This is a genomic window from Cellvibrio chitinivorans (genome assembly GCF_035117775.1).
In the GTDB taxonomy this organism is placed as follows: domain Bacteria; phylum Pseudomonadota; class Gammaproteobacteria; order Pseudomonadales; family Cellvibrionaceae; genus Cellvibrio; species Cellvibrio chitinivorans.
The window spans coordinates 1-57671 of record NZ_JAYKKN010000008.1; the positions used below are offsets into that span (position 1 = coordinate 1).

Annotated in this window: 47 protein-coding genes and 2 tRNA genes (1 of these 49 running past the window's edge); 18 read left to right on the forward strand and 31 right to left on the reverse strand. The window is 47.6% G+C overall.

From position 1 onward, the window contains the following. On the forward strand, positions 1-220 hold a 220-nt coding region (locus SPL68_RS16665), incomplete at its 5' end, for a hypothetical protein (RefSeq protein ID WP_323816301.1). Here SPL68_RS16665 and SPL68_RS16670 read toward each other — a convergent pair. The 9 genes from SPL68_RS16670 to SPL68_RS16710 all read right to left on the reverse strand — a co-directional run bounded on the left by SPL68_RS16670 (position 206) and on the right by SPL68_RS16710 (position 12072). Continuing rightward, complete coding sequence (locus SPL68_RS16670) at positions 206-3577, reverse strand: cellulose-binding domain-containing protein (protein WP_323816302.1); 3372 nt, start codon at positions 3575-3577, stop codon at positions 206-208. The two genes, SPL68_RS16665 and SPL68_RS16670, sit on opposite strands and share 15 nt — an antisense overlap. Before the next feature lie 576 nt (positions 3578-4153). Beyond that, the gene (locus SPL68_RS16675; RefSeq protein WP_323816303.1) at positions 4154-5128 is read right to left on the reverse strand and encodes an alpha-E domain-containing protein; all 975 of its coding nucleotides are present in this window, start codon (positions 5126-5128) and stop codon (positions 4154-4156) included. Positions 5129-5131: 3 nt separating this feature from the next. Further along, a complete protein-coding gene (locus SPL68_RS16680; protein WP_323816403.1) occupies positions 5132-6577 on the reverse strand; it encodes a circularly permuted type 2 ATP-grasp protein in 1446 nt (481 codons plus the stop codon). A gap of 300 nt (positions 6578-6877) precedes the next feature. Continuing rightward, the gene (locus SPL68_RS16685; protein ID WP_323816304.1) at positions 6878-7486 is read right to left on the reverse strand and encodes a 2OG-Fe(II) oxygenase; all 609 of its coding nucleotides are present in this window, start codon (positions 7484-7486) and stop codon (positions 6878-6880) included. A 19-nt stretch (positions 7487-7505) separates the two neighbouring features. Further along, positions 7506-8330 carry a class I SAM-dependent methyltransferase gene (locus SPL68_RS16690; RefSeq protein WP_323816305.1) on the reverse strand — a complete coding sequence of 275 codons (825 nt, stop codon included), beginning with the start codon at positions 8328-8330 and terminating at the stop codon, positions 7506-7508. A 99-nt stretch (positions 8331-8429) separates the two neighbouring features. After that, positions 8430-9083: an energy transducer TonB gene (locus SPL68_RS16695; RefSeq protein WP_323816306.1), complete on the reverse strand. Its 654-nt coding sequence runs from the start codon at positions 9081-9083 to the stop codon at positions 8430-8432. Between the two features lie 84 nt (positions 9084-9167). Further along, positions 9168-10775, reverse strand: coding sequence for a M56 family metallopeptidase (locus SPL68_RS16700; protein ID WP_323816307.1), 1608 nt, complete (start codon positions 10773-10775; stop codon positions 9168-9170). 28 nt (positions 10776-10803) lie between these two features. Next, the gene (locus SPL68_RS16705; RefSeq protein ID WP_323816308.1) at positions 10804-11220 is read right to left on the reverse strand and encodes a BlaI/MecI/CopY family transcriptional regulator; all 417 of its coding nucleotides are present in this window, start codon (positions 11218-11220) and stop codon (positions 10804-10806) included. Between the two features lie 198 nt (positions 11221-11418). Continuing rightward, positions 11419-12072 carry a YiaD family glycine zipper/OmpA-like lipoprotein gene (locus SPL68_RS16710; RefSeq protein ID WP_323816309.1) on the reverse strand — a complete coding sequence of 218 codons (654 nt, stop codon included), beginning with the start codon at positions 12070-12072 and terminating at the stop codon, positions 11419-11421. 190 nt (positions 12073-12262) lie between these two features. Here SPL68_RS16710 and SPL68_RS16715 point away from each other — a divergent pair, with 190 nt between their 5' ends. Next, positions 12263-12784, forward strand: coding sequence for a leucine-rich repeat domain-containing protein (locus tag SPL68_RS16715; RefSeq protein ID WP_323816310.1), 522 nt, complete (start codon positions 12263-12265; stop codon positions 12782-12784). Positions 12785-12807: 23 nt separating this feature from the next. On the opposite strand, the gene SPL68_RS16720 is transcribed toward SPL68_RS16715, so the two are convergent. The 8 genes from SPL68_RS16720 to SPL68_RS16755 form a co-directional block, all read right to left on the reverse strand. Next, positions 12808-13083, reverse strand: a complete 276-nt coding sequence (locus SPL68_RS16720; RefSeq protein ID WP_323816311.1) for a PilZ domain-containing protein — start codon at positions 13081-13083, stop codon at positions 12808-12810. A gap of 136 nt (positions 13084-13219) precedes the next feature. Continuing rightward, positions 13220-13930, reverse strand: coding sequence for a phosphoribosylaminoimidazolesuccinocarboxamide synthase (gene purC / locus SPL68_RS16725; protein ID WP_323816312.1), 711 nt, complete (start codon positions 13928-13930; stop codon positions 13220-13222). 40 nt (positions 13931-13970) lie between these two features. Continuing rightward, positions 13971-14741, reverse strand: a complete 771-nt coding sequence (locus SPL68_RS16730) for an MBL fold metallo-hydrolase (RefSeq protein WP_323816313.1) — start codon at positions 14739-14741, stop codon at positions 13971-13973. Further along, on the reverse strand, positions 14742-15956 hold the full coding sequence (gene bamC, locus SPL68_RS16735) for an outer membrane protein assembly factor BamC (protein WP_323816314.1): 1215 nt from the start codon (positions 15954-15956) through the stop codon (positions 14742-14744). A 37-nt stretch (positions 15957-15993) separates the two neighbouring features. After that, positions 15994-16866 carry a 4-hydroxy-tetrahydrodipicolinate synthase gene (gene dapA, locus SPL68_RS16740; protein ID WP_323816315.1) on the reverse strand — a complete coding sequence of 291 codons (873 nt, stop codon included), beginning with the start codon at positions 16864-16866 and terminating at the stop codon, positions 15994-15996. A 136-nt stretch (positions 16867-17002) separates the two neighbouring features. Next, entirely contained in the window at positions 17003-18058 is a 1056-nt protein-coding gene (gene nadA, locus SPL68_RS16745) for a quinolinate synthase NadA (RefSeq protein ID WP_323816316.1), read from the reverse strand. Positions 18059-18245: 187 nt separating this feature from the next. Then, positions 18246-18321 (reverse strand) — tRNA-Lys (locus SPL68_RS16750). Between the two features lie 44 nt (positions 18322-18365). Then, positions 18366-18441, reverse strand: a tRNA-Lys gene (locus SPL68_RS16755). Between the two features lie 309 nt (positions 18442-18750). Between SPL68_RS16755 and SPL68_RS16760 the strand changes: the two genes are divergently transcribed. Further along, positions 18751-22644 (forward strand): EAL domain-containing protein, encoded by a 3894-nt coding sequence (locus SPL68_RS16760; protein ID WP_323816317.1) that lies wholly within the window; start codon positions 18751-18753, stop codon positions 22642-22644. Here the strand turns inward: SPL68_RS16760 and queC are convergent. After that, complete coding sequence (gene queC, locus SPL68_RS16765) at positions 22625-23302, reverse strand: 7-cyano-7-deazaguanine synthase QueC (RefSeq protein WP_323816318.1); 678 nt, start codon at positions 23300-23302, stop codon at positions 22625-22627. The genes SPL68_RS16760 and queC overlap by 20 nt on opposite strands. A 44-nt stretch (positions 23303-23346) precedes the next feature. After that, positions 23347-23997, reverse strand: coding sequence for a 7-carboxy-7-deazaguanine synthase QueE (queE, locus tag SPL68_RS16770; protein WP_323816319.1), 651 nt, complete (start codon positions 23995-23997; stop codon positions 23347-23349). Between the two features lie 121 nt (positions 23998-24118). Between queE and SPL68_RS16775 the strand changes: the two genes are divergently transcribed. Further along, complete coding sequence (locus tag SPL68_RS16775; protein ID WP_323816320.1) at positions 24119-24490, forward strand: hypothetical protein; 372 nt, start codon at positions 24119-24121, stop codon at positions 24488-24490. 81 nt (positions 24491-24571) lie between these two features. On the opposite strand, the gene corA is transcribed toward SPL68_RS16775, so the two are convergent. Next, positions 24572-25528, reverse strand: a complete 957-nt coding sequence (gene corA / locus SPL68_RS16780; RefSeq protein ID WP_323816321.1) for a magnesium/cobalt transporter CorA — start codon at positions 25526-25528, stop codon at positions 24572-24574. 299 nt (positions 25529-25827) lie between these two features. Between corA and SPL68_RS16785 the strand changes: the two genes are divergently transcribed. Further along, a complete protein-coding gene (locus SPL68_RS16785; protein ID WP_323816322.1) occupies positions 25828-26139 on the forward strand; it encodes a hypothetical protein in 312 nt (103 codons plus the stop codon). A gap of 106 nt (positions 26140-26245) precedes the next feature. On the opposite strand, the gene grxD is transcribed toward SPL68_RS16785, so the two are convergent. Continuing rightward, positions 26246-26563, reverse strand: a complete 318-nt coding sequence (grxD, locus tag SPL68_RS16790; protein ID WP_323816323.1) for a Grx4 family monothiol glutaredoxin — start codon at positions 26561-26563, stop codon at positions 26246-26248. 235 nt (positions 26564-26798) lie between these two features. Here grxD and SPL68_RS16795 point away from each other — a divergent pair, with 235 nt between their 5' ends. The 3 genes from SPL68_RS16795 to SPL68_RS16805 all read left to right on the forward strand — a co-directional run bounded on the left by SPL68_RS16795 (position 26799) and on the right by SPL68_RS16805 (position 30054). Beyond that, on the forward strand, positions 26799-28334 hold the full coding sequence (locus SPL68_RS16795; RefSeq protein WP_323816324.1) for an ATP-binding protein: 1536 nt from the start codon (positions 26799-26801) through the stop codon (positions 28332-28334). Beyond that, the gene (locus tag SPL68_RS16800) at positions 28331-28993 is read left to right on the forward strand and encodes a response regulator (protein ID WP_323816325.1); all 663 of its coding nucleotides are present in this window, start codon (positions 28331-28333) and stop codon (positions 28991-28993) included. Before SPL68_RS16795 ends, SPL68_RS16800 begins: the two co-directional genes overlap by 4 nt. A 230-nt stretch (positions 28994-29223) precedes the next feature. Beyond that, entirely contained in the window at positions 29224-30054 is an 831-nt protein-coding gene (locus SPL68_RS16805) for a dioxygenase family protein (RefSeq protein ID WP_323816326.1), read from the forward strand. Between the two features lie 27 nt (positions 30055-30081). Here the strand turns inward: SPL68_RS16805 and hrpB are convergent, their stop codons facing one another. Beyond that, positions 30082-32502 (reverse strand): ATP-dependent helicase HrpB, encoded by a 2421-nt coding sequence (hrpB, locus tag SPL68_RS16810; protein WP_323816327.1) that lies wholly within the window; start codon positions 32500-32502, stop codon positions 30082-30084. Between the two features lie 69 nt (positions 32503-32571). Next, the gene (locus SPL68_RS16815) at positions 32572-34590 is read right to left on the reverse strand and encodes a TonB-dependent receptor family protein (RefSeq protein ID WP_323816328.1); all 2019 of its coding nucleotides are present in this window, start codon (positions 34588-34590) and stop codon (positions 32572-32574) included. A 257-nt stretch (positions 34591-34847) separates the two neighbouring features. Here SPL68_RS16815 and SPL68_RS16820 point away from each other — a divergent pair, with 257 nt between their 5' ends. From SPL68_RS16820 to SPL68_RS16840, 5 genes are all read left to right on the forward strand, one after another. Then, positions 34848-37370, forward strand: coding sequence for an EAL domain-containing response regulator (locus SPL68_RS16820; RefSeq protein WP_323816329.1), 2523 nt, complete (start codon positions 34848-34850; stop codon positions 37368-37370). Positions 37371-37621: 251 nt separating this feature from the next. Beyond that, the gene (locus SPL68_RS16825) at positions 37622-38785 is read left to right on the forward strand and encodes an aspartate aminotransferase family protein (RefSeq protein ID WP_323816330.1); all 1164 of its coding nucleotides are present in this window, start codon (positions 37622-37624) and stop codon (positions 38783-38785) included. Positions 38786-38862: 77 nt separating this feature from the next. Next, a complete protein-coding gene (gene argF / locus SPL68_RS16830) occupies positions 38863-39780 on the forward strand; it encodes an ornithine carbamoyltransferase (RefSeq protein WP_323816331.1) in 918 nt (305 codons plus the stop codon). 397 nt (positions 39781-40177) lie between these two features. Then, entirely contained in the window at positions 40178-40513 is a 336-nt protein-coding gene (locus tag SPL68_RS16835) for a hypothetical protein (RefSeq protein WP_323816332.1), read from the forward strand. Between the two features lie 269 nt (positions 40514-40782). Next, positions 40783-42822, forward strand: coding sequence for a carbohydrate-binding module family 20 domain-containing protein (locus SPL68_RS16840; protein ID WP_323816333.1), 2040 nt, complete (start codon positions 40783-40785; stop codon positions 42820-42822). 100 nt (positions 42823-42922) lie between these two features. Here SPL68_RS16840 and SPL68_RS16845 read toward each other — a convergent pair whose 3' ends face one another. The 4 genes from SPL68_RS16845 to SPL68_RS16860 all read right to left on the reverse strand — a co-directional run bounded on the left by SPL68_RS16845 (position 42923) and on the right by SPL68_RS16860 (position 48067). Continuing rightward, positions 42923-44011, reverse strand: coding sequence for a hypothetical protein (locus SPL68_RS16845; protein WP_323816334.1), 1089 nt, complete (start codon positions 44009-44011; stop codon positions 42923-42925). Between the two features lie 252 nt (positions 44012-44263). After that, on the reverse strand, positions 44264-45046 hold the full coding sequence (locus SPL68_RS16850; protein ID WP_323816335.1) for a lytic transglycosylase domain-containing protein: 783 nt from the start codon (positions 45044-45046) through the stop codon (positions 44264-44266). A gap of 143 nt (positions 45047-45189) precedes the next feature. Further along, complete coding sequence (locus SPL68_RS16855) at positions 45190-45591, reverse strand: SMI1/KNR4 family protein (protein ID WP_323816336.1); 402 nt, start codon at positions 45589-45591, stop codon at positions 45190-45192. A gap of 73 nt (positions 45592-45664) precedes the next feature. After that, positions 45665-48067, reverse strand: a complete 2403-nt coding sequence (locus tag SPL68_RS16860; protein WP_323816337.1) for a DNA polymerase II — start codon at positions 48065-48067, stop codon at positions 45665-45667. Between the two features lie 133 nt (positions 48068-48200). Between SPL68_RS16860 and SPL68_RS16865 the strand changes: the two genes are divergently transcribed. Next, positions 48201-49424, forward strand: a complete 1224-nt coding sequence (locus tag SPL68_RS16865) for an MFS transporter (protein WP_323816338.1) — start codon at positions 48201-48203, stop codon at positions 49422-49424. A gap of 11 nt (positions 49425-49435) precedes the next feature. On the opposite strand, the gene SPL68_RS16870 is transcribed toward SPL68_RS16865, so the two are convergent. The 3 genes from SPL68_RS16870 to SPL68_RS16880 form a co-directional block, all read right to left on the reverse strand. Next, positions 49436-49786 carry a DUF2200 domain-containing protein gene (locus tag SPL68_RS16870; protein ID WP_323816339.1) on the reverse strand — a complete coding sequence of 117 codons (351 nt, stop codon included), beginning with the start codon at positions 49784-49786 and terminating at the stop codon, positions 49436-49438. Between the two features lie 240 nt (positions 49787-50026). Beyond that, positions 50027-50764 carry an abortive infection system antitoxin AbiGi family protein gene (locus SPL68_RS16875; RefSeq protein WP_323816340.1) on the reverse strand — a complete coding sequence of 246 codons (738 nt, stop codon included), beginning with the start codon at positions 50762-50764 and terminating at the stop codon, positions 50027-50029. Between the two features lie 328 nt (positions 50765-51092). Further along, the gene (locus SPL68_RS16880) at positions 51093-52466 is read right to left on the reverse strand and encodes an amidohydrolase family protein (protein ID WP_323816341.1); all 1374 of its coding nucleotides are present in this window, start codon (positions 52464-52466) and stop codon (positions 51093-51095) included. A 587-nt stretch (positions 52467-53053) separates the two neighbouring features. Here SPL68_RS16880 and SPL68_RS16885 point away from each other — a divergent pair. From SPL68_RS16885 to SPL68_RS16900, 4 genes are all read left to right on the forward strand, one after another. Next, positions 53054-54088, forward strand: a complete 1035-nt coding sequence (locus SPL68_RS16885; RefSeq protein WP_323816342.1) for an ABC transporter substrate-binding protein — start codon at positions 53054-53056, stop codon at positions 54086-54088. Further along, positions 54085-54912: an ABC transporter ATP-binding protein gene (locus tag SPL68_RS16890; protein WP_323816343.1), complete on the forward strand. Its 828-nt coding sequence runs from the start codon at positions 54085-54087 to the stop codon at positions 54910-54912. Before SPL68_RS16885 ends, SPL68_RS16890 begins: the two co-directional genes overlap by 4 nt. A gap of 36 nt (positions 54913-54948) precedes the next feature. Next, the gene (locus tag SPL68_RS16895) at positions 54949-55734 is read left to right on the forward strand and encodes an ABC transporter permease (protein WP_323816344.1); all 786 of its coding nucleotides are present in this window, start codon (positions 54949-54951) and stop codon (positions 55732-55734) included. A 127-nt stretch (positions 55735-55861) separates the two neighbouring features. After that, complete coding sequence (locus SPL68_RS16900) at positions 55862-56884, forward strand: isopenicillin N synthase family dioxygenase (RefSeq protein ID WP_323816345.1); 1023 nt, start codon at positions 55862-55864, stop codon at positions 56882-56884. Positions 56885-56961: 77 nt separating this feature from the next. On the opposite strand, the gene SPL68_RS16905 is transcribed toward SPL68_RS16900, so the two are convergent. Continuing rightward, positions 56962-57671 carry the 3' end of an alpha-glucuronidase family glycosyl hydrolase gene (locus SPL68_RS16905; protein ID WP_323816346.1) on the reverse strand. It continues 1513 nt past the right edge of the window, so only the last 710 of its 2223 coding nucleotides appear in the window; its start codon lies beyond the right edge, outside the window; it ends in the stop codon at positions 56962-56964.

The window sequence follows — 57671 nt, forward strand, 5'->3', positions numbered from 1 at the left end:
TAAATATTTTGGGTGTTCAGAAAATAATGACATTGCTCGTCTGAGGGCGATGTTAAATCAGAAATGCGTGCCGTCTAAAAGCAAAAAATGCCCCGAGGTCATCGGAGCATTTTATCGACCAACAATGGCTGTGGGTTTTGACACAGCCTCTACGAGCCGGGTTTTCAATTGCGCCAAGAACAGTGCGTTGTTGCAGGTATGGACATTATTGCGGATTTAATCCCAGAATCTGCAGCACTTTCACGAAGTTGGCTTTGCGATCTGCCAAGCCATCTACCGCGCCGCTGATTGGGCAAGTAGAGTCTGGGCAGCCGCGGTTAACAATGCCGGATACAGCATTGATAAACGCATCGCCTTTCATACCGCCATCAACATAGGCTTTTAACTGTACGTAGTAATCCCAGTTGTACGCAGGATCGTTATAGCCTTGCACTTCGTTCATCCAGAAGAACAAACCGGCAATCCACTTGATCTCACCGTGATCGGTTGAGGAACAAATCAATTGTGGGTTAGAACACAAGTCCATATCCGCATAGAGTGGCTCAGCCGGTGCTGGTGTTACGGTTGTGCCATCGATAGTTTGACCAGCGTAAGCAGGATCAACATGGCTGCGACCGAGGAAGTGATTCAGTTTACCGAAGTTCAAGCGGCCGGTAGTTTGAATTACACCGCGCCCCCACCAACCACAACCTTCAATGCTCTTACCTGCACTGCCGTTCCATACAAACTTACCGGCTTTTTGACCATCGTACACTTTGCCTTCTTCACGCAGATAAGCTTGTGCTGATTTATCAACAGTAGTCACTGCAGGGAACCATGCACCGTAATCCCAGTAACCAACGCTGCCATTAACCAACAAGCCTTTCTTCGCCAATACGCGATCTGGTGCGGTGAACAATGGGCCTGGAGCACCGTACCATTTTGCGTTCGTCGTCGCAGTCACTTCCATTTTTGGATTGCGTGGGCAAGAGTATGGATTGTCGCGACCAGTCACTGGATCTTGGCCATAAGACGCATAGTCTTGTTGCAGCTGGCCACAAGAGGCAGAGATTGGATAGTTCACTGGATCACCGGTATTGATTGACCAGTTATTCTCATCACATGCATCGTATTGAATCGTTTCTTTCATACTTTGCGAGAGGAATGCAGCAATCGCCACTTTTGCATACTTGATGTTAGTTGCATCGTCTTTGGTTGGATCAATCAACCAGTATTTGGTTGGACCTACACCCACGTTGTGCATTGCGTTCAATGCCATCAGGAAGTCAGCCCATTTGTACACACTGGATGGCTCTTTACCGTTCGATGGTGTGGTGTAAAGGAATGCTTGATTGTTCATCGCGCTTTCAACACTCGCCAAATCGCTGTTCAATTGGGCAATTGTAGTAACAGCGCTCGCCGTCGTTAATTGACCTGAACCATACAATGGCATACCGCCCACTGCTTTGTTCGCGGCAATTTTGTCTTTCAACCAGCCGTTATCAGATGGACTGTTTGCAGTTGCAACCACAGAGGTACCGTTTTTGCTGCCCCACTGAATCGCAAACACGTTGCTGTAAGCAGCATAGCGCAATGCAGAAGTGCCCCAGTCATAGCTTGGAGTTTGTTGCAGCAGTGCATTAACGTTGCTTGCGCCAGCATAAACAGAAGCGCTCAACGGAATGCTTAATACTTCACTGCGAACATTGCTGATGGTTTTGCCAATGCTCTTATCGCCCATGAAATAAGTACCGGCGGTACCAGAATCATTTGCCAAATTGTAGCTACCCGTTGATTCACTCACGCTTGCCAAATGGCCGCCAGGAATTTGCCACAACATTGCAGGGATCGATAATGAATCAGTCACCTGACGCACGTAGTTCATATAGTTTTCCCATTCTTTGGCGCCATAGGCATAAGCAGTGCGCGCAGAAGGAGAGAAACCGTCATCAGCGGATTGATCGAACGCGAGGAAGTCCGGGCGATAACCATTGGTAGTGTATGCACCGATTGAGTTTGCGAAAGTCGATACAGTGAATGCAGCTGCACTCCATACATCTTGCAAGCCATCAAAATCAGTGTGTATCCAAGTGTTATTGCCAGGGCTTGATACGCCAACCACCCAACCGAAAGAGGCATCCGGGCTTAAACGTTTAATCAACAAGTTGTGCGCTTGCACCCAACCGGTGATGTTGTTTTGAAGGGCGCTATCCACCTCAGTTTTCAAATTATTCAGATTGTAAATCGCCCCTAAAGATTGGCTGCCAATCGCATAATTTGCTTCGTTGGTTAACGCATCTTTCACTGCTTGCTTAACATCAATCGCAACCCAAGCGCCTGCACTACCAAATGCCGTTTTGAAGCTGCCATTTTGGTTTGCTTGCCACTGCGCTAATAAACCAGCATTCAGAACCAACGCACCAGGGTTAGCGTGAGTTGAATCTTTGTTGGCTTGTACAGTTGCTGCAACGCGAATTAAATTTTGGAAATGCTTAACCAAATTGGCGCTATCCAAAATATCTTCTGCACCAACTCCTGATGCGTCTGCAGTCGCCAAACCGATAACGGGCAATACTTTTCCACCGCTCAGGTTTTCAATATTGCGCGCTTGGGCAATTGTTTGTGCGGTAACACTTGGAACAATCACTTGACCGCGATCACCAGTGCTATTGCCTTCGTTATTGAAAATAGAATCCACACCGGATGCAGCCAATGCATCATTTGCAGTTGCACTGTTATCGGTGAAAGAACCCATCGCCAAATCGCTTGGCCAGCCTTTTACTTTCAGGCTTACCGGGTTAGCGCGTGTTGGGAAGTAACCGGTAATCGCTACGCTCACACTGCTGCTGGAACCGCTGATACTGGAAGGGGCAGAAGAGGAAACTACTACCGAACTTGAAGAACTTAGTGATGAACTGCTAACGACCACACTGGATGAGCTGCTGCTCAGCGATGAACTGGATGGAGCGATTGAACTGGATGAAACTACAGAGCTAGATGAAACTACAGAACTGCTTGAAACACCGGAACAGTTTTGCACGAAGGTCCAAGAACCATCACTACCAGGAATACTTTGCGTCCACCAGTTAGCGCGATATGCAACACCTTGATATTGCATTTGATCACCACCGGTCGCGTAGGATGGATTACCTGCCCAATCTTTTTGAGTCCAATTTGGATAGACATTAATACCTGCACAAGCACCTGTTTGAGCAGAAGAACTGCTAGATGAAACGCTGGATGGCACACTGCTGCTTGAAGGCAAGCTGGATGACTGCACACTGGAAGAAACCAGACTACTTGAGGAGACGCTGGATGGAGCCTGGCTACTTGATGTAGTAGTAACACCGCAAGCACCCAAATCAGTCCATGCATTATTTGAAGCCCAACCTACTCCCGGCTCATAAGGCCCCCCGACAGAACACCAACCACCAACTGTGCACTGGAAGGCTTTATTCGCATTTTTAACCAACGCGCCTGTAGCATAAGCTGAGCCATTTACGTATTGCGTTAAGGAACTACAGTCATATGCCTGTGCCGCTGCCGGTAACAACAGCCCGGCTGACGAGATAAACATCAGCTTTGATAACACTTTCATTGCTTTTCCCTCGTGATTGATTAATTTTTTTCGGGCAAAACGACGCCCGCCCCTGTAATCGGGGTGATTTTTTTAAATTTCACTACAACATTACACAGCGGAGAATTCCAAAGGATTCCGCACTAATGGAAAGAGGCTTAACGAATACTGCAGCGGACATGAATCATTTTTTCAGGCAATAGAAAGCCATTTCGAGTTTTACTCGATTTCAAAAAAAATGATCAGCGGACTATTCAGTGATTAACCCGTCATTCGTTAGATTTTTATTATTCCCTTGCTGCCACTATCCGTTGTTACTTCCAACAACTCCAACAAAAGCTATTCCAACAAATATCGATAACCAACTTACGGAAAGACAACCAAAATAATTGCCTTAATGTGAAATTACGCGCAATGGACAACGTTGTCAAACTTATTTCAAGCGCGAGTAGAAAAGTTACAAGCAGATTACAGCAATTAAAATAGTGTGTGCATTTTTTTACCCAGCGTTAATTTTATGGCCAATTTAAGCGCATAAAAAAGGCCCGAAAACGGGCCAGATCTCAGAGAGATAACACGCAAAAGGTTCACTTTAGGTCACGCTGATTTTTGCTCCTGGGATTGAGCAATCACAACCGGTAGAAACCATGTTTCTGCAATTTTGAAATGCAAATTGCCAATTTCTAATTGCAGCTCATCGATATATTCATGCAAGCCGGATTTCAACAATTCATCCACATTGGCCTCATCTAATTTGTGTTGAATATTCACAATTGATTTCAACACATTTTCGCTGTTAGGCAATGCCCATAAGCATTGTTCTAACTGTTTAAGACAGTGCGCGACTGCGCGCGGGAAATCTTCGTTTTGCAATAAAAAGGTGACTACTGCACTAGCGTTAACACGATCACGCACATGTTGGCGATACATTTGATAAGCGCTAAGTGAACGCAACACACTCATCCACAAAATATTGTCGTAGGGCTCAAGCACTTCTGCTCCACCCAATGACAAATGCGGCAACAGATTCATCAGCCCTGCATCAACAATCCGCGTACTCATATCGGCACGCTCCAGATTGCGTCCAATACGAATTAAATCGTAAGCATTGTTGTGACTCATACATCCAGCCAACAAACCAGTAAATTGCTGCACACTGCTAATGACGTGTAACAAAATAATGCTGCGGTCACGGCGCGATGTCACCTTGTCGGCGCGGTCACGAATGTAATGATACAAATCGTTAATCAACTCCCAAGCTTCCATCGGCATAATTTCGCGGGTGATGCGCGAATTTTCACGCGCAAAGCTCAACGAATTAATTAACGATGCCGGATTTTTTTTGTCCGCCAAAATAAAATTAACAACGGTTTTTTCATCGGCCAATTGAGTATCGCGCTCAAAGTAACTGCCAGTGCCACTGATATCAATTAACGAGCCCCAGCCCACACGCACACCAGCGGGCAAATCCAGCAGCAAATTTGAGTTCACATTAACAAGGCGCGCAATATTTTCGCTGCGCTCCATGTAACGCCCCAACCAATAAATTCGTTCTGCTACACGTGACAACATGGCTTAGTCCTCCACCACGATCCAGGTATCTTTACTACCGCCACCTTGCGATGAGTTCACCACATAAGAACCTTTGCGCATGGCAACACGCGTTAAGCCGCCGGGAGTCACGCAGTGATCTTTGCCTTGTAAAACAAAGGGGCGCAAATCGATATGGCGCGGCTCAGCATTGCCATTAGTGAGGATTGGAGCAGTAGAGAGAGAAATTAATGGCTGCGCCATGTAATTGCGTGGATCAGCTTTAATGCGCTGCGCAAATTCTTCCAATTCTTTTTTAGTCGCCTGCGGGCCGATAATCATGCCGTAGCCGCCCGATTCATTGGCTGGTTTCACCACCAACTTATCAAGATTGGCGATCACGTAATCGCACTGTTTTTTATCAACACACAAATAGCTTGGCACATTGGGGAGAATAGGTTCTTCACCCAAATAATATTTGATCATCTCCGGAACATAGGTGTAGATAACTTTGTCATCCGCCACGCCCGCACCGGGGGCATTAGCAAGCGCAACATTACCTTTTAACCATGCACGCATTAATCCACGCACACCGAGCACTGAATCTGGATTGAACATCTCCGGATCCAAAAACAAATCATCGATGCGACGATAAATAACATCAACTCGTTTTAATCCATCGATGCTGCGCATATACACGCAGTCATCGCTATCAACGACGAGATCGCTACCCTCTACCAATTCCACACCCATTTGTTGCGCGAGATAGGAATGCTCGAAATAAGCAGAGTTATAAATCCCCGGGGTTAACACCACAATTTCAGGGCGATCCGCTTTGCGCGGCGATAAAGAGGCAAGCGTATCGAATAATTGATTCGGATAATCTGTTACCGGAACAATATTGTGATTTTCAAACAACTCAGGAAAAACACGCTTGGTTACTTTGCGATTTTCCAACATATAGGAAACACCGGAAGGCACACGTAGGTTGTCTTCCAGCACAAAAAATTCGCCTTTGTCATCACGAATTAAATCGCTACCGCAGATATGTGACCAGACGCCGTGAGCTGGCTTCATACCCATACATTCTTTGCGAAAGTTGACCGAATTTTCAAACAAGTAGGATGGCACTACTTTGTCTTTAATAATTTTTTGATCGTTGTAAATATCGTTAATAAATAAATTCAGTGCGGTTAAACGTTGGATCAAACCGCGCTCGGTTTTTTGCCATTCGCGCTGCGGAATAATGCGGGGGATAATATCGAATGGCCATTCGCGATCGATGTTGCCTGCATCGCTGTACACCGTAAAGGAAATACCCATGGTTTTAATGGCGAGTTCAGCGGAGAGTTTTCGGTCTTGTAATTCCTGCCCGGAAAGGGAGGCGAGATATTGGGTGAGGTGTCGGGTTTCAGGTCGGGGTTGGCCGGGCGCGCTAATCAATTCATCGTAGAAGTGGCCAGAATGGTAATTCTGCCAATCTATTTTCATCTCACTCATGGTGACTTCCTTCAGCATCGCGGCCTCACTTTAATATGCATTCTTAGCATTGTTATAGTGCTTGCCGAAAACCTGCTCCTGGTTTTCGTCTCCCCCAGGAACGATCTTTAGCAAACTATATCCAAACTATAATGATGCACCTGCAAATTCGTTGCCAACCGCCGCGATTCTTTTGTTGGCAAACAAACTCGCATGCAAACGACGGTCTTATCCTTAAATTCAAACGCTGGAAGTTATATTCAGTTACCCATTGAGGGCTTTTTTCTCTGTTAACAACTCCAGTGGGGCTTTTTACAACGGCTTTATACGAAACCAGCCAGCAATACTTTTCCGTGGCAGGGTTGCGGGCAAGACCTCATGGGGAAAATCTTCGCTGAGAAAAATAACCAACCTGCCACATTCCGGTGCAAAGCGAATCAATTCAACCTCACCTGCCTCATCATAGAGCACCAATTCACCACCGGCCAGCGGATCCCACTCGGGATTTAAATATAAAACGGTTGATAGCTTTCGACTCGGCGCTCCGCGAAATGCATCCAGGTGTTTTTGGTAAAAAGCGCCGGGCGCATAAACCGCAAAATGGCTTTCGTAATCAAACAAGCCCAAAAATAAGCGCCGGTTTAATCCCGACCTCAGTTTATCCATCCAGCATAAAAATTCTGTGACAGCGGGGACGCCAGCATTCAGCCATTGAATTGCATCGCTACGCACATTTTCATCGCGTTGATAGTCGCCCTGCCGCCCAACGCCTGCAGGCACCAGTGCGTCCTCTTGCTGCTGAAGATGATCAATCAGCGCCTGAACCAAAGCCGCACGCAGGGGATATTCGAGAACGATAAAGCCCGGGTCTGTAAGCGCAGCGGCAATTTGATCAAATAATGATTCAAGATCATCAGTCACAGAGGAATCCATGAGGAAATTACCGGGCAAGAGGGAGAACGTCAGGAAGTTTTTTAATAGTGTAAATATCGTAACGACTGGATTTACCTTCCAATTGATAGGAAGGTGTCTGGTTATTCAGGAAGGGCGCTTTGCGCGGGCGTTTTACCACCACGCGATAGTTCACCTTGCTCAGTGCCAGGGGTAGAAGCGCATCGGCATCTTCATCTTTACCGACGACAGAATGAAACGCCGCCATTTCCTTTTTCACATCAGCGGTTTTGGTTCGCTCGGGAAACATAGGATCAAGATAAATCACATCCGGGAATTGCTCCGGCGCTAGCAATTCAAGATAAGCGCGACTGTCTTGCTGCACCAATGCCATCCGCTCGATAACTTGCAGCAATTCAATATCCTGCTCACGCGCATATGATTGCGCTCGTTTCAAACCATCTTGCAACAGCACTTGAACGATAGGAGAACGCTCAAGCATGGTCATCTGACAGCCCAGTGTGGCCAACACAAAACTATCTTTACCCATGCCTGCGGTTGCATCCAGCACATGGGGGTAGACACCGGCTTTTATGCCGACTGCCTTGGCGATCATTTGCCCCTTGCCACCGCCAAACTTGCGCCTATGATCGACCGCCCCTTCCGTAAACTCGACCAGTATCGGTCCAGGCGCTTTGCGGCCAGTTTGTTGCAGCGCGATACAATCTTCTGACACCTGCACAACAAAATCTGCAGCATCAATATGCTCTGCAAGCTGATCGACAAACAGCGGGATTTGCCATTGATCTGCCAAATGCTGTGCAAACGGTAATGATTCTGAGCTGTTGCAAAGAATAGCGAGGGAGGGCGTCATAAATTAACCGGCGAGGAGCGAACGAATAGGCCGGCATTATCTATCCGCACACTCATCCCTCGCAATCGTTAGCCGCGGAAACAGGCGTTTATTTTTGCTCTACTTTTCCATCGTAAAACGCACACGGTCTTTCACATCAAACGTTTTTACCGGAACACCATCGACAGTATTGGGTTTGTACTTCCATCCTTTGATCGCCTTGATTACGCTCTTATTGAAGATGGTGGATGGAACATAGGCGATGATGCGGATATTGTCTGTTGTACCCAAGGGCGTTACATCAAACATCACATCAACATAACCCTCGATACCTTTTGCTGCGGCATTTTGCGGGTACTGGGGAGCAATTTTAATGAAGGGCACCATTTGCCCGCCCGCACCTACCCCACCATCAATTGGCGGCTTAACAACAACTATAGGATCGAGAATGCTGATGCCCGGCTCAGGGTCAACATCCACCTGCTCGTTGTTGCGAATTACCGGCGGCTGATTCTGTTCAACAGGCTTAACAGGAAGCGGATCTTCAAACGTCGGGATTTTCTCAGGAAAATCGGCAACTACATTGGGTATTGCTGGAACCGGCTTTGGCACTATCACCGGGTAATCTTTGTGCACCAATAAAAACATTATGTACAACAAGCCGACAGTAATGAAAAACGCTGCAGGTATAGCCCCCATCAAACTCAATAACGAATGATGGCGTGCGACATGTGATTGATCGTAAGAACGGGTAAATGCGGCTGAACTACTCATAGTTATATCCTCGTGGGTTTATTTAGGCAAAGCGACGCCCTGCCAAGGTCTAGCAACGCAAAAAACATAGGGAGAGAGATTTAGTTATCGTCGGCGATGATCGATTAATTCATCATCGGAAAGAGAGGTACCAAGTGATTTATCACTACCAGACCTTTTTGCATCAGCGACTAAATTAAAGCGAAACAACTCAGTTACGCCCTGCACCACTACGGGTTGGCCATCCAACAATTGCGGTTGATAGCGGGACTTTTTAAGCGCTTTCAACACACTGCGATCAAAAATTCCAGAAGGTGAATGAGCGTTGATCTGCGGCTCAATAATTTCTCCATTCACATCAATGGAAAATTTTACCTCTACCCAGCCTTCCACACCTCGCTCAAGAGCCAAAGCAGGATATTCAGGCGTCGCCATGACAAGCGGCAAATATCCTTGAATTTGAATTGCAGGAATGGCAAGCGATTGTTTGTGCTCGCCTATCACACTATCAAGTGCTTGCATCTCTTGTTTTGTGGGTCGCGCAACATGAATTGCAACTTGTTCAATATTTGTAATTGATGCAGGAGAAGATTCAATTCGCGGTTTCAATTGTTGCAATAAGTCCCAACTGAATTGCTCAACTTTTATTGCATGCGCATCCACAACGGCAGGATTGTGAGATAAAAACTCCAACCGCAAAGCTCGCACAACTCGCTCACTTATTGGTGATTTCACCGGAATAAGTTGCACGCAGGCAAAGAGCGAGACGAATAATCCACCAATAATTAACCAATATTGCGCCGCCTCTACCGGCACCGGCCGGTGCGAACGTTGTTTATCCAATACCGACATAATGCGTGAATAAATAGGAGACGAACCGCGCATATATAAAGCATCATTGTCGGTACGGCTTTGCCCAGCCTCGCTCGCGATTGCCAACAAACTTTGAGCATAAGCGACATGCTTATCATGTAATTTATAGATGTAATCATCACAAGCAATCTCTGCTTGCTGATAAATTAATTGGGCCAAATACCACACAGGAACTAAAAACCAAAAACAGGCACAGGTTATTTTTATCGCGAGCGTTGTTAGCCAATCCCAGCGGGCGATATGCCCTAACTCATGCACAAATACACTTAATTGTTTTTCTTCGCTCCATGCCAAGGCTTCGCGCGGCAACATGATGACCGGGCGCCATAAGCCCCAAGTTTGTGGCGAATTGATTTCAGTTGAGACAACAACGCGTACAGAACGAGAAATATCAAGAAGTTCGCGCAGCTCGTTTACTTGCGCAAGAATAATTTCATCTTCTACTGCCTGTGCACGCAACACCATACGATTAAGCCCGTATACGCCTAGCGTCAAATAAAACAGCAGCCAGGTTGCAGGCAACAAATACAATCCAGCAATAAGGATCAAGCCTGTTACGTCTAGTGAACTGACCAGCACTGGCATTAATGCATTCAACCACTCTTGTGGAATTTGAATCACTCGCACAAGATTCGGAAAATACACAACATCAATTATCGGCAAAATGCCAGCCAATAGCGGCAGCAACAACACACTAACCAGACCAAGGCTTAATACAAAATGTTGCAGTGCCGCTGATTTTTTACGCACACAAAACCACAGCAATAAAATCACTAGGATCAGAATAAACGGTTTGATAAATCCGTTAACAATCACGCTATTAAGAATCATCGAATCCATACTGGTCACTCAGTGCTATGTGATCAAATCATTCGGGACGTTGCTTTTCGTTTTCAGCAGCCGCATCAATTGCCTGTTGCAACTGGGCAATCTCATCACTACTTAATTTTTCTTTATTCATCCCCAAGAGTGCATTAACGGCCGCAGCAGTCGAACCAGCAAAGAATGTTTTCAGTAATTTTTGCAATGCTGATGTACGCGCCTCTTCCTGTGCTACAACCGGAAAATAAATGTAGCGAGGACCGTCCTCCCGATAATTGACTATCTGTTTTTCCACCAATTTCGCCAAGAGTGCACGTACCGCAGAATAACTGGGGGCATCGGGTATAGCCGCTCGAACATCCTGAGCAGACAACTCCCCAGCTTCAAACAGCGCATCCATAATTTGTCGTTCACGTCGACTAAGCTGCGCTGCCGCACTTCTATCTTGTTCATCTAAAGCCATAGCTGTATCCATCAATTTCAAAATCAGTTCTGCTAATTTTTTAGCATCATGCTAATAAATTAGCACCAACGATGATTAAGTCAATCAAAATCCTGCTAAAAAATTAGCAGGACATGCTAGATCACTGATTTTATTGGATTTCAATCAATAAAAAAGCCGCTGCGGTTACCCGAGCGGCTTTTGACGATCAGCTAAAGCTTATTCGTTAGGAACCAGTTCCAGTTCTACACGACGGTTTTGCTCACGACCACTTGCGGTATCGTTACTGGCAACCGGGTAGCGCGAACCGTAACCATAAGCTTGAATACGCGCACTACTCACCTTCTGGCTACGCAGATACATAGCTACGCTATTTGCGCGATTCTCACTCAAGGGTTGGTTAATTTTGTCGCCACCAGTAGAGTCGGTGTGGCCGGTTACACGGATGGAGGTTTTGTTGAATTCAGCTAACACTTTGGCAACTGAATTTAATACAGCGAAAAAGTCCGAGCGAATATCGGCACTGTTTGATGCAAAGGTAATGTTGCCAGGCATGATCAGGGTCAGATTGTTGCCATCGCGTTGAACCTGTACGCCGGTACCTTGCAGTTCAGCGCGCAGTTTTGCTTCCTGGCGATCCATATAGTTACCTACACCACCACCCACTACACCGCCAATCGCAGCACCTTTTAATGCACGCTCACGACGATCTTTTGCGTTATCACCTGTTGCTGCACCCAATACCGCACCAGCAACAGCACCTATACCGGCGCCTTTAGTAGTGTTATTGGTTTTTTGTTCACCAGTGTAGGGATCAGTTGTAGTACAACCAACAATAGCGAAAGACAACACGGCTGCGAGGATATATTTCATATAAAAACTCTCCAATAAAGCGTAAAACAAACAGGGATGTAATACATGACGACTTGTGACGATTGTTAAATACCAGAACTGAATAAATACTGAATTCAATTATTGCTGGCAAACGTATATCTGATTACAGTGGCCAGACAATTCGCATATATTGCGCGACATTTTCCGCTCTACTGCAGGTAAATTCCATATGCACAGCAAATCTTTAGTACTTTTTTGTGGCTTGGTCACAAGTTTACTGACAGCGGGATGTAAAAATTATTCCGTAAGCGTCAACGAAAATGTTGTCTATACACCACCGGCAATATTTAAAGATTTCCAACTCGCAGACAGCTTATTGCACGATTGTGTAGAACAAACGATTTACGATTTACACATCACCAGCGCAGAGGAATTGACACGATTAAATTGCAGCAATGCAGGAATTAAATCGTTGACAGGGTTAGATAAATTTTTCGCATTGAAAGAATTAAATTTAGCCGAGAATCAATTAACTGACATCAGCACAATTGGGCAACTAGGGCGATTAGAAAAACTGATATTGAGCAAGAACCAGATCAAAAATCCGGCGCCTTTATTGAATTTATTACACATCAAACAGCTGTATTTGGATAACAATCCACAAATGACGTGCAATGATTTGATTCAGCTGCAAAAAAATCCATCCAATCAAAAACTGGATTTGCTGCTGCCAGCACAATGCGCCAACTAATTATTGCAGCCTTCTAGCGCGACTTAGGTCGCGCCACGTACAAACATTAAACCGATAGTGTTGCGTAACTGATGCACGACTCGCATACGCACAGGTTCTGCATTAATCGCACCTACGGCTTTTTTGAATTTAACCATCACCTCTGTACCCACTGGCGGGCACACCTGATTTTCAATCAACACCTGAGCGCCGCCATCGGAAATATCACGTGCAAAACCGACAATTGTGCCAAAGCTCGGATGAGTCATTTCTACACGCACCGAGGTTGTAGTGCGTTCAAACACGCGACGTTCGTTCACTGTACATTCTCCATTTTGCAATCAGTAACTAAAGTTCTGCCAAGTAAGTGTACTGCTTGAGTATAGATATTATTCGTTAAACTTCACTTGTAATAAAAAGGGGGCCTAAGCCCCCCTATATATGCAGGACGCCGGATTAGAAAGTTAAACCCAGGCGCTGACCGACCATTTCATAAGACTCGATCACATTACCCAGATTCTGACGGAAGCGGTCTTTATCAAGCTTCTCACGAGTATCTTTATCCCACAAACGGCAACCATCGGGTGAGAATTCATCACCCAGAATCACTTCACCTTTGTGCAAACCAAACTCTACTTTGAAGTCTACCAACAGCATATTGCCGGAAGCGAACAATTCCTTCAGTACACCATTGATTTTGAAGGTCAGCTCTTTCATGCGCGCCATTTGCTCAGGAGTTGCCCAACCAAAGGATTGCACGTGTGATTCGTTGATCATTGGATCTCCCAAGGCATCGTTCTTCAAAAACAATTCAAAGGTTGGTGGATTCAGATCAATACCTTCCTGAACACCTAAACGACGCACCAAAGAGCCTGCAGCCAAATTGCGCACTACACACTCAACCGGAATCATATCCATGGTTTTAACCAATGACTCAGTGTCCGATACCAGTTTCACAAAGTGAGTGGGAATACCCGCTTCTTGCAGCTTGGTCATAATGAAGGCATTGAACTTGTTGTTCACCATACCCTTGCGATCCAGCTGCTCGATACGCTTGCCATCAAACGCGGAAGTATCGTTGCGGAACAACATAATCACATGATCAGGATCATCTGTTTTATAGATAGATTTGGCTTTGCCAGCATAGAGTTGTTCGCGCTTTTCCATTGATAGACCTGCTATTCAAAAAGTAAATATTGGAGACAAATTAAGAAATCGATAACCAGTCAAACCCCTGGTTTTGACACGCAAAGGTCACTTGTTTGACCTCGGCCGTGACAGGTGCCAAAGCAGCTTGCGCCAACTCCAGCGAATTATTCTGTAGGCTAATGTGCGCCACTACCAGATGTTGCAATCTTGCGCAGTTCAAGCGCTGCAAAAAACCAGCAGCCTGCTGGTTGCTTAAATGCCCCCAGAGTCCGCCTACCCGCTGCTTTAGCGAGGGAGGATAAGCTCCGGAAGCCAGCATGATCGGATCGTGATTCGCCTCTAATACCATAGCGTCCAGATCCTGATAATGAGCCTCAACATGCGCCGTAATGCTGCCCAAATCAGTCAAAACCCCCAAACGCAACCCGGAATACTCAAACACAAACTGTGTAGGTTCACGCGCATCGTGCGGTACAGCAACAGGGGTCACCTGCAAATCATTCAGCACAAACGGAGTATAGGCTTCGATCAAGCGTAAATCCGGCAATTCACCAAGGTTGCGGCTGTGATAGGTTCCCGGCGTCATATACACCGGTAAATCATAACGCCGCGCCATGGCGGCGACACCTTTGATGTGATCCGTGTGCTCATGGGTCACCAGTATCGCCTGCAAATCCTCAGCGCGCTTACCCAAACGCTCAAGACGCAGAATTGCCTCTTTAACGCTAAAACCGCAATCGATCAACAGTGTGCCCGCGCTCCACTCCACCAACGTAGAGTTGCCGCGGCTGCCGCTACCTAGAGACGCAAAGCGCAGCGGAGCCTGCATTTAGATCAGATTTCTCCGCAACACTGTCAGCAATTCACGCGCTTCGTGAGGAGTCAAACGCTTGCCGTAAGGATCACGGACACGCACTACAAAATTGCCGTCTGTCCCTGATACTACAATCAAATAACCCGGTGCATCCGGCAGAGTCTTCTCTTCATCACGATCCGAACGAGGCGCCTTTTCAAATGCTTCGCCAGTCAGCATATTGGTTTTAATCTGCTCAAGACTGTAAGGAGTCGTCGGAATTTTAGGCTCCAAGCCAATATGGAATGTACGTCTAAACCAACCCGGCGCAGCGTCTTCAGGATCGACATAGTGAACGTAGTACAAACCAGCATCTACATCAGCTTCAAAAGTTGTGAAGCCATCGCGTTTAGCGGCATAAGTCAGTGTTGCAAAGGAACGCTGGCGATCCAGCTTGATGGTCATAATCGGCTCGCTGCCCGACACACCCAAGTTAGCTTTCACCGAACCGCCAATATTTTGCGCTAAGAGTGAAGTACCGCCCTCGGTCGATTCACTGGCAAGCGTTGCGGCTAATTCATCCAACATCCATTTTTCACGCTCAGGATTAACCGAACGGCGCGGCCACCCCATATCAGCTGCTGGTTTTTCCGCAACGGGAACACTCATGTGAGTGATGTGAATTTCGGTAGTTTCCGGTTGTACACCTTGGTCAATTTGCAGGCGGTATCTATCGTAAGTCGATAAATCTGTCTTGAACTGCAACCAACTGGTTTCAATGATGCCTTTGCCAATATCCGCTTTGCTTACCGCAAGAGTATTTACGTTAAGGAAGTTACGAATACGCGGCCAAACTTCACCCGGTGCAGCATTTAACAGAATCCAGCTCTCGCTGCCTACGCGCTGGATTTTGACGTTTTCTTGCTCCAGATTGGCTGAGATTGGCATAGGGCGCGGCACTTCATAATCGTCCGCAGTAGGGTCGTAACCAAAGTCCGTCGCCGTGATTGGCGGTATGGGATAAAGCTCACCCATGGTTTCCGATTTTTTGCCCGCAGGTAAAACCAGAGGTGGGATATTGTCGGCCTTTACATAATCGCCTTCGCGATTGCGGAACACACCTTCATCGCCAAAAAACATACCGCAGCCAGAAATGGAAACGGTGAGACTGGCAACCACTAACGCCAACAAAGGGCGTTTGATCGACAGCAAAGGAGTTGTTGTTATGCTCATTGCTTTAATTAGACTCATGAATCATCTCATCGACAACCTGCAAGCAGGAGTAGGATTAAATTCCGGCTGCCTGCATGGCTGTTTTAACCTGTTGGTGATACTGCTCTGACAAACGCGTCAGCGGCAGGCGAATACCCGATTGGATCAAACCCATTTGTTCAACAGCCCATTTAACAGGGATCGGGTTGGCCTCAAGGAACATAGCGGTATGCAGCGCAAGCAAACGCTCATTAATCGCACGCGCTTCTTCTGCATTGCCCGCCAGCGCCAATTCACACATACGTGCAATGGCCGCAGGTACGACATTCGCCGTGACAGAAATATCCCCTTTGCCCCCTAAAAGAATTAAATCGACGGCAGTCGCATCGTCGCCAGAGATAATCGCAAAGTCAGCAGGTGCTTGTTCGATCAGTGTTTTTGCACGCGCCAGATCGCCAGTTGCCTCTTTAATACCCACAATGTTGGAGATTTGCGCCAGGCGCAGCGCGGTTTCCGGCTTCATATCCACACCGGTACGACCGGGAACATTGTAGAGATACTGGGGAATAGCAACGGCTTTAGCGATATGCGCGTGATGTAAAAACAAACCTTCTTGCGTCGGTTTGTTGTAGTAAGGCGTCACCAGCAAACAGGCATCAGCACCGAGATCTTTTGCTGCCTGGGTCAGCTCAACTGCCTCAGCTGTCGCATTGGCACCAGTACCAGCAATCACCGGCACACGACCATTAACCTGATCAACCACTTTTTTGATTACCGCCAAGTGCTCTTCAACCGCCAGCGTTGGCGACTCACCCGTGGTGCCCACTGCAACAATGGCGTGAGTGCCCTGCTCCAGATGCCAGTCCACCAGCTTATGCAGGCTCGCCCAGTCGAGGGAATTGTCTGCATTCATTGGGGTTACCAGGGCAACCATACTGCCTTGAATCATCGGGAGCTCCGTTAGCTAGCGAAATAAAGTAGCGATAAAAGTTGGGGAAATTCAGGTGGATTATTTACGAAAGGCGCCATGGTACTGAGTGGGGCCAGACGAAACAAGCAAAACACCACCCATAGCGTGCGAATACTTATTTTTTGAAATCAAGCATGCGCTGCAGAGGAATCATTGCCTGTTTACCCAAAGCAGGATCGACATGAATTTCATTGTCTGACTGTTCAAACACAGTGACGAGATTATCGAGCACATTCATCGCCATCCAGGGACAGTTAGCACAGGAACGACAAGTCGCACCGCTACCAGCAGTCGGAGCGATATGGAATATCTTGTCGGGATTGACCTGCTGCATTTTGTAGAAAATGCCTTGATCAGTAGCAACAATAAACTCTTTATTAGGCAAAGTGCCCGCCGCTTTAATCAGCTGAGAGGTAGAGCCAACCACATCGGCCAAATCAACCACCGCTTTAGGTGACTCAGGGTGAACCAGCACAGCGGCATCCGGGTAGAGCAACTTCAGATCTTCAACGCCTTTTGCCTTGAACTCTTCATGGACGATACAGGCACCATCCCACAAGAGCACATCAGCACCGGTTTTTTGTTGCACATAAGCACCCAAGTGTTTGTCCGGCGCCCAGAGGATTTTTTTGCCTTGACGATCCAGATAGTCCACCACATCCAGCGCAATACTGGAGGTCACCACCCAATCGGCACGAGCCTTAACAGCGGCAGAAGTATTGGCATAGACAACAACAGTACGATCAGGATGCTGATCGCAAAATGCGGAAAACTCATCGATAGGACAACCCAAATCCAGCGAGCAGGTCGCCTCAAGAGTTGGCATAAGTACGCGTTTTTCCGGGGTGAGAATTTTGGCAGTCTCACCCATAAACTTCACACCCGCGACAATCAGGGTATCAGCAGGATGATTTTTGCCGAAACGCGCCATCTCCAAGGAATCAGACACGCAACCGCCAGTTTCCTCAGCCAAAGCCTGAATCAACGGATCAGTGTAATAGTGAGCAACCAACACAGCATTGTGCTGCTTAAGCAGCGCCTTGATGCGCTCTTTATAATCCGCCTCTTGTTCAGGCGTGTACTGAGGCGCGCTCCACACGCGAGCAAGGTGCTGCTTGACCAGATCTTCAGCGTTGGCATTGCGCGCGCCCAGATTCAAGAATTCAGACATATCATCACCTCACTCAAGCTCACCCATCACGGGCAGAAAATTTGCGTGTAATTTTATCACAGAGCCGCCGATGGATTGGCGTATAAAAACTGCCCCCAATGAAGCATGAGCAATATTTTTACCCAATAAAAAAGGGCGCTTAGTTAAGCGCCCTTTTTTATTCGATTTTTACAATCGATTCAGAATATGGTGGGTCGTGCTGGATTCGAACCAGCGACCAATTGGTTAAAAGCCAACTGCTCTACCGACTGAGCTAACGACCCACAGGGTTCGCATTTTCTACTATTTAACACCACCTGAGAGAAAGTGGTGGGTCGTGCTGGATTCGAACCAGCGACCAATTGGTTAAAAGCCAACTGCTCTACCGACTGAGCTAACGACCCTAAATGCGAGGCGCGTATAATAATGTTTCAGGTTAAAAAAACAAGCCTTTTTTATTAATTTGTGCAGATTAATTCATTCCCAAAGAATGATTGGTTATTAAAGATCCTTTTTGTTAACTTTATCAGCACCCTTGCCCAAATTGATATCGACAAACGGAGAGTCGACTAAAAAATCGAGAGGGTGAAATAACTTAGGCAACAACAACATAGAATCTCACCTATCATGTAAAACGATCAGTTTTTAATAATGATAAAGAGAAATCGAACAAAAACCGGATTGGTTGCCTCAGCCGATAACGAGAAAAACACATGCTTTTTGCTGCACCCGGTGAAGGATTTTCGCCGTCCAAGCCATCTTGGCTAGTTCAGTTAATTGTCGTTTTTGCTGCCTACAGCCTCGCTGGCTGGCTGGGCCTTTGTGTCCCGTTTGAAGATGACCGGGTGACGCTCTTTTGGCTGCCCAGTGGCATTGCCCTCGCGGCTTTTTACCGCTGGTCACCGCGTCTTTGGCCAGCTGTCTTTGCGGCCGCACTACTTCTGCAAATATCCAGCGGCGCCAATTTGGCAACCAATCTGATACTGACCAGCGGCAACACCCTCGCTCCGCTTTGTACACTCTGGCTGCTGAGGCGCGCCTGCTGCGACCTCACCCAGCTGCATCGTGCCAATACCGCATCCTTTTTAATGTCCAGCTCACTGGGAATGCTCGTGTCTGCCACTATTGGCGGCTTTACCCTTAACTTCTATGAACAAGGGTCATTTGAAAACGGCGTTTATACAGCCTTGATATGGTGGATGGGAGACAGCCTCGGGGTTTTCCTCGCCACACCTTTACTCGTCAACCTCAATCGCGCCAATCTCGATAAGGCTCTGCGCCACAAAGTTGATTTTTTTATCGTCTGCACCACCAGCTTGGTCGTCGGCCTCTGCTGTTTTCCGCTCAACAATTTCGATAACAACCTCCATGTACCCATTGTCTTTACCAGTTTTGTCTGCGTGGCTTGGGCAGCATTGGCATTTGGCTTGTTCGGTAGCGCCCTAACCACTGTCGGCTTTGCATTTTTGGCAATCTGGTCGACGGTTAATCAATTGGGGCCATTTGCACTGCCGTCACAACAGCTAAGCCATTGGGTTATCTGGATTTACGCTGCCAGCATGACCATTCTCGGGTTGATGATTACCGCTGCTCACACTGAAATCACCACAGCCAACTACCAACTTGATAAGTCCAGCCAGGAACAGGAAAAACACAAAAAGCACCTTGAAGCAGTTTTGCATGCAATTCCAGACTTGTTGTTTGAATTGGATCGCCAGGGGCAAGTGCTTTCATTTAGCGGCAACAACAATCACCACTTACTTACTGCAGCCGATGTTTTGCACAAAAATTTATCAGACGTGGTCGCACCTGACTCCAACTTGCTATGGCAAAACGCCCTGAGTGAAGCCGATACCTGGGGCATATCCCAAGGCAAAAGTATTTGCATCACACAACAAGACACCATCTTTTGGTATGAGCTTTCGATCGCCAAACTGTCTGCCAACATGCATGCAGATGACCGCTTTATTTGCCTTGCGCGCGACATCACCAAACGGGTTCACAGCCACCAAACTGATCTGGCGAGCGAGCAACGCTTTCGCAATATTTTTGAAGCGACCCACAACATCGCGGTACAGGGCTACAACCGCTTTCATGAGGTAATTTTTTGGAACAAGGCCAGCGAGGACCTGTATGGTTTCAGCGCCGCCGAGGCCATGGGTAAAAAGCTGGAAGACTTAATCATCCCCGGATTTATGCGTGAAGGCGTTTATCAGGCGATTGAAAACTGGCACGAAAAGGATGAGGCGATCCCTTCTGGCGAACTCGCCCTGCAAGACAAACACGGCAACGAGGTTTGGGTTTACTCCAACCATGTATTGATTGATACCCCCAATCACAAAGAGATGTACTGTTTGGACATCGACTTGGGACCGCAACGCAAAGCGCTGCTACAGGCAGAGCAGGAATTGGCTGAGCGTAAACAGATTGAAGACGCCCTGCGCCAGAGCGAGCAGCGACTGGAAAATGCGCAGCGTATGGCGCGCGTGGCCTATTGGAGCTGGACGCCCGACTCCGACAGAGTCGTATTTAGCGGTTCGATGCGCGATTTGTTCGCGCTGCCGCAAGAGTCGCTCAACACCAATCTCAATGATTTTATCGAGCAGTTTGTGCATAGCGATGACCGCGAAAAACTGGTCAATGCACTCGCCGAAAGTCTGCGCTATCACCAACCCTTAACGCAGGAAGTGCGCATCGAAATCGCAGGCAAAAAATTCTGGCTGCAACTGCAAGGCGATACTATTGAAGACGTCGAAGGTACGAGCATACAGGGTGCCATTCAGGATATTACCGAGCGCAAAGGATTGGATTTGGCACTGACCGCTGCCGCTGCTGATGCCGCCTCTGCACCGGATTTTTTCATCACCATTCTCACTGCTCTGGCCGATGCCATTGGTGCCCAACACGCACTAATTAGCCTGATCGACAACCATGACCCGAGTATGGCGACCACCCACACCTATCTAGCTCATGGCCAACCACAACCGAACATTAGCTATTCACTCCAAAACACACCCTGCCACGATGTAATGAGCGAAAGCTTTTGTTTTATGACCAGCGGTGTACAAGCATGCTATCCGCACGATGAAATGCTTAAAGAGCTCAATATCGAAAGCTATTTGGGTATCGGGATAAAAAATGCACAAGGCGCCCCAATCGGGATTTTAGTATTGCTGGCCGAGCAGCCATTGCCCATTTCGGCGCAGATCAACTCACTGCTGCTGATATTTGCCGATCGCATCGGCGGCGAATTGCGCCGCGCGCAGGATCAGGAAAAAATCTTCAACCTCGCTTTTTTTGATCCACTTACACGCCTGCCTAATCGCCGCATGTTGCAGGATCGACTCAAATTATTAACCGCTCAAAGCTCACGCACACAGCAGCACGGTGCGCTGCTGTTTATCGATATTGATCACTTCAAACTGCTTAACGACACCCGCGGGCACCACATTGGCGATCAGTTATTGATGCAGGTTGCCGAGCGCATTGGCAGCATTATTCGCGCGACCGACGTAGCTGCGCGCCTCGGCGGCGATGAGTTTGTAGTGGTATTTGACAACCTCGGTGAGGACGCCGAGCTGGCGGCGCTTGAAGCGCAAAAACGCGCGGAGGAACTGCACAATTTAATCAACCTGCCCTATCCGCTCCAGCAGTCGGTGTTCCATTGCACCATCAGCATCGGGGTGAGTCTGTTTAAAGGGCTGACGCGCAGTATTGATGACCTATTGCGCCATGCCGATGTAGCCATGTACCAAGCCAAAGACAGCGGCCGCAATGCGATTCGTTTTTTCGACCCGAATATGCAATCGCATTTGGAGAAACGCGCCGCAATTGAAGCCGATTTGCGCTCGGCCTACGAATCCCGCCAGCAGCTTATTCCCTACTATCAAGTGCAAATCAACAATCAGGGCAAGGCGATAGGCGCGGAACTGCTGTTGCGCTGGCAGCATCCACACAACGGCATGATTCCTCCGTCCGATTTCATTCCCGTCGCAGAGCAAACCGGGTTGATTATCGCCATCGGCCGCTATGTGATTTATCAAGCCTGTGAGCAATTGCGCCAATGGAGCCAACAGCCACAATTTGCGGGGCTGAGCATCGCGGTGAATGTCAGTCCCATCCAATTTAACCAGCCGCATTTTGTGGATGACGTGCTGGGTGTTGTCAAAAACAGCAACATCAATCCGCGCCTGTTAAAACTTGAACTGACCGAAAGTTCGCTGCTGAAAAACGTCGATCAAAGCATCGAAAAAATGCAGCAACTGCAAGACAACGGCATAGGCTTTTCAATGGATGATTTTGGTGTTGGCTATTCATCGCTGTCGTATCTCAAACGCCTGCCGCTCGATCAATTGAAAATCGACCAAAGCTTTGTACGCGATATTGCGATTGACCCTAACGATGCGATTATCGTGCGCACCATTATCGCCATGGCGCAGAACATGAACTTGCAGGTGATTGCGGAAGGAGTTGAGACGGAAGCGCAGAAAAGCTTTCTGGAGCAGAATGGATGCACTATGTTCCAGGGCTATTACTTCGGCAGACCTGTCGCTCTGGAAGAGTTTGAGCGACAGGTGCTAGACAGGATTAGCGCTGATAGCGTGTAGGATCAGCCATTCCCGCTTGTACAAAACCTTGTTTGCGTAAGCGACAACTATCGCACTTGCCGCAAGCTTCACCTTGATCATTCGCCTGATAGCAGGAGACGGTCAGACTGTAATCCACCCCTAGCTTCTCACCCCACTGCACAATTTCCGCTTTGCTGAGATGAATTAAGGGCGTGCGAATATGCAGCTTGTTGCCCTCAGCACCAGCGCGGGTAGCGAGATTAGCCATCGCCTCGTAAGCGGCGATATATTCGGGGCGGCAATCGGGATAGCCAGAGAAATCCACTGCGTTCACACCAATGAAAATATCATCGCTGCCGAGCACTTCAGCCCAGCCCAAGGCAATCGATAAAAACACCGTATTGCGCGCGGGAACGTAAGTCACCGGAATACCGCCAGTTTCTTCTTCGGGTACATCAATCGCATCATCGGTCAGTGCTGAACCACCAATGGCACGCAGATCCAGCTTGATAACCTTGTGCTCCACTGCCCCCAATGCTTTGGCGGTGCGCTCAGCAGCCAGCAACTCCGAGCGATGGCGCTGACCATAATCAAAACTCATTGAATAACAGGCATATCCCTCACTACGCGCTATCGCCAACACGGTGGTGGAATCCAATCCACCCGACACAAGTACAACGGCTTTTTTTTGCGACATAACGGCTACCAATCAATTGGGGAAAAGAAAACAGCGAGGAGCCATCAATGGCCGGGGGCGTCATTCCATAACAGTTTGTGCAGTTGCAGCTGGAAGCGAACCGGCAGGTTATCCTCCAGAATCCACTCCGCCAGCATTAGCGGGGTGATTTGACCAAAGCTGGGCGAAAACAGCACCTCACCCACCTTGCTCTTGAGTTGATGCTCATCCAGCTTGAAGCGCGCCCACTCGTAATCGGCGCGGTCGCAAATCACAAATTTGATTTGATCTTGCCCGGTAAGCAACGGCAGATTTTCCCAGCGATTGCGGCCTACTTCGCCCGACCCGGGGGTTTTCAGATCCATCACCTTGATAACACGCGGATCAACATCATCCACCGGCAAGGCGCCGCTGGTTTCGAGCGACACGCTGTAGCCTGCGTCGCAGAGCATTTTCAGCAGGGTCAGGCACTCGCGCTGCGCCAGCGGCTCACCGCCGGTTACACAGATATAGCGCGGATTGTAGCTGGCTACTTTGGCGAGAATGGCATCGAGCGACATACGCTCGCCGCCATAAAAGGCATACTCGGAATCGCAATATCCGCAACGCAGCGGGCAGCCGGTCAGGCGCACAAATACCGTTGGCAAGCCAACTGTGGTGGATTCGCCCTGTAGCGAATAGAAGATTTCGGTGATTTTTAAACTGGCTTGAGTCATTGCTGGAACACTACGAGAAAGGCGTGCAGTTTACCTAAAGGTGGCGCGCTATGCGAGGCCAATGCCCGCTTGCTATTTGCCCCAGCGGCGGCGGCGCTGGTATGCTGGCAGATCGCACTTGATGCGAAATCCCAATTTTTCGCCACTAGCCACTAATCACCCAGCCGCACAAACCATGATCAAACCCACCAAAACCCGTCGCCAACTGCATCAGGAACTGGAGCAACAAATCCAGGATTTTCTGCATCAGGGTGGGCAGGTAAATGAGGTGCCGCGCGGTTTGAGCGGCCGCCCCGACGCCAATGGGCCATTGATCAGCATCTTTGATGGCACCAGCCAGGAAGATCGCACCCCGCTACCCGATGTCGTCGCGGCTATTGAAGCGCGCAAAAAACCGCCGCTCACGAACAAGCCCAAAAAACTGCGTCCACGCAAAAAAGTGATTTTGGATGATTTTGGCCAGCCGCTGCGCTGGGAGTGGGTCGAGGAGTAGCCTCAATCGAAAGCCAATAAAAAAATGCCGCAACAGCAAAACTGGTGCGGCATTTCTTTCTAACGTGTTAACGATTTGATCTCAGAGCCAATCTTTACGCTTGAAGTACCAGTAAGGCAGCACTGCCGAAAGTAGCATCAGCAACACCGCCACTCCAAAACCGTACTTCCAGTGACTATGCGGGATAAACTCAAAGTTCATCCCGTAGGCGCTGGCCACCACGGTCGGCGGCAGGAATACCATGGCGGCAATCGAGAAAATCTTGATGATCTGGTTTTGTTCGATATTGATGAAACCTTGAGTCGAGTCCATCAAGAAGTTGATCTTGTCGAACAAAAACGCGGTATGCGACATGAGTGTATCCACGTCGCGCTTGATCTCGCGCGCGGTTTCTTGCAACTCAAAGGATTCGCGCAGATGGCGCTGTAAAAATGAAATCGAGCGCTGCGTATCCATCAGACACAGGCGGATTTTTCCGTTGCTGTCTTCCAGTTTGGCGAGCTGATCAATCGCATCTTCCAACTCGGCATCGGCGTCTTCCAATACCAAATGGCTGACATCTTCGAGTTTGCGATGAATATCTTCCAAGGCATCCGCCAGGTTTTCCACCTTCTGCTCAAACATGGTCACCAGCAAATCTTGTGGCGATGACACATGTACCTGACCGGCACGAGCGCGCATCCGCAGCAGACGGAAGTCCGCCAGATCACCATCACGCACGGAAATCAAACGCTTGTCCTGCAAGATAAACGCGACAGTTGCGGTACTGTGGCGGCCAGATTCACCGGGAGCCAAAAACAGGGAGTGAACGTGGATGCCGACGTTATCCTGAAAATAGCGCGCCGAGAATTCAATCTCCTCTACATCATCTGATTCAGGCAGTTCAGCGCGCAAAAACGTATTGAGCATTTCGCGCTCATCATCGCTGGGTTCGCGCGCATCAATCCAAAGTGCCGAATTCAAGGACAAGCGGGTATTTTCGTCCGGCTGTTTGTCTTCGCGCAGGGTGTTACCTTGAACTTTAAACATTCTCAACATCGGTGTTTATCTCCTGAAGCTTCAAGGTTTGCGGGCACAGAGCTAATGGGCGGCTTTATAGCATAGGCTAATAAAACTTAATCTATTTTCTTAAGTCTTGGCGATAAATAACCTTGATACATAACTTCTTATGGTCAGCTATAGGCATCTATTATTACTTGGCTCGAACAAGTCGTACAGCGCAGCAGCGATCAAGCAACCGACTGGTGATTTTGTGATCGCGCCATATCAGGCATTCACCAAACAAAGCGCCGATAGTTTCTGTTAAGGTTAGTCCGCCCTAATAACGAGCCTTTATTATGCAAATTCGACAGGTATCTGCCGCACTTGACCAGAAACTCGCGCAGTTGGATCAACAACTCAAGCAACTCGAACAGCAGCGCGCGCAAGAAAATAATGACCAACATCCACAACTGGATCAGGACATACAGGCGCTACAACAAATCCGAACAAAATTGATCAAATCCAAAGACATCGCATGGCGAGCCCATGAATTGCAGGATCAAAGCGATGAAAAACGGCGCGCGCGTCAGCGTGTTTTTGGTTTATCGCTGTGTGTTTTTAGCTTGATAGGCGCAGTGGTGCTTGTGTATCTGGCGCTACAGCAATAAGAAATGAAAATCGCGAAAAATGAGAACAGCAAAAAGCAGAGTAGAAAGTCAGTAGAGCATAAATCAGAAAGGTGATTGCCATTAAATGGCAATCACCCTGCAAACCTTAGCCAGCAACAGCGGCATCAACCAAAGGCTTCAACTCACCGTTTGCATGCATTTCGGTGATGATATCGCAGCCGCCAACCAACTCACCTTTTACCCACAATTGCGGGAATGTCGGCCAGTTAGCGTATTTTGGCAACTCGGAGCGAATCTCAGGATTGCTAAGAATATCGACATAAGCAAAACGCTGACCGCAGGCCATCAGGGCTTGGGATGCACGCTGGGAAAAGCCGCACTGCGGTGCGCTTGGTGAGCCTTTCATGTACAGAATCACGGCATTTTCGCTGATTTGTTGTTTGATCGTATCTAATACGTCCATCTTATCTACCTCGATATTCAGTATGGGGGTCATTCAATTGGGGCAAAGCGAAACAAAACAATAGGCGACTCAGGAATATCCGAGTATTCCGCTCAAGTATTGCCATTTTACCCCAGCCGGCTTACCCCAGCCAACAGGCTAGCCAAGACCCGCACGATTGCCAAATTCCGGTTTTTGCATATTCTGTCATTAGCGATTTCGCGTTTTATCCATTTCAGAAAGGTTATTCAAAGCTGTGAAGTTTAATCTGCGCATACAAGTTTTTTTGGTTTTTGCCTGTTTTGCAGTGCTACTAACAGGCGGATTATTTTTATATTCGCGTTTGAGTTTTGAGCACGGATTCAATCAGTACATGGAGCAAAAAGAAGCCGCGCGCAATGCCCGCTTAATCTCGGCATTGGAGCGCCACTTTACCTACAACGGCAACTGGAATGCGTTCAAAATCAATCCGAATTATTGGGAAATTTTTGTGTGGCAATACACCGCCAATACCCGCCAGCGCGTTGAGCAACCAATACCATTCCCCTTGCCACCCCAACTAAATACACGGCCTTACGAAGACGATGATACAGATGGACGAAACGAGCGCTTGATCGTTCGCAAGAACACCCAAGAAAGCCGCCGTGATGATCGCCGCGAACCTATCGCGCCCGATGACTTTTTACGCCACCAGCCGTACAAACGTTTCATTTTGCTTAATCAAAATGAAAAACTCATCAGCGGAAAAAAATGGCGCAACGAGGTATATTTTTTTAACGAGCTATACATCAAAGCCGACGGCAAACAAAAACTGGTTGGTTACTTGGGCACACCTATGAACCCGGCGCTGCGCGACCTGCGCGACAATGAATTTGCCAAGCGCCAACAAAACCATTTTTTATTTACCGCACTGGTCGCACTGTCCATCGCCCTGATTTGTGCGATCCCGCTTTCGTATTTATTGACGCAGCGTGTAAAAAAACTCGCCACGCACGTACAACAACTCAGCAGCGGTGACTATCAACAACGGTTATCAACTAAAGGGCAAGACGAAATTTCCACCCTTGCGGAAAACCTCAATCATCTCGCCCACACACTTGATCAAACCGAACAGGCGCGCAAACGTTGGGTAGCAGATATATCCCATGAATTACGCACGCCGCTAGCGGTGCTTAAAGCAGATTTGGAAGCACTGGAAGATGGCGTAAGAAAGTTTGATACCAAAGCCATCAATCGCTTGCAAAAGCACGCAACGCGATTAAACAGTTTGGTTAATGATTTATATCAATTATCGCTAACCGATATAGGCGCAATGAGCTATCGCAAACAAACCTGCAATATCAGCGAAATCGTCGAGGATTTAAGTGTTTCCCTGCAGGACAAGCTCGCACAAACCGGGTTATCGCTAGAGGTAAAATTAGCGCCAGAACCTATATCTCTCTTTGCTGACCCTGAGCGTTTGCATCAATTGTTGTTAAATTTGTTTAACAACAGCATCAATTATACGGAAGCGCCCGGAACCATTCGGGTCAGTTTATCTGCCAGTGCGCAAGATGCTGTATTTACTATTGAAGACTCCGCACCTGGTGTTGACCCAGAACTGCACGAAAAACTATTTGAGCGATTGTATCGCGCCGAATCTTCGCGTAGCCGTGAAACTGGCGGCGCAGGTTTAGGTCTGAGTATTTGTCGCAACATTGTTGAAGCCCATGCCGGGCGCATTGAAATTGATAACAGCGAGCTGGGCGGATTAAAAATATCCGTTTATTTACCATTACAGGAATCCGTATGAATATTTTAATTGTTGAAGATGAAATTGATCTAGGCGAAATCCTGCAAGATTATTTGGCTAACGAAGGCTATTCAGTAACGCTGGTTCACGATGGCGAATCCGGCTTACAAAAAATTCTGACCGAAAAATGGGATTTAGTTTTGCTCGACCTTATGCTTCCCAAACGCGATGGCTTGAGCATTTGTCAGGAAGTGCGCAAAACATCGCAGGTGCCAATTATTATGACCACCGCGAAGGTGGAAGAAATTGATCGACTGATCGGTTTGGAATTAGGCGCTGATGATTATATTTGCAAACCCTTTAGTCCGCGCGAAGTCGTTGCTCGTGTTAAAGCAGTATTGCGCCGCAGCAATAAAACTGAAGATCAACTGGAAGAAGGCTTACGCTTGGATAAAGAACGCCAATATGCCTGCGTCGGTGATCTATGCGTAGAACTGACCAGCATTGAATTTCGCATTCTGGAAACTTTATTGCTCAACAAACAACGGGTTATTTCGCGCGATTTATTATTGAAAAATGCTTACACAGATCACCGCGTAGTCAGCGATAGAACTATGGACTCACACATCACCAAATTGCGCAAAAAAATTCAGCCCATTTGCAACGAAGATATTATTCATTCTGTTTACGGCGTTGGTTATCGCTTGCAAATTTCTTAATAAATTTCAGCTTAAAAAAGCCAAGGATGGCTCGCTCAACACCTCGAATAAAACACCTGCCAACTCCCCCAAAAAAGCGATTTTTTTGTGTTTATCACACTAAAATTTATAGTCAAAACCGACTTTCACAATCTTTCCATAGTTCTTCCAATATCCTTTCACAGTCTTTCTCGCAACTCTTTTCTATGCTGGTGTCATAAGCTCACCAACCACTGTGCCGAGAAAATACTATGTCTAGCGAACCTAATAAAAATTCACCAGCCACCACTCAAACTGATCCAATCGATAATGACCGTCGTCGCACCTTAGGGACGCTGGGGATATTCGGTTTGATGGGCGCCACTGGCCTTATCAGTTGCGGGGGAGGATCATCAAGTAGCAATAGCAGCTCCAGTTCTGTTGCATCCAGCACTACAACATCAAGCACCACATCAACCGGAGTCAGTAGCTCAATTGCGAGCAGCAGTTCATCTGGCACCTGCACAGTAATTCCGACAGAAACTATCGGCCCTTATCCACTTTCTACATTGCTGGATAATTCATTGGTGCTGAGAGAGAACATTGCGGAAGATAAAACTGGCGTGCCATTGCAAGTGAAGTTGAAATTAGTCGATGTAAACAACGGCTGCACGCCCGTTTCCGGTTATGTTTATATTTGGCACTGCGATAAAGATGGCAACTATTCTGGTTATTCAGGCGAATCGGGTAAAACCTATTGCCGCGGTGTGCAGTACACAGACACCAATGGCCTTGCACAATTCACGACTATTTATCCCGGCTGGTACACGGGGCGCATCACTCACATTCATTTTCAAATATTTTTAACCAACTATGGCAGCAGCGCAAAATCCACAGCGATTTCACAAATGGCCTTCCCAACCGAAATCACTACTGCGGTTTACGATTCTGATTTATACAAAGCCCACGGGCAAAACACATCGGTTAGAAGTTTTTCAGCAGATAATGTATTTAGCGATGGTGTCGAATATCAATTAGCGACCGTGACAGGCAATGTAACTGATGGCTACATTGCCGAACTGGAAGTTGGTCTCGCGATATAACTCGCTGCAAAATAAATCAGGATGCATTTATTGTTGCTGCTGCATTGCAAGCTTGCGCTTGGTTAATGCAGTAGCTTCATGCTCCAACGGATTTTCCGGCCAAGGGTGACGTGGGTAACGCCCGCGCATTTCTTTGCGCACCTCTGGGTAGGCTTGCTGCCAAAACGTTTGCAAATTGGTGGTGATCGCCAGCGGACTTCCATTGGGCGATAACAAATGAATTTTCAGCGGTACACGCCCTCCCGCCAGCTGCAACTGCTCACAGCCAAAAAACTCTTGCAATTTTGCCGATATTTGCGCACTACCATCGCTGGTGAAATCAACACTAACACTGCGACCACTGGGCAGATCGATTTTTGCTGGCAATAAGTGCGCGATTTTTTGGCAGTTATCGAAGCCCAAATAAAACTCTAGGGCTTCTTGCAGCGGCAGCTTATCCAGCTGCGTAGATTCATTCAAAAATGGCATTAGCCACTGATGCATATCGCGTATTAAGGCATCGTCATCCAATGCAGGTAATTCGCATAGATTAAGCGATGCAACCAATCTGGCTCGTTCCAATAAAGCACGCGCGCTATTACTCCAGCCTAATGATTCAATACCTTTCTCAGCAACTAATTGTTGAATATGTTCCAACAGTTTTTTTGCAATTCCATTGGCAGGCACTGATTGCCATACTTCATCGATCACCACGCCACCCATCAACCAGCGAGTATGTTCTTGCCAGCGCTGCTGCTTAAATGCCAATGCTGATTGTGCCTGGCTAAGTTGTCGTTGTTGTTCGGCGGTCAGCAGTAAATCAATACCAATCCCCGAATGGCTTTTCGGCTTGGTATTAATTAATGGAAACACTGCCCATTGCGAATTCATCGCCCCTTGAGGCTCAACGCTCATCCCTGAGTTCAAGCGATACCGCCCCGACTCCTGCTTAAACCCGATGCGATCAGTAAATGCGCACGCAAGTAAAACAGCATTCAACGGCGCTGTATTTTTTTGAAGTGATAAAACACTTAGCCAACGTTTTTGTTGCTGTTGCCATTGGCGATTGCGCGCCAACTCGCGCTCGGCATCATTAATTAATGCAGAAAAATCTTGCTCTGCGGACAGTTCAAAATGCAGTGCAAGCGACAATAAAAGTGCAGCTTCACCAATCGATTTATCGTGCAGTAGTAAAAATGCCGCAATGCGCGGATGAGTACCCAAGGCACTAACATTTTTTCCGCGCTCGCTGACCTGCCCCTGCTCATCCAACAATGCCATTTTTTGCAATTGCTGCCGGGCAAAATTCAACGCAAGCCGATTAGGCGTCTCCAACCAAGGCAGCGATTCACTTGGACTGCCCCAGTGCGCAATGCGCAATGCCAGCGGTAAATAATCTGTCGCACGTATCTCTGGCAAATCGGCCGCCGCTAGCGGTTGATCTTGCGACCAAAGGCGAATGCAGCGCCCCTCCTGCACACGCCCCGCGCGCCCGCGCCGCTGCTCTGCACTTGCCATGCTGATGCGCGCGGTGCGCAAGCGGGTTACTCCAGTACGCTGTTCGTAATCAGCGCGCCGAGCCAAACCGGAATCGATCACCAATGTGACATCAGCAATCGTTAACGAAGTTTCCGCTATATTGGTCGAGAGAATTAAACGCGCGCCTTGCGCTACATCCAACGCAGCATTTTGCTCGTTTGCGGGTACACGGCTGTGCAGACGAAATACTTTATGTGCAGGAATTTTTTGTGCAATCAGCGCCGCGCAATTTTCTATTTCACGCCAACCGGGCAAAAACACCAGCACAGTTTCTGATTGCCACTGCGGGTAAGATGAAAGCGCACGCAGCAATTGCTCTTCCAATTTTTCTGCAGGCGCATTGGAATTTTGTTTTGCAGGCTGATACTGAGTTGTCACCGGAAAACATCGCCCTGGTGCGAATAAACGGTTGGCAATTTGTTGCTGCAAAGCGGGGTCAGGCGTTGCGCTCATCAGCACCAACTGTAAATCATCGCGCAGGATTTGCACCTCCTGCAAAAACGCCCAAGCTAAATCCTGATTCACACTGCGCTCATGAATTTCATCGAGCATTACACAGGCAACACCATCGAGCGTCGGATTTTGTAGTAAGTGTTGCAATAAAACCCCGGGCGTCATTAACACCAAGCGGGTGCCTGCTCCCATGCGCGAATCATAAGGCACTTGATAACCCACCTGCTGCCCCGGCGCTTCACCTAATAAAGATGCAAGCCGCTGTGCCAATGCCTGTGCAGCCAACACTCGCGGCTGCACTAACCACACCTGTTGGTCTGCGGGCGCTTGCGCAAGAACCCACAAGGGTGCGAGTGTAGATTTACCCGCGCCTGGCTCTGCCTCCAACAACAGCGGCGTATGCGCCAGCGCATCAACAAACTCTTGATGAAGTTTACTGAGAGGTAAATCCGGTAGCGGTAAATCAAATAACGACATAATAAATCCAGTTCAACAGGAGCAGAGAAAAAGCAAAATAATTGCAAAGAAAAATAGTTGAAAAGAAAACTAAAAACTCAGCTTAATACCAGCCGAAAAATTGCGTCCCAGCGCTGGCTCAAATGCACGCCCATTTGATTGATTGACAATCACAGAGCCGACATAATTTTCATCGGTCAGATTAGCCAGTTTCAACCACCAGTCAATGCGTGATGTTTTTACTGCAAAATCACCCTGCGCACCCGCATCCCAGGTTTGATAACCCGGAGCGAACACCTGATTATTATCAGCCGTATAAATTCGCGAGCGCTGTTGTGCGCCCAAGGATAACTGCAAAATATCCGTCGCAAACGGTAGCCAGCTCAACTCCAACTGATACTGCTCACGCGCCACACCCGGCAATTGATTTTGATTCCACTCTCCGGCTGAATAAATTGCATCCAGAGATTGTGCACTGAATTGCACACTCACATTTTCACTCACGCGGTAACGCCCCAAAAATTCAATGCCATTGCGTTCGGTTTCTGCCGCATTGCGATAGCTAGTGCGCCCACCACTGGATTGATCAACTACCAATTCATTTTCAGTGTCGATAAAAAACTGGGTCAATGAAAAATCTATTTTCTCGTCTGGATGATAATTAATTCCCCACTCCCGCTGGCGATTGATCGCTGCCTCCAATTCAGTGTTCAAACCTGTCGCATCAGTTTTATAAGCCATTTCGGTGAGCGTTGGTGTTTCATATCCTCGCCCACTACTAGCAAATATTTCCCACGCCGGTGTGAGCGCATAATGTGCACCAAAGGCAAACGAATCTTCACGATAATCGCGCCCACCTGAATCATCGGGATTTCCCTGTGAATTTTCATCAGCAGGAATGATAAAAAAATCATCAACTGTAAAATCGACTTTGCTCTGGCGTGCGCCCGCGTACAACATCAGTGGAGATATTGGATAAAGTTGAATGAGCGAATAAACATCCTGACTTTTTACTTCGCCAATTTCATTGCGGCGCAAATCGCCAGCGATACCAAAATCATTTACGTAACCACGGCGCCTGTCGTCCATTTGAGAAAATTCAGCGCCGATACTGATATCAGTTGGCACACCGATGAATTGCACAGATTGCGTCAGTGTTGCGCTTGCACCGGAAAATTCACGGTTCAAATCCACCACACCACCACTGCTACTAATCGCCTCGCCAGTGAACGCCAAATATTGGGTAATCGCGCGCTCACCTTGCCAGAGCGCCGCCTGCCACCGCGTCGCGCCTTTGCTGTCGCGCAAACTTATCGATGCTTGTTGATGCTCAACACTTTTGCGGGTATCAAACAATTCTGCCGCAGAACTTGTCTGGTGCGGATCATCAAGCCATTGATCGCGCGTTAAACCAAGTGGATCTTGTAGTAGTGGATCATCACTGTGATCGTATTTGATCAACACATCTATATCCGATGCAGTGGCATAAAAAAATTGCAGGCCTGCTTGTTGTCGCTTCGCACTAGAATGCGGGCGTTCGCCATCCACATCTGCATTGGCAAATTGCGCGCGCATAGCCAGCTGATCTTTACGCAACTCTCCCGTTAATGTTTGGCGCGCGAGATCAGGATCACCACCCGAAACGCCAACACTAAATCTACTCGCATCAGGCGCAGCAGATTGCAACGCAATCACACCGCCAGCACCATTGCCATAGAGCGCAGCAATTGACCCACGCAATACTTGCGCACTGGCAATGTTGTCGAGCATCGCGCTCGCCAATTGCCCTTGTCCATCGGGGGTAGACATGGGAACCCCATCGATTTGCAAATCGATGCCGCGCACACCAAACGCTGAACGGGCACCAAATCCACGCATACTAATACGCGTATCCTGCGCATAGTTTGTCCGCGAATCCACTTGCACACCGGGCATTAGTTGTAACAATTCAGCGGGATCAAGACGCGCGCCCATCGCGAAATTCTCCTCCTTATTTACGACTACTTGACGCGTCAATAATGATTCAGCTGATTGATTTCCCGTCACTATCACGGTTTCCAATATGTTTGGCGCTGATTGTGCAAGCAATACATTGGACTTAAATGCCACAAAAACACCAATTAAAAATGAACATTTAATGGAGCAGCGATGCAGAGATGAAAAAGTCATAGCGATTAATAAATAATCCTGTTAATTAATAATCCAATTAGAAACAGCGCACAGATTGATGCACAAAAACTGAACTCATTCGTTTGAAATTGAGACAAAGATCTATCAAGCAATACGATTTACCGCGTTGCCATGTACTTTGTCTGTGATTTGGCAAACAGCCTCTATAATGAAGAGGTCAATATCTGGATTAATTTATGCAACAAGAATTTCAAACCCAACTTGAACGACTGCGACAACAATTTGCTGCAGCACTGCCAGAGCGCGCACGTCGTCTGGACGAAATCTGGAGCCACTTGCGCCATCTGAATTGGAGCGCACAGGGCATCACCACACTGCAACAATTTGCACACAAACTAACCGAGACTGCGACCAGCTTTGGCTTTCCTGAATTACACCAAGCGGCGCAGCAGCTGGACAATTTTATTACTGAACTTAACGATCTTGGCCGCAGTTTCGGCGGCCAGGAATACGCACAGTTGGAAGACCATATTCAGCACTTGGGCAAGGTAATGGAAAATACGGCCAAGGGAACATCGGCTCAGAGCCCATTATTGGCCACATCCAACCAAGTGCATTATCCGGAAGCTCAGGGCAAAACCCTGTTTTTGATCGACCCGGACCGTATTCTGGCCGCACTTTGCGGCACCTATCTACGCAAAGCCGGATTCGCTGTGGAGTATTTCGATAATCCGCAATCCTGCATGCAGCAGCTTTACCTTGATACACCCGCCGCTATTTTGATGGATCCGGATTTTGAGCGTGCCGGCCTACAAGCGCTGGGCAACCTGCATCAGATCAAAGCATTGATGCCGCAAGATACGCCCATCATCCTCATGTCCGGGCGCACCGATGTAAACGCCAAGCTGCGCGCGTTGCGTGCAGGCAGTAGCGACTACCTCGTCAAACCGCTGGACTTTAATTTTTTGGTCGAGAAGTTGGTTAACATCATCAGTCAGAGCACTAAAACCCAGCGCGTAATGATTGTGGATGACGACCCCGCAATGACCGGACTGGAATCCGAAATTTTGCGCCACATCGGCATGGAGGTTCTGTGTGTCAACCAGCCTTTGCATGCTCTGCAACATGCAGCCAAATTCAAACCCGATTTGGTGATTCTGGATATGCACATGCCGGATATGAACGGCATGGAGCTAGCCATTCTGCTGCGCCAAGATCCCGAGCTACTGCTGCTGCCGATCATTTTTATTACCTCGGATACAGACGCAAATTTACACCGCAACATTAAGGCGCTGGGCGTAAGTGCCCTGCTTACCAAACCTTTTGTGCCGGAAGATCTCATCCGCGTGTGCGAACAGGCGCTGGCCGATACCGCCACCCTCAAAAACCGGATTGCACACGTAACCCGCCACCCCCAGCAGCCACAACAAATCAATCGCAGCTACTTTTTTAGCGCATTGGAAGAAGAGTTACAAAACAACTTTCAAAGCGATCAAACCAGTGCGCTCTACTATTTCAGCATCGCAAAACTGGAGGAGCTGACCAAGCAACTGGGGCCAGCTGATCTGGTGGCGGTGCATGATCAATTTTTTCATCGTTTAAATGACATAGTTGGAAGCGATGAACAGTGGGTCGATTTATCGCCACTGGTCGCTTGTGTGCTGGCAGGAAAACGCAGCATTGAGCTGCATCGCCAACGTAGTGAGCAACTCGCAAAGCACCTGAGCTATCCAGCTTATGCAATCAAAGGCAGCCCGCTCAACCTGCACATCCAACAAGGCGTTACGCCACTTAGCCCGGATTTGGGCACAGCTAACAATGCGCTTTTGCGCGCCGAACAGGCATTTGAAGTTGCTATAAATGGAGCTGCTATAAAAGAAGGAAGTACAACTGGCCCCACATCCAGCGATAGCAGCAAACTGGGGGGGGCAGTCTCAGCGGCAGGGGCTGTAACTGGTGCAATAACCACTCAAGCCAATACACCCAACTTTTCCCAAATCGTATTCAGCCGCGATCTGACTCTCGCATTCCAACCCATCATCAGCCTTGAAGATGCGCAGATCGAACACTTTTCCGTTTTGACCCGCTTACGCGGTGAAGATGGGGAGCCAATCGCGGCCGGGCAGTTTTTAAGCCGCATCACTCAACCGGGCAGGCGTCTGGAATTGGATCGCTGGGTACTGCAACAAGCGGTTAGCGCTATCGCCGAAAACAGCAAAACCCGCGAGCAGGCCACCCTCTTTATCCATTTGGCGGAAGAGACCTTGCAGCAAAGCGCTTTTTTCTCGTTTACCGCCAATGTGCTGCGTTCCTCACGTCTGCGCGGTGATGAACGACTCATCTTCATGCTGGAAGAAAGCTGGATCATCAATCACTTTCATCAAGCACGCGAAATCGCCAAGGCATTGCGCGATATTCGCTGCAGCATCTGCATCACCCGTGCCGGTGAGAATGAACAAATGCTGACGCTGTTAGAAAATTTAGAGGCAAGTTACATACGCCTATCGCCCCAGCTCACCAGCACTAATAGCAACCCGAAATTATTGGAGCGATTAATTGCTACCGCGACAGGGCGCAAAATGAAAGTGATCGCCACCCAGATCGAAAACTCACACAATCTATCCAGCCTTTGGATGCAAGGTGTGCGTTTATTCGAAGGCTTTTTTATCCAACCACCCGACAGCGGATTTCATCTGCAAAATGACATCATTTTTGCCAAGGAATTTGTGCAAGGGCATGGATTTAATAGCGACCAATAACCCGTAAAAACTGGCCAAATTTGCCAATAATCGCAAGAACTTATATATTTGCTGCCTGTTTTTGCCGCGCACAGGCCGACTTCCAGGCATGCTCCATCGGCAGCAAGTGCTGATATAGCGAAAAAGTTCTGATAAGCGCCCCCCTGAATAATTACTCGCCGGCCTGTCACTGACAGGTCTTGGCGAATTGTTTTTTTCACGCAGTGCAAAATTTTTTGTTGACGCCCCGGCGTTGTTATTTGGAGAAAACCATGTCCACACTCATGAATACTTACGGCGCAAGAACCCTGACCCTTACCAAGGGCGAGGGCAGCCGAGTATGGGATGACAGTGGCAAGTCCTATCTGGATGCCATCAGCGGCATTGCTGTATGTGGCCTTGGTTACTCACACCCGGCAGTTACCAAAGCATTGTCCGAACAAGCGGCGACGCTGCTGCACGTATCGAACCTGTACAACATTCCGCAACAGCAACGCTTGGCCGATCTGCTGATTCAAGCATCAGGCATGGACAAGGTTTTCTTCTCCAACTCTGGCGCTGAAGCAAACGAAGCAGCTATCAAGATTGCGCGCAAATACGGCAATGATAAGGGCGTAAAAAACCCAAGCATTATCGTCATGGCCAATAGCTTCCACGGCAGAACCCTCGCAACTCTGAGCGCTACAGGCAATGCTAAGGTGCAGATAGGCTTTGAACCATTGGTAGAAGGCTTTATCCGCGTGCCATACAACGATGTGGCCGCAGTGAAATCTGCACTGGTCGAACACAAAAATATCGTCGCCATTTTGGTTGAACCCGTACAGGGCGAAGGCGGCGTGCGTGTTCCTGCTGCAGACTATTTGAATCAACTGCGCGGCATTGCCGACCAGCACGACCTGTTGTTGATGCTGGATGAAATCCAAACTGGCAATGGCCGTACTGGCACCTTTTTCGCCTATCAACACAATAATTTGCTGCCGGACGTAGTAACTACAGCCAAAGGCTTGGGCAATGGCGTACCAATTGGTGCCTGCCTTGCGCGCGGCAAAGCGGCAGAAGTGCTGCAGCCGGGCAACCACGGCACCACGTTTGGCGGCAACCCACTGGCCTGTAGTGCCGGTATTGCAGTGATTGAAACCCTGCAGTCCGCTAATCTGATCGCTCAGGTAAAAACACTGGGTGACAAACTATTGGCCGATTTCAAAACCGCGCTTGCTGGTAACCCCAAGGTGGTCGATATTCGCGGCAAAGGCTTAATGATCGGTATCGAACTCAATGCCCCCTGCCCCGAGCTGGTTCAAAAAGCACGCGATCTGGGCGTATTGATCAATGTTACTGCAGTCAACACTATTCGCTTGCTGCCAACCTTCATCCTTACTCAAGCTGAGGCTGATGAGCTGGTCACCAAAGTAGTCCAATTGGTTAACGAGTTTTAATCCTTAGCGACAACGCTAAAAAGAGTTACAAACAAGCGCGCGCATAACGCGCGCGCTGCAATAAAAGAGCAATGATTATGGTACCCCCAAAGGCACCGAGACATTTTCTAACCCTCGCCGATATCAATAGCGCCGAATTACAGCAGATTATTGCGCGCGCCATCGAACTCAAAGCCATGCTACGTGCGGGCAAAGCGCCCGAACTGCTCAACAACAAAGTGCTGGCAATGATTTTTGAGAAAAACTCCACCCGCACCCGCGTTTCTTTTGAATCCGGTGTTGCCAAGCTGGGCGGTCACGCGATCTTCTTATCGACCAAAGACTCGCAACTGGGTCGCGGCGAGCCAATCGAAGATTCTGCACGCTGCATTGCCAGCATGGTCGATATGGTGATGATCCGTACCTACGCCCACGACACAGTAGAGCGCTTTGCTGAATACTCGCGAGTTCCGGTGATCAACGGCCTGACCGATGAATATCATCCATGCCAGTTGCTGGCCGACATCCAAACCTATGTAGAACAACGCGGCTCACTCGCCGGTAAAACCGTTGCATGGGTCGGCGATGGCAACAACATGTGTAACTCCTATATTCAGGCCGCCGAGCTGTGTGATTTTGAATTGCGCATTGCCACACCCAAAGGTTTTGAGCCGGAAGACGAGTTTGTCGCACCCTATGCAAACCGAGTCACTCTGACTAATGACCCGCGCGCCGCAGTTGCTGGTGCCGATCTGGTCGTTACTGACACTTGGGCGTCTATGGGTCAGGAGGATGAAAAGAAGCAGCGCGAGAAAATCTTTGCTGGATATCAGGTAAATAAAGAGCTGATGAACCTTGCCAAGCCAGATGCACTCTTTATGCACTGCTTGCCCGCCTATCGCGGCAAAGAAGTAACAGCAGACATTCTCGATGCGCCCGATTCAGTTGTTTGGGAAGAAGCAGAAAACCGCATGCACGCACAAAATGCACTCATGGAGTTCCTGTTTAACCAATAAAGCTCAGACTTGATGTATTAGGTAAGAGACAAAAAATCAAAACCCGCTAATTCCACAGAATTAGCGGGTTTTTTATTGCGCATCAAAAATGCACACAATAGGGACAACGTTGTCGGTTGCGCACCAGAGCAAAACACACAAAATCACCAAAATATTACACAAAGTAACATCGATTCTGAAAAATGCCCCAAAACCATGCTTTTAATAACATTAAGAAATCTAACTTTGTTTTTATATTCATTATATGAATAAAAACGATCAATTTTTCCGTTTTTGCGCAAAAACAATCTTAAAAATCGTAACTTAAAGTAACAAAAAGGTAACGTAACATGCCTATAATTCGTCCGTGGGTGCAGTTAAACATTGTTAGTAAATTTTTCCTTCTGAGGTTTTTATCATGACTAAATCATTTGTTTCTAAAGTTGTTGCTGTTGTATCTCTGGCTAGCCTGTCAACCTTGTCAGTAATGGCAAACGCAGAAGCCTTCGCTTCTTACAAAGAAGTTCCAGGCGTAGTATCAAAAGTAGACTCTGTTGAAAACACCATCACTATCACTACCAAAGATGGCGCAACAAAAACCTTCAACGTAGTAAAAGGTGCAAAAGTAGCTACCTCTAAAGGTCGTGTAATGACTCTGGATTCTTTGGCTAAAGGCGATACCGTTGTGCTGAAAAACCGTGTTTCTACTCCTGTTGCGAGTGAAGCAAAAGCTCAAGTATTGTCAGCTAAGTAATTCGTTTGTGCTGGTTTCTAAATACATAAAAAAGCTTTGACCACTCAATGAGCCCCGCATGGGGCTTATTGAAATTTTTCTCCAATCCCAGCTATTCGGCATCTAATGCCTCTTCTGAATTACAGCCGCAAATAATTCTTACTTCTGCATACGTATTCAAACTTTTTCTTTTTCTAATTTCACTTATTCTGATTTCGGAAGTTGTTGTTGCATGCCTGACATGCATACAAACCTAATAAACATAATCACTAAAACTTCGGTAAATCACCATGAAAACACTCCCCAAACTTTTGTTTGCTTGTTTGCTATCCCCGTTAGTTTCTATTCCTGTACATGCACAAACGGCATTTGTGCATTTATTTGAATGGCAATGGAATGACATCGCATCCGAATGCGAAAATGTTCTAGCTCCGAAAGGTTACGCCGCGGTACAAGTATCGCCACCGCAAAAATCCGTGAGCGGAAATGCTTGGTGGACACGCTATCAACCTGTGAGTTATTCCATTGAAGGTCGCTCTGGTACACGCGCAGAATTTGCAAGTATGGTTGCGCGCTGTAAGGCCGTAGGTGTTGATATTTATGTCGATGCTGTTATCAATCACATGTCCGCAGGTAATCGTAACTTCCCTGAAGTGCCTTACGGCACAAATGATTTTCATAGCTGTACCAGCAATATTGATTACACCAATGCATGGCAAGTTCAAAATTGTGATTTGGTTGGATTAAATGATTTAAAAACCGAATCTGATTATGTACGCGGAAAAATCGCTGCTTATCTAAATGATTTATCCAGCATGGGCGTTGCGGGTTTTCGCTTCGATGCAGCCAAACATATTCCCCACGGCGATATCGCCAACATTGTCAGTCGGTTAAATGGATCACCTTATATTTTTCAGGAAGTAATTGGCGCAGCTAATGAACCAATTACGCCGGCGCAATATACTTATATCGGCGACGTAACCGAATTTAATTTCACCAATACAATCGGGCATTACTTTAAAGGTCGCGCGCAATTAAAAGATTTGCGCAACATAGGCACCTGGAGTGGCTGGGTTCCGAGCAGCGATGCAGTTGTATTTGTCGCAAACCACGATAACCAACGTCAAAACACCGCCAATACAATCACGCATAAAGATGGCATGAACGTTAATAACATTGCGCATGTATTTACACTGGCATTTCCCTACGGTTATCCAAAAGTAATGTCCAGTTATGACTGGAGCGATCACGACCAAGGCCCACCAAGCAGCGGCGCAAGCGCCTGTAATAACGGCTGGCTGTGTGAACATCGCAACCGTGAAATTGCCAATATGGTTGGCTTTCGCAACGCCACTAAAGACGCATTTTATTTATCCAATTGGTGGGACAACGGCGCAAACCAAATTGCATTTGGGCGCGGCAGCCTCGGCTTTGTTGTCATCAACGGTGAAAACAACAGCATGAGCGTGACACTGCAAACCGGTTTGGCCGCAGGTAGCTATTGCAATGTGATTGCCGGTGATTTTGTTAACGGTAGTTGCACAGGCAGCAGTATTACTGTTGCTGCTGATGGCACAGCAACATTTAATGTTGCAGCAAAAAGTGCAGCCGCTATTCACGTGCAAGCAAAAAACGGCACTGTAACAGGCAACAACTGTGTTTACTCTTCCATGAAAATGCGCGGCACTTTTAATAACTGGAGCAGTACTGATATGAATTGCGCCAGCGGTATTTGGGTTGGCAGCGCAACCTTTAGCGGGAGCAGCACGGATCGTTTTAAGTTCGATGCCTACGGCAACTGGGTTAATAACTGGGGCAACAACAACAGCGATTTAATTGCAGATGCGGGTGGTAATGATATTGCTGTAACAACCGCAGGCACCTACAACATCACTTTTAATGATGCGAGCTTGCAATATTCAATTACACCAACCACTGCCAGTAGCTCTGCTCCATCGAGCACAGCAAGTAGCGCCTCATCATTCACAGCAAGCAGTGCAAATAACTCAAGCGCAGCATCCAGCTCTGTATCGGCGAACGTTAGTGTTAACTTCACCTGCCAAAACGGTATAACCTATAACGGACAAAGTGTTTATGTCACAGGCAATCACGCAACACTCGGCAACTGGGCTCCAGCTTCTGCGATAAAACTTTCACCCACGAGCTATCCGACCTGGACAGGCACAATTCAGTTACCCGCGAACACTGCAATTGAATGGAAATGTGTGAAGCGCGAAGAAAATAATGCAGCGGCAGGTGTGGTATGGGAAAGTGGCAGCAATAATTCTCTGAACACCGCAACTGCAACCACCACGCTGGGCGCATTCTAAAATTTAAATTTATTAGCATTAAAAAGATCGGCAAAAAAATCGGCAAAAAAAAATGGCGACCGAGTGTTACTCCGTCGCCATTTTTTTATAAAAGATCAAATCACACCGTTAAATTAATTTCCTGCACCACTCCAACCTTGCCATCTTCAGTTAAATAAACGCCGGAATTGACCACTTCACCGAGCGAATTATTTTGTTCATCCTTTAATTGAAATGATGATGTCACATGCCCCAGAAAAATTGCGCCGATATTTTTATCGCCCAAAGCCATTAGTTGGGTCGAACCATCTTCATTCATCGACCAAATACGCAACTGGTGATAAATGCTATCGCCCTCGTCGATAAAATTGTTGCCATCTTCATCATAAGCAGCAAGCTCGGCAAAACCGCGGCCACTGCTAGGGCCGAATAGCTCACTGCCGTTATTAATACTGCCGTCGCCATTGCGGTCCAACGCCAAATAGCCGCTGCCCGGACGCAAACTGGCGATCTGTTCAGCGGTACCATCTGAATCCAAGTCAAACTCAAAACGCGTTTGGCTTAGTGCAGCGCCCAAGCCATCGAAATTAATAACCAGCGGATCAACTTTTTTACTGCCTGCTTCAATCTGTAAATTGGACTCCTGTACAAACTCGCGGCTCATTTTCATCGCCACCGAAAAATCTATCTCTCGCCCGTCCGCCGTATGCACAACGCCGACAGCCTGAAAGCGCATAGATTCCTGCTCCTGATAGCGCTCATGGCGTTGATAAATCAACCCGGGGCCAGCACTGCGAACGACCGTCAGTTGTGCGGCAGCCTGCGCCACGGCCGACGATGGAGGCGCAGTATCCACTGACAAGCTTTCCACCTTGGAGCCCTGTTTTGCACGCAAATCGCCAACACTGGTCACTCTCAACTCCGCTCCGGTGATGGCCTTATACATAGATTCGATAATGATTTTGTTCAGTCGGGTGCGCGAATCCATAGAGCCCGTCAAATCGAGCGTCTCGCTAATCCTGTACATCGCCAAGAGCGAGCCCGCTTGCGAGAGATCAACCTCAGGCTCAGGTGGCAATATCACCTCCGCCCTCGTGGGTTCAAGCATCACGGGTTGGTCGCGCCAAAACTCCAACTGTTCGGTCACATGTAGCTCTTCGCGATAATCCCGCTGTGCAGCCATACCAATTTGGGCATTGGAAATAATCATAAAGCCATCCGCTATTGTGAAGATCCATAGAAACCGCACGCGCAATAACAGCGAAAAATGCGGGTTAGCCTCTATAGCGGCAAAAATGCTGTTTTTTTGAGCTTTATTTGGCGCCAAAATTAGAATTAATAGCTATGAGCAGTCCATCAAACTGGTGGTTTTGAGTGGCGAGATAGGGAATGGAAACAATATAAGGAAGGTATGGGAAAGCAAAAGAAGTAAAAGCGAGGGACGTAAAAGCGGAGAAATGCCTTAATTGCGCGCCAGCACCATTTGGTTTTTATAGCGCTGATGCAGGATGTTCACACGGAAAACGTAGGTCTTGGTTTCTTCAAACGGAGGGACGCCGCGATACTTTTCTACCGCTCCCGGCCCGGCGTTGTAAGCGGCTGTTGCCATAGTGATGCTGCCATCAAATCGCTTAAGTAAATACGCAAGGTATTTAACCCCACCCTCAATGTTCTGCGCCGCATTGCTGGTATCACTCACCCCCATATCGCTGGCGGTTCCCGGCATCAGCTGCATCAACCCCATCGCCCCTTTGCGTGAACGCGCCAGCGGGTTGAAGTTGGATTCAGCATGAATCACCGCGCGTACCAGTGCTGGGTCAACACCATGCCGCTGCGCCGCTTGAGTGATTAGATAGGTGAACTCGGTCATATAGAGCTTTACGCCACGCCAATCTACTCGCGACAAGGGATTACAAGCGAAACAAGAGGTGTAGACGATAACTTCGTAAGCCGCCTTTTTCGGTTGGCGATCAGAAAAGGTCACTGCGCCATCTTTCTGATACTTAAAGAACTTGAAGGGTTGTTTACTGGCCGCCGCTTCAGCCGCTAATCGCTCCTGCTCACGGCGCGCCTTTTCTTCGGCAGCGGTTTTTTCAGCCACACGGCGCACATGCGCCTCAAAATCCTCAAGGCTGGATTCCTGCGCCGAAGTTTCAGTCGCGGGTTGCATATTTCCTTCAGCCCATAGCGGAACGCTGGCAAAAGCCAGTAACGAAAGCGCTAGAAATGGGATGATTTTATGCACAGCAACCACGATTTATTTGTTCAAAAATGGAAACAGGGAGATTTAGTGTAGCCCAGCTTTGTGAAAAGCTCTGTCACCAAAATCCATTTTCGTGACCTTATACAACTTATCGAAATAGCGGCCGCAAAGATTCGCTATAAGGCTCAGGACTCAAGCCAGACATCCCGCACCCATTGCCAGACGGACGCCCAGGTTTCATCGGCCAGATCACCATCGCGCCAATAAACCACCTCTCCGTCCGGCTCTACGCAGTAGTAACTGCCGTTCACTTCGCAGATAGGCAACAAATGGCGCGGCACGCCCATCGCCCAAGCGGTGGCGGTAACTTCGGGTAAATAGGTGTGAGAGTTAGGATCGGCAGCGGTTACCGGCTCGATAGTGCCGTAGACCACATCGCTGGCTTCCAGCAGAAAGGTGCGTACATCGCGCGGGATGGGCAGAAGAATCTCTTCTTCAATCTCGACCAGTGTGTCTTCATCGGGCAAATCCAGCGGCACTGGCACTGGTTCGTTGTGATCGCGCAGGAGTTCGAGTATTTCTTCCATCGTAATGCCTGTTAGTGATGACGGGAGGCGGAATATAGCCCGAAGCCCTTATCCATAACAAGCGATGCACACATCAGCCAAACAGGGATAACTGGTTCTCCACCAATTGCTCCAGCGACTCATCCATAAAATGCAAAATACTGTCGGCCACTGGCGATAGCTGCTTATTAATATAGTGCTGATAATCAATCGGGCTCTGCAGCCAATTCATATGCACCTCGTAAGAACCAACAGGCTCGGGGCCATTGGTAGTGATGAGATAACTAATCCAGTCGCCGCGCCTTAGGGTTTCGCCAGTCAGCTGCACATATTTGCGCGCAGCCTGCACATGGGGCGGCACATTTTTTTGATATTCATGTAGATGGCGACGCAACCGCTTGCGATAAATTAATTCCAAGTCCCGCTTACCGGCGAGCACTTCATCATTAGTGGTGCGCACAAAATCCAGATAGTCTTCGCCATCAAAAATTTTGCGATAGAGCGCGAGCTGAAAATCCTTGGCCAGTTGCGTCCAATCGGTGCGCACATTCTCCAAACCTTTAAACACCATTTCGCGCTGGCCATTTTGTTCGATCAATCCGGCGTAGCGTTTCTTCGTACCTAATTCAGAGCCGCGCATGGTCGGCATTAAAAAGCGCAGGTAGTGAGTTTCGTACTGAATCTCCAATGCGCTTTTGATATTAAATTCGTCGCGCAAGCTTGTTTGCCACCAGCTATTTAATTCTTTTGCCAAACGCGCGCCGATTTTATTGCACAGTGCCGCATCTTTTGGCGGCTTGCCCACGCAATTATTTTCCAGCCAGACAAAGAGCGAATCTGTATCGCCATAAATAACCGCATAACCCTGCTGCTCAATCCACTCGCGGCTGCGCTGGATAATTTCATGGCCGCGCAGGGTGATGGAACTGCATACACGTGGATCAAAAAAGCGGCATCCAGTTGAACCGAGCACACCGTAAAACGAATTCATAATGATTTTGATGGCGTGGGAGAGCGGTGCATTTTTATGTTGCTTGGCGCGGTCGCGCGCAGCCGATAACTGCTCAATCACCTGCGGTAATATATGTCCATCGCGCGCAAAATAAGCATCATTAAAGCCTTCTACGCGCAGGGCTTCATCCATGTGATTATGTTGCGCCAACCAATAGGCGCAGGGGTCGATTAAAAAAGTGCGGATGATACTCGGGTACAGACTTTTAAAATCAAGCACTAACACATTGTCGTAAATTCCCGGGCGCGAGTTCATTACATAACCGCCAGGGCTGATCACATCCGATTCCAACTCACCCAAATTCGGTGCGACATAACCACGCCTGTGCAAGCGCGGCAAATACAAATATTCAAACGCAGCAACCGAGCCGCCGATGCGATCCAACAGCAAACCGGTTAATTGGCTGCGCTCCATCGCAAACGCGAGCAACTCCTGCTGCACAAAAATATTCCACACCAGTTCGCAGTCGCGCAGATTGTATTCGGCCAGCGCTTGCTTATCGGTTTTGAACAATTGGGTAATATCATCGCCGCGATCTTTCCCTGCAATAAGTTTTCCTTCGCCCAATAATTCCTGTGCGATATTTTGTAGCGAATAACTTTCATAGCGATAATTCGCCGCTTTTAATAATTCGATACCATCCAGTGCAACCCGTCCGGGAATTACGACAAAACTGCGCCCGCCATCGCCTTCTTCATGGCGCCAGTGAATGGATTGATTAGCGCGCCCCAATTGCAATTCTATTTTTAAGCGCTGGCAGATATTTTCCAGCACCAGCAAATCAAATTGCACCAGATTCCAACCGATCAAAATATCCGGGTCAATAGACTGCACAAAATCAAAAAAAGCCAGAAGGCACGTTTTTTCATCGGCGCAATACACTAACCAATCAGACTGATTGCTACCGCCCTCGCCCACCATAAATACTTTTTTATCGGCATCCCCCCAAACACCAATCGAATAAAGTTGTTTGGCATCCATCGAGGTTTCAATATCGAGCGAAAGCATGCGCAGCTCAGGTCGCCAATGGCTTTGTGTTTCAGCTAAAGGCGCAAGGCGCGGATTTATTAACGGCTGGGCGGGATGAGAAATATTGTCTGCAGGAATATCAAATTGCGCGGCAGCAGTAATAAACCGCTCCATTAAATAACGTTCAGGCGGGCGAATATCGCTCTCCCAACAATCAATGCCATGTTGCCGGAAAATATCCTGCGCATCGCGTGCACTGCGTTGGCTGTGAAAATAGAGCGCGTTTACGGATTTATTCAGAAAGGTTTTTAATTCAACTTCGGCCATGCGCCAGCGACGCAAGTGTTTGATAAGCGTTTGAATCTGCGCTGCATCCTCGCGCAGCACAAAAAACACCATTTCCTGCTGCGTGATTTGCGTCCAACAACTGCCCTGCTCCGTCGCCCACCATAAATCAAGCACAATCCCCTCGCGGGTATCGCGCCACTGGCGGGTTAATAAAAAGGCATTGGTCATGGCGAGGCGACAACATCTGGTTAAGTAACCAGTATTATCCCGCGTAAAACACGCTGGATGCAATCACTCTAAAGGCCAGGTATATAATCTATACCTCTTAAGAATCTGACTATTAACTTTTGATCACTCACGAATGAACAAGACTCAAACAAACCCCCGCAATCACAATCACACCCCATCGGATTTTGAACTTAGCGAAAAAGATCAGCGCAATAATATTTGGCGGCTCACACTCGCCCAAGCTTTGGCTGGGGCAAATGCCGTGGTGGTTTATGCAACCGGCGCGATTGTCGGGAGCATGTTGGCGCCATCGGCAGTCTTGGCCACCTTGCCGATTTCCATTTTTGTTGTGGGTATGGCGCTATGTATTTTGCCTGCGGGTGTTATCTCTGAACGCTTTGGTCGTCGCACTACATTTTTAGTGGGAACTAGCGCTGGTGTTTTGGTTGGGTTGCTCTCTATGCTCGCCATGATTAACGCATCATTTTGGTTATTTTGTTTTGCGATGCTATTTGGCGGCACCTACGCGGCAGTGGTTTTATCGTTTCGTTTTGCCGCGACCGATGGCGTGCCCGCTGCGCGTAAACCGCAAGCGCTGTCGCTGGTGATGGCTGGCGGTGTCGCCGCTGGCATTGTGGGGCCGCAATTAGTCACTCACACAATGGAGCTGTGGCCAGCGCATTTATACGCAGCAACTTTTTTAATTCAAGCATTGGTTGCTGCGATTTCCGCTGTAATTTTATTTGGTGTGCGCCTGCCAAAACCCTCCCGTACAGATGTTTCTGGCGGGCGCCCGCTCGCCACTATTATCAAACAACCTGCATTTATTGCAGCGGCGGCCTGCGGCGCTATCTCTTACATGCTGATGAATTTTTTAATGACCGCCGCACCTCTGGCGATGCATATGCACGGCCACTCCCACGCCAGTGCCAATTTAGGTTTGCAGTGGCATGTGATCGCAATGTACGCCCCAAGCTTTTTCACCGGAAAACTCATCAGCCGTTTTGGTGCGATAAAAATAGCTGTATCGGGTTTGCTGTTAACCGCCATATCTACCGTCATTGGGCTTGGCGGTGTAGACGTAGCCCACTTTTGGTGGATGCTTATTTTATTAGGTGTAGGTTGGAACTTTGGTTTTCTCGGCGCTTCGGCCTGGGTGCTGGAATGCCACACACCAGAAGAAAAAAATCGCGTGCAATCATTAAATGATTTTATTGTGTTCGGCCTAATGGCCATCGGCTCATTTTCCTCAGGCGCGATTCTTGGTGTATACGGCTGGAGTGTTGTGCTGTGGGTTTCCTTTGTACCACTGGCGCTAACCGCTGTGGCATTTGGACTATTGCGAGGGAGAAAATAAATCAGAAATGTTTAACTGCGCAGAATTTTTTCCATCGCCTTGCCTTTAGCAAGCTCATCAATCAGTTTGTCTAAATAACGGATTTTCTGCATAAGCGGGTCGTCAACCTCCTCCACCCGCACACCGCAGACAACACCTTTTATCAGTGCAGCATTGGCGTTAAATGTCGGTGCTTGCGCAAAAAACTCTTCAAATGTTTTCTCCTGCACAATCTGCTCTTGCAAACCCGCATGATCGTAACCCGTCAACCAACAAATAATTTGATCAACCTCATCCTGAGTGCGATTTTTCCGCTCAGCCTTATTCACATAAAGCGGATAGACTTTGCTAAAAGCAGTGGTGAAGATTTTGTGATTGGTCATAAATTTTTAAGGTTTTTGAAATGTCAGATATCGGTCAAGGCGAATATTTATAAAAAACAATGTAGGTTCGATTAGCGCAGCGTAATCGTACGAATGCAATTCCCCGCCCGAATTTCCACACAGTTAACCCCGAACCAGTTTGCAGAAAAATTCCAGCTTTATTTGTTCGCTATTATCTATTTAATCTTGTTTATAGAATTTTCATACGTACGATTACGCTGCGCTAATCGTACCTACGGGCTACAAATCTATACTCAGGCTTTCTAGTGAAACAACACGACTCATTAAAACTTTTTGCTCAACAACAGAAATATTACCAAGTGCAGCGTGAATGAAATTTATTATATTTGGAATATCGGCATCTGACTTTACAAAAATATAACGTATGTCACCTGGCCCAAATTTAATCGTACAATTTTCTTTAGTTAAAGAGTTCTCAATATCCAAATTGTCTTTATTTTCAAACTTTGACTTTCTTATATATGGCTTAATTTCCTCATGTTGTGGAACATAGCGCCATTCAGATTCTTGATAAAATTCTTTTTCTACAGGAACCCCATCGATAACCATTTTCCCACTAGTTGGTTTTGTGTATGCAAGCAAATACCTCATGGTTGTCTTGCATAACTCGATATCTTCACCCTCTAATTTGTTGGAGTGATCATTTAGGCCTCTAAACGAATTTGTTAGATTGTTATTTCCTGCGCTATAGAGAATTGGATTCAAACCATTCAGATGACCCCACTGCCTAGTAAGACCTAATCCAAACTCACCGTAAAACCCTATATGCTCAGAAATTCTTGATAGCGGAATGTCACAAAAGCAAACCATTGGGTACGCAATATAGTCGAACTTATCGTATCCGAGCCAGCTTATGTCTTCTAAACAATAACGAGGCCAAAAGCCATGTTCCAAGATTAATTTCAGAGTTTCTATGTTCTTGGTAAAATGAAAAAGCGTATTTGATTTCGGTCGCATAATTTCCTCAAATGTCCTAACTCCGAAGCAGTTTTTCTGCATCCATATTATTTATTTGTTATGAGCTTTTGTAAGCACGGAATTTTTTAAGTGTTAACCTTGATATTTCCAATGTTCTCCCTCCAATAGCCCTTCAGCTTGTTGATGTTCGCAAGCTCAGCCTGCAAGGCCCGCCGCAACCTACGGGTACATTAGCTACGAAAATTCAATTAAAGACTATGAATGAATTTACCGCCAGCCGGAATTACAGGTTATTACCTTGCGATATTTGAGTGGAGCAAAAAAGAAAAGGCGGCACTGTGGCCGCCTTGGTATTGAGGGATGGGTTTTACACTAGGTTTATAAGTGTTTTAACTGATTGCTGTACATCGGCGGTGAGTTTTTCTATGTCGATTGTGTGTACTTGATTGTTGCTGACAACTGGTTTGCCGTTGATAAAACTGTGCTTGATGGTTACGGGTTCGCCGCAGATTAGCGGTGCTTCCAGTGGGCTGTGCACTCCGGCGAAACGAGGTTGTTGTAAATCGTAAATAACTAAATCGGCGGCGTAGCCGACCGCTAATTTTCCGAGGTTTTGCAAACCTAAAATTTGTGCGCCGCTATGACTGCCCCAGTTAATTACCATTTCAACATTGGTTGCCGCAGGGCCATGCTGGCTGCGGTGTAATAGCCACGCGAGATTTAATTCCTGCAGCATTGATGCTGATTCTGAAGATGCAGAACCATCGACGCCGATACTAATCGGTACGCCCGCTTGTTGCATGGCAATCACAGGGGCTATGCCGCTGCCCAAACGGCAATTGGATGTGGGGCAATGGGCGATGCCGGTTTTGGTTTGCGCGAGTAGATCGATTGCATGTGCATCGCTTTTTACCAAGTGCGCAAACCAAACATCGCTGCCGAGCCAATGACAACTCGCGGCATAATCGATTGCACTCATGCCGTATTTGGTTTGCGCTTGTTGCTCATCAAATTCCACTTCCAATAAATGCGAGTGCATTTTCAAACCCTGTGCGCGCGCATATTCAGCGAGCGCGATTAAATCATTGCGGCTTGCTGAGTGAATCAAACTGGTGGGCGCAACAACCAATTGGCGCATGGGTACAACGCCATATTGGAGTGAATAATTTGTTTGGTGATACTTACTGCGGCTCTGCTCCAAGCGCGCAATGACCTGCTCCACTGTTTCAGGTTCGATGCCGCTATCGCGCAAGCCGCGATGGGTGCCGCGCTCGGTGGCGCTGCCCCGACACAATACCAAACGAATTCCCAATTCATCTGCCGCTTGCCAAAGCGCCGCTTCCACTTCGGGCGATGAGGTCGCGTGATATAAATAATGATGATCTGCGCAAGTAGTTGCGCCCGAGCGCAAGAGTTCATACAAACCGAGGCGCGCGGCGTGATACATCAGTTCCGGTGTGATTTTTGGCCAAAACTTATAAGGCACAGAGGCAAGCCAATCGCCCAAGCCCTGATTTAATCCGGCAGGCACACCTTTTAAAATTGATTGCGCTAAATGGTGATGAGTATTCACCAACCCCGGATAAATGCTACAACCACTGGCATCAATCAGCGTTTCATTTTGCTGCGGGATAAGCTGCTGGCCGAGCTCAGTAATTACACCATTGCTGATGCGAATGTCGCTGGCTGCCGGATGAGATTGGCTAAAAATTGCGCGGGCATTTTTAATTAAATAATTCATCTTCACTCCTGAGTTAAAGGGCGGGAATGTTTCCCGCCGATTTCAAGAGCAATGTCCCGAGTTAACTCTGACCGCTTCTACTCTTACTACCTTTATTAATAACATTGAATTTTGCTTACGCCAAGACAATAACAGCATGAGAAAAATAAAATACAATTTGGTGCAAAGCAGAATTTTAAGCGTATTTTTTTGGTGCAAGAGCAATAAAAAATCTGGCTTTAGGGAAGCAGATATAAATAGAAAATTTATTAAAAACTTCTTATCGCATCTATAGTTAGCCTTAGCTACGCCATCAGTTTCCGCGGCTGGCATAAGGTTTGCTAAAACTTAAACGAACCCGATATTTTTTGATTTTTGAATATCGGGTATTGAGTAGAAGCTGTTAGGTAACTCTCTTTTACGAGAAACCGGGACATTGCTCATTGTTCATACGTCGCAGCCTTGTGGGCTTATAGCAACGTGTGGCGATGAGATAAGCTTCTCCCCCGCCACTACCCCTCTGCTATAAAACTCCACTTCAAGCTTCGACCTTACAACATTGATTTTGCGCAGGCATTGCTCTGCGCATCTGTGTAATGGAGAAAGCGATGAAATTTTCCACCCGGTTTTTCACTCTACTCAGCTTATTTAGCTGTTGTTTTTATGCACACACCAGTTACGCACTCGATAAAGTGGCCTTTCAATTGGACTGGCTACCCGGTGGCGATAAAGCCCCTGTGTATGTCGGTGTAGAGCGCGGATTTTTTGCAGCAGAAGGATTGGAAGTCAACATCGCCCAAGGGCGCGGTTCCAATGATGCCATCAGTAAATTAGCCACCGGCAATGGCGATGTCGGCCTGAGCGATTTGGTTGCGCTCTTGCTCGCCAAAGCGGGGCAAACCGTTCCGGTCAGTGCCATCTACTCACAATTTAGCAAAGCACCTTACGCATTTTATGTGCTGGATTCATCGCCCGTAAAAACCGTTGCCGATGTAGCCGGTAAAAAAATTGCAACCTCCGCATTTACCTCCGCCAATATATTTTTGCCACTGCTGTTATCGACAAATGGAGTTGATCAAAACTCGATTCAATTAATTAAAGCCGACCCTGGTGCGCTCAACCCTATGTTGATTATGGGTAGAACTGATGTAGAGATTTCATGGATCACCGACAGCGTGCGCAATATTCAGCAAGCCAAAAAAGCGGGGAAAAATTTGCGCATCATTCCCTGGCACGATGCAGGTCTGGAGTTTTATTCAACCTCAGTCATCGCCAGTGATAAATTTTTAAACGAACGCCCCGATGTTGCACGCCGCTTTTTACGCGCATACGCCAAAGCTGTTGCCTACACATGGGAACATCCGCTGGAATCTGCACAAGCCGTACACAAGATGGTGCCAGAAGTAGATGCTACTGAAGCAGAAGCAACCATAAATTCCATTCGCGATTTGGTGGTGAATGAGGTTAGCGCACGCGATGGTTTGGGAGTATTTGAGCCAACACGCCTGGCAACCACTTGGGAATGGACAGCCAAAGGGCAGCAATTAGCAGTGGATAGTTTTAACCCGGAAACAGCAATTAAGCGTGATTTTCTAGCGGCGCCTCGCAGCGAGATTGCCACTGCGGAGGCATCTGCACAATGAAACCTTTTGTCAGTTTTAATCAGGTAGGCCACCGCTATCCACTCGCACAGGGCGGTCACATGCAAGCCTTAACCGAGGTCAGTTTCGATATTCATCGGCATGAATTTGTCGCCGTCGTCGGTCCATCCGGTTGTGGTAAATCTACATTGCTGCGTTTACTCAGCGGACTATTAAGCCCGAGCGAAGGCAAGGTTGAGGTTTTTAATCAGCAAGTGACGCAACCGCGCGACGATGTAGGCATAGTGTTTCAAAAACCAACACTGCTGCCGTGGAAATCGGTACTCGATAATGTTCTTTTTCCGCTGCACCACAAATACGGAAAAGTTACCGACAAAGATCGCGCCTACGCCAAACAATTAATCAATACTGTTGGCCTGAACGATTTTATTGATCGCCTGCCCGATCAACTTTCTGGCGGTATGCAACAGCGAGTGGGAATTGCGCGCGCACTGTTATTAGACCCGGACATTTTAATTATGGATGAACCTTTTTCAGCGCTGGATGCATTAACCCGCGAAGAAATGGGTTTTGAATTACTGCGCATTTGGGAAGAAAAACCCAAAACCGTTTTATTTATCACTCACTCCATTTCGGAAGCGGTTTTGCTCGCCGATAAGGTATTGGTAATGAGCGCTCGCCCCGGACGCCTGCTGGAACAGATTGCTATTGAGCTGCCGCGCCCGCGCAGTTTGGACACAATGCAGATACCCGCTTTTAGCAACTACACCCGCCGTATACGCGCACATATTTACGGGAATAATTCCCAGTCACAAACTCAATCACAGCCTCAAGCGGACAAAAGATCGCAAACTCTCGCCGTCTAACGCTCGCATAATTACCGATTAAATATGAGAAGCCCAATGAAAATACTCTGCTCCCAGTATTTAACGCAACTACAGAAGTTATTGCCCTTGATGGCATTGCTCGCACTGATTCCCTTATGGCAATTGTGTTGTTGGTTATTTTCGATTCCCGAATTTATTTTGCCATCGCCCAGCACTATCGCTCACGCATTTTTTGAGGTGGACGCAGTGCGTTGGTTGGAACATGCATGGGCCACCTTAAAAATTGCTCTCATTGGTTTTGCGCTATCGATAATGTTAAGTATTCCCTTGGCGATAATGATGGTGCGCTCTGCTTTTTTGACGAAGACCTTGTTTCCGCTATTAATTATTGTGCAGTCCACACCGGTGGTTGCGATTGCACCATTGTTAATTGTAATTCTGGGTGCAGGCGATGCCCCGCGTTTGGCAATTACGTGTTTAATTACCTTCTTTCCACTTGTGGTTTCTGCCACCACGGGTATGTTGGCTACACCACCAGAATTAATTGAACTTTCCAAATCCCTGCGCGCATCACCGGTAAAAGAAATTTGGCAGATTCGCCTGCCCTATGCCATCCCACATATTTTTAGCGGACTAAAAGTTGCCATTACCTTAGCGGTAATCGGTGCAGTGATAGCGGAGTTTGTCGCGGCCGAACAGGGGCTTGGATATTTTGTGCAATTCTCCACGTCGTTTTTTAAAGTGCCGCAAGCCTTTGCCGCTTTGCTTTTATTATCGGCGATCAGTCTTTCGCTTTTTGCGCTTGTGCAATGGACCCAAAAAATCTGGTTTGCCTGGAGCTTACCGCGCGACAAAATGTAACTTTACATAGCAACCCCAAAAAACCGCGGAGTAGAAGCGGCGATTGGAAAATACCGGCATTCGCTATTTTCCGATTGGCATTGCTCCATTTCCAGCAGCAGCGCTGCTTTATTTATGGAGTTTTACAATGAGCAATATCAATACAAACACCAACACTACAAGTCCGTACGATTTACAAGAGTTGCAATTTGAAAGCACACTTGGTGGCATGGGCATTGAAAATGATGCATTACAAATTCCACTGATTGACCTCAGCAACTTCAGTGAGCGACGAGCCGAAATCACCGAACAGTTATGGGCAGCAGCAACCCAAGTGGGATTTTTTCAGTTGCAACATCATGGGTTGGATTTGACTTTGATTGAATCCACCTTTGCTCAAGCAAAAGCATTTTTTGAATTGCCCAATGCGGATAAAAAAGCCTATCCCCTTAAAGAGGGTTTGAATGCAGGCTGGGAATTTATGGAGCAGGTTCGTCCATCAACTGGCACTGCCGATCAAAAAGAATCCTATCAAGTCACCTTGCCGCACATGGACAACTTATGGCCGCAAGAATTGCCCATGTTTCACTCCATCATTCTCGAATTTGAAAAACGTGCGTGGCAATTGGGCATGGATGTGCTCTCCTGCTTTGCCGATAAGCTTGGATTTGAGCGCGACTTTTTTAGCCGTGTACACAAACGAGAATCAGCACAGTACCAAAGCACACTACGCTTACTGCATTATTTGCCAATGAAAGATTCGCTGCATCAGGAAGGAATTTGGCGTGCTGGCGCCCATACCGATTTTGATTGCCTGACAATGGTATTTCAAAAAGACGGTCAAGGTGGCTTACAAGTCTGCGGCGGAAAAACGGCCACAGAACAACAGGCATGGAGCAATGTCATTCCGCGCACAGATATCATCACCTGCAATATTGGCGACATGCTCATGCGCTGGAGTGACGATCAATTAAAATCCACTCTGCATCGCGTGCGTATGCCTCAAGCTCATGAATATCAAGGCCCGCGCTACAGCCTCGCATTTTTTTGTCAGGCCAATAAAGATGTAATTATTCAAGGCCCGCAAAAAAAATACGAACCCATCTCTGCTGCCGACTTTTTACGCAAGCGTATTAACGCGAATTTTGCCGAAATACAGGAAAAAAAATAAACTCTCCTTAAATATTGCGATCCAAAAAAAACAAGGCGACACAAATGTCGCCTTGTTCTTTCAAGTTAGTTTAAATTTTATTTCAACACCCGGCTTGAACTCGCAGGATGCCAAGGTTCAGGCACATAGTGTGTACGCGCTTTCGCTTTGTAGTATTCCAAATCGTGCTCGGGTTTTTCGTAACCGGCAGGAATTGCTTTGCCGGAAAAAGTTTGGAAGTAAAGCACACAGGAATCGCGCCATTGCACTGCATCGCGCTCTTGTACTTGCAGCAGCGCTTTGACTTGTTCAAAACGTTCGGCATCGATAAAAGGTTTGGCGCTTTCCCACTCACGCTGCATACTGCGCACCTGATCTACACCTTCATAATATTTATGAACTAACTCTTCCCACAAGCTGCGACCAGATTTCATTTTGTGATCCCAGCTTACATGATGAAACCACAGCATTAACTCTTCTGGTACGGCATTGATATCGCCATATTGCTTCATTAATGGTGTTGGATACTGGGCGATAGCATTAGAGCCAGTTTTAGTGCGATCAAAACCAATACCGTCTTTACTTGCGCGGTGATAATAGATGGCCGTCCAATCCGGACGCTCAGAATTTTCGAGCCAAGGTGAAGGGCCGTAGTGATCACCTTGCGAATACAAATGGGTTAAACCTAAAGGCGAGCGGTAATTCACTCCCGCTTCACGCGAATACATCATTAATTTTTTAACCGGTGCGATAAATTTTTCGTCGTTAGAGAATGTCATACGCAACCACTCTTCAGCAGCCGCTTCGG

Coding starts and splice junctions, on each gene's coding strand:
- SPL68_RS16710 (WP_323816309.1), bottom strand. CDS start 12,072: ATGAAATATATCCTCGCAGCCGTGTTGTCTTTCGCTATTGTTGGTTGT.
- SPL68_RS16820 (WP_323816329.1), top strand. CDS start 34,848: ATGCAACAAGAATTTCAAACCCAACTTGAACGACTGCGACAACAATTT.
- argF (WP_323816331.1), top strand. CDS start 38,863: ATGGTACCCCCAAAGGCACCGAGACATTTTCTAACCCTCGCCGATATC.
- SPL68_RS16690 (WP_323816305.1), bottom strand. CDS start 8,330: ATGACGCCCTCCCTCGCTATTCTTTGCAACAGCTCAGAATCATTACCG.
- SPL68_RS16890 (WP_323816343.1), top strand. CDS start 54,085: ATGAAACCTTTTGTCAGTTTTAATCAGGTAGGCCACCGCTATCCACTC.
- SPL68_RS16885 (WP_323816342.1), top strand. CDS start 53,054: ATGAAATTTTCCACCCGGTTTTTCACTCTACTCAGCTTATTTAGCTGT.
- SPL68_RS16730 (WP_323816313.1), bottom strand. CDS start 14,741: ATGCAGGCTCCGCTGCGCTTTGCGTCTCTAGGTAGCGGCAGCCGCGGC.
- queE (WP_323816319.1), bottom strand. CDS start 23,997: ATGACTCAAGCCAGTTTAAAAATCACCGAAATCTTCTATTCGCTACAG.
- SPL68_RS16870 (WP_323816339.1), bottom strand. CDS start 49,786: ATGACCAATCACAAAATCTTCACCACTGCTTTTAGCAAAGTCTATCCG.
- hrpB (WP_323816327.1), bottom strand. CDS start 32,502: ATGTCGTTATTTGATTTACCGCTACCGGATTTACCTCTCAGTAAACTT.
- SPL68_RS16865 (WP_323816338.1), top strand. CDS start 48,201: ATGAACAAGACTCAAACAAACCCCCGCAATCACAATCACACCCCATCG.
- SPL68_RS16760 (WP_323816317.1), top strand. CDS start 18,751: ATGCTTTTTGCTGCACCCGGTGAAGGATTTTCGCCGTCCAAGCCATCT.
- SPL68_RS16715 (WP_323816310.1), top strand. CDS start 12,263: ATGCACAGCAAATCTTTAGTACTTTTTTGTGGCTTGGTCACAAGTTTA.
- SPL68_RS16845 (WP_323816334.1), bottom strand. CDS start 44,011: ATGATTATTTCCAATGCCCAAATTGGTATGGCTGCACAGCGGGATTAT.
- SPL68_RS16880 (WP_323816341.1), bottom strand. CDS start 52,466: ATGAATTATTTAATTAAAAATGCCCGCGCAATTTTTAGCCAATCTCAT.
- bamC (WP_323816314.1), bottom strand. CDS start 15,956: ATGAGTCTAATTAAAGCAATGAGCATAACAACAACTCCTTTGCTGTCG.
- SPL68_RS16700 (WP_323816307.1), bottom strand. CDS start 10,775: ATGGATTCGATGATTCTTAATAGCGTGATTGTTAACGGATTTATCAAA.
- SPL68_RS16800 (WP_323816325.1), top strand. CDS start 28,331: ATGAATATTTTAATTGTTGAAGATGAAATTGATCTAGGCGAAATCCTG.
- grxD (WP_323816323.1), bottom strand. CDS start 26,563: ATGGACGTATTAGATACGATCAAACAACAAATCAGCGAAAATGCCGTG.
- queC (WP_323816318.1), bottom strand. CDS start 23,302: ATGTCGCAAAAAAAAGCCGTTGTACTTGTGTCGGGTGGATTGGATTCC.
- SPL68_RS16805 (WP_323816326.1), top strand. CDS start 29,224: ATGTCTAGCGAACCTAATAAAAATTCACCAGCCACCACTCAAACTGAT.
- SPL68_RS16680 (WP_323816403.1), bottom strand. CDS start 6,577: ATGAAAATAGATTGGCAGAATTACCATTCTGGCCACTTCTACGATGAA.
- SPL68_RS16695 (WP_323816306.1), bottom strand. CDS start 9,083: ATGAGTAGTTCAGCCGCATTTACCCGTTCTTACGATCAATCACATGTC.
- SPL68_RS16775 (WP_323816320.1), top strand. CDS start 24,119: ATGCGAAATCCCAATTTTTCGCCACTAGCCACTAATCACCCAGCCGCA.
- SPL68_RS16840 (WP_323816333.1), top strand. CDS start 40,783: ATGAAAACACTCCCCAAACTTTTGTTTGCTTGTTTGCTATCCCCGTTA.
- SPL68_RS16895 (WP_323816344.1), top strand. CDS start 54,949: ATGAAAATACTCTGCTCCCAGTATTTAACGCAACTACAGAAGTTATTG.
- dapA (WP_323816315.1), bottom strand. CDS start 16,866: ATGATTCAAGGCAGTATGGTTGCCCTGGTAACCCCAATGAATGCAGAC.
- SPL68_RS16900 (WP_323816345.1), top strand. CDS start 55,862: ATGAGCAATATCAATACAAACACCAACACTACAAGTCCGTACGATTTA.
- SPL68_RS16855 (WP_323816336.1), bottom strand. CDS start 45,591: ATGGAAGAAATACTCGAACTCCTGCGCGATCACAACGAACCAGTGCCA.
- SPL68_RS16860 (WP_323816337.1), bottom strand. CDS start 48,067: ATGACCAATGCCTTTTTATTAACCCGCCAGTGGCGCGATACCCGCGAG.
- purC (WP_323816312.1), bottom strand. CDS start 13,930: ATGGAAAAGCGCGAACAACTCTATGCTGGCAAAGCCAAATCTATCTAT.
- SPL68_RS16705 (WP_323816308.1), bottom strand. CDS start 11,220: ATGGCTTTAGATGAACAAGATAGAAGTGCGGCAGCGCAGCTTAGTCGA.
- SPL68_RS16675 (WP_323816303.1), bottom strand. CDS start 5,128: ATGTTGTCACGTGTAGCAGAACGAATTTATTGGTTGGGGCGTTACATG.
- SPL68_RS16825 (WP_323816330.1), top strand. CDS start 37,622: ATGTCCACACTCATGAATACTTACGGCGCAAGAACCCTGACCCTTACC.
- SPL68_RS16785 (WP_323816322.1), top strand. CDS start 25,828: ATGCAAATTCGACAGGTATCTGCCGCACTTGACCAGAAACTCGCGCAG.
- SPL68_RS16835 (WP_323816332.1), top strand. CDS start 40,178: ATGACTAAATCATTTGTTTCTAAAGTTGTTGCTGTTGTATCTCTGGCT.
- SPL68_RS16670 (WP_323816302.1), bottom strand. CDS start 3,577: ATGAAAGTGTTATCAAAGCTGATGTTTATCTCGTCAGCCGGGCTGTTG.
- corA (WP_323816321.1), bottom strand. CDS start 25,528: ATGTTGAGAATGTTTAAAGTTCAAGGTAACACCCTGCGCGAAGACAAA.
- SPL68_RS16875 (WP_323816340.1), bottom strand. CDS start 50,764: ATGCGACCGAAATCAAATACGCTTTTTCATTTTACCAAGAACATAGAA.
- nadA (WP_323816316.1), bottom strand. CDS start 18,058: ATGTCTGAATTCTTGAATCTGGGCGCGCGCAATGCCAACGCTGAAGAT.